44 protein-coding genes are annotated in these 45114 nt (G+C 70.2%); 32 read left to right on the top strand and 12 right to left on the bottom strand.

Annotated features, from left to right (window positions below):
- Positions 1–261: 261 nt before the first annotated feature.
- The 17 genes from IM725_RS09580 (at position 262) to IM725_RS09500 (ending at position 19326) form a co-directional block, all read left to right on the top strand.
- A complete protein-coding gene (locus IM725_RS09580) occupies positions 262–1890 on the top strand; it encodes a 3-(methylthio)propionyl-CoA ligase (RefSeq protein ID WP_193780354.1) in 1629 nt (542 codons plus the stop codon).
- A 141-nt stretch (positions 1891–2031) separates the two neighbouring features.
- Positions 2032–3291: a branched-chain amino acid ABC transporter substrate-binding protein gene (locus tag IM725_RS09575; protein ID WP_193780353.1), complete on the top strand. Its 1260-nt coding sequence runs from the start codon at positions 2032–2034 to the stop codon at positions 3289–3291.
- A 92-nt stretch (positions 3292–3383) separates the two neighbouring features.
- The gene (locus IM725_RS09570; RefSeq protein WP_193780352.1) at positions 3384–4331 is read left to right on the top strand and encodes a branched-chain amino acid ABC transporter permease; all 948 of its coding nucleotides are present in this window, start codon (positions 3384–3386) and stop codon (positions 4329–4331) included.
- A gap of 4 nt (positions 4332–4335) precedes the next feature.
- Positions 4336–5679: a branched-chain amino acid ABC transporter permease gene (locus tag IM725_RS09565; protein ID WP_193780351.1), complete on the top strand. Its 1344-nt coding sequence runs from the start codon at positions 4336–4338 to the stop codon at positions 5677–5679.
- Positions 5676–6449: an ABC transporter ATP-binding protein gene (locus tag IM725_RS09560; protein WP_193780350.1), complete on the top strand. Its 774-nt coding sequence runs from the start codon at positions 5676–5678 to the stop codon at positions 6447–6449. The genes IM725_RS09565 and IM725_RS09560 overlap by 4 nt, the downstream gene beginning before the upstream one ends.
- A gap of 7 nt (positions 6450–6456) precedes the next feature.
- Positions 6457–7152 (top strand): ABC transporter ATP-binding protein, encoded by a 696-nt coding sequence (locus IM725_RS09555; protein WP_193780361.1) that lies wholly within the window; start codon positions 6457–6459, stop codon positions 7150–7152.
- A 340-nt stretch (positions 7153–7492) separates the two neighbouring features.
- The gene (locus IM725_RS09550) at positions 7493–9589 is read left to right on the top strand and encodes a 3-hydroxyacyl-CoA dehydrogenase NAD-binding domain-containing protein (protein ID WP_193780349.1); all 2097 of its coding nucleotides are present in this window, start codon (positions 7493–7495) and stop codon (positions 9587–9589) included.
- A gap of 23 nt (positions 9590–9612) precedes the next feature.
- Complete coding sequence (locus IM725_RS09545; protein ID WP_193780348.1) at positions 9613–10788, top strand: acetyl-CoA C-acyltransferase; 1176 nt, start codon at positions 9613–9615, stop codon at positions 10786–10788.
- A complete protein-coding gene (locus IM725_RS09540; RefSeq protein ID WP_193780347.1) occupies positions 10785–12626 on the top strand; it encodes an acyl-CoA dehydrogenase in 1842 nt (613 codons plus the stop codon). Before IM725_RS09545 ends, IM725_RS09540 begins: the two co-directional genes overlap by 4 nt.
- Entirely contained in the window at positions 12626–12853 is a 228-nt protein-coding gene (locus tag IM725_RS09535; protein WP_193780346.1) for a hypothetical protein, read from the top strand. Before IM725_RS09540 ends, IM725_RS09535 begins: the two co-directional genes overlap by 1 nt.
- Entirely contained in the window at positions 12850–13641 is a 792-nt protein-coding gene (locus IM725_RS09530) for an SDR family oxidoreductase (protein ID WP_193780345.1), read from the top strand. The genes IM725_RS09535 and IM725_RS09530 overlap by 4 nt, the downstream gene beginning before the upstream one ends.
- 4 nt (positions 13642–13645) lie before the next feature.
- On the top strand, positions 13646–14077 hold the full coding sequence (locus IM725_RS09525; RefSeq protein ID WP_193780344.1) for a PaaI family thioesterase: 432 nt from the start codon (positions 13646–13648) through the stop codon (positions 14075–14077).
- 10 nt (positions 14078–14087) lie between these two features.
- Positions 14088–15098 (top strand): NADP-dependent oxidoreductase, encoded by a 1011-nt coding sequence (locus tag IM725_RS09520; RefSeq protein WP_193780343.1) that lies wholly within the window; start codon positions 14088–14090, stop codon positions 15096–15098.
- 2 nt (positions 15099–15100) lie between these two features.
- Positions 15101–16156 carry a fatty acid desaturase family protein gene (locus tag IM725_RS09515; protein WP_193780342.1) on the top strand — a complete coding sequence of 352 codons (1056 nt, stop codon included), beginning with the start codon at positions 15101–15103 and terminating at the stop codon, positions 16154–16156.
- A complete protein-coding gene (locus tag IM725_RS09510; RefSeq protein WP_193780341.1) occupies positions 16137–17780 on the top strand; it encodes an isovaleryl-CoA dehydrogenase in 1644 nt (547 codons plus the stop codon). The genes IM725_RS09515 and IM725_RS09510 overlap by 20 nt, the downstream gene beginning before the upstream one ends.
- A gap of 36 nt (positions 17781–17816) precedes the next feature.
- On the top strand, positions 17817–18770 hold the full coding sequence (locus IM725_RS09505; protein ID WP_193780340.1) for a glutathione S-transferase family protein: 954 nt from the start codon (positions 17817–17819) through the stop codon (positions 18768–18770).
- A gap of 1 nt (position 18771) precedes the next feature.
- A complete protein-coding gene (locus IM725_RS09500; RefSeq protein ID WP_193780339.1) occupies positions 18772–19326 on the top strand; it encodes a methylated-DNA--[protein]-cysteine S-methyltransferase in 555 nt (184 codons plus the stop codon).
- A gap of 67 nt (positions 19327–19393) precedes the next feature.
- On the opposite strand, the gene IM725_RS09495 is transcribed toward IM725_RS09500, so the two are convergent.
- Both IM725_RS09495 and IM725_RS09490 read right to left on the bottom strand, forming a co-directional pair.
- A complete protein-coding gene (locus tag IM725_RS09495; protein WP_193780338.1) occupies positions 19394–19906 on the bottom strand; it encodes a hypothetical protein in 513 nt (170 codons plus the stop codon).
- Between the two features lie 62 nt (positions 19907–19968).
- Complete coding sequence (locus IM725_RS09490; protein WP_193780337.1) at positions 19969–20550, bottom strand: DNA cytosine methyltransferase; 582 nt, start codon at positions 20548–20550, stop codon at positions 19969–19971.
- Positions 20551–20685: 135 nt separating this feature from the next.
- Between IM725_RS09490 and IM725_RS09485 the strand changes: the two genes are divergently transcribed.
- Genes IM725_RS09485 through IM725_RS09475 form a run of 3 tightly spaced genes read left to right on the top strand, consistent with a single transcriptional unit; the run spans position 20686 to position 25257 of the window.
- Complete coding sequence (locus tag IM725_RS09485) at positions 20686–23004, top strand: Tex family protein (protein ID WP_193780336.1); 2319 nt, start codon at positions 20686–20688, stop codon at positions 23002–23004.
- A gap of 4 nt (positions 23005–23008) precedes the next feature.
- Positions 23009–24091: a patatin-like phospholipase domain-containing protein gene (locus tag IM725_RS09480; RefSeq protein ID WP_193780335.1), complete on the top strand. Its 1083-nt coding sequence runs from the start codon at positions 23009–23011 to the stop codon at positions 24089–24091.
- The gene (locus IM725_RS09475; RefSeq protein ID WP_193780334.1) at positions 24088–25257 is read left to right on the top strand and encodes an acyltransferase family protein; all 1170 of its coding nucleotides are present in this window, start codon (positions 24088–24090) and stop codon (positions 25255–25257) included. The genes IM725_RS09480 and IM725_RS09475 overlap by 4 nt, the downstream gene beginning before the upstream one ends.
- Before the next feature lie 46 nt (positions 25258–25303).
- On the opposite strand, the gene IM725_RS09470 is transcribed toward IM725_RS09475, so the two are convergent.
- The gene (locus IM725_RS09470) at positions 25304–26440 is read right to left on the bottom strand and encodes an iron-containing alcohol dehydrogenase (protein ID WP_193780333.1); all 1137 of its coding nucleotides are present in this window, start codon (positions 26438–26440) and stop codon (positions 25304–25306) included.
- A gap of 82 nt (positions 26441–26522) precedes the next feature.
- Between IM725_RS09470 and IM725_RS09465 the strand changes: the two genes are divergently transcribed.
- From IM725_RS09465 to IM725_RS09455, 3 genes are read left to right on the top strand one after another with little or no spacing between them, the layout of a single operon-like run.
- Positions 26523–27437, top strand: coding sequence for an alpha/beta hydrolase (locus tag IM725_RS09465; protein ID WP_193780360.1), 915 nt, complete (start codon positions 26523–26525; stop codon positions 27435–27437).
- A 4-nt stretch (positions 27438–27441) separates the two neighbouring features.
- Entirely contained in the window at positions 27442–28323 is an 882-nt protein-coding gene (locus IM725_RS09460) for a YbgC/FadM family acyl-CoA thioesterase (protein WP_227753714.1), read from the top strand.
- A 2-nt stretch (positions 28324–28325) separates the two neighbouring features.
- The gene (locus IM725_RS09455) at positions 28326–30590 is read left to right on the top strand and encodes an O-antigen ligase family protein (protein WP_193780332.1); all 2265 of its coding nucleotides are present in this window, start codon (positions 28326–28328) and stop codon (positions 30588–30590) included.
- 18 nt (positions 30591–30608) lie between these two features.
- Here the strand turns inward: IM725_RS09455 and ygfZ are convergent, their stop codons facing one another.
- Positions 30609–31514, bottom strand: coding sequence for a CAF17-like 4Fe-4S cluster assembly/insertion protein YgfZ (ygfZ, locus tag IM725_RS09450; protein WP_193780331.1), 906 nt, complete (start codon positions 31512–31514; stop codon positions 30609–30611).
- 54 nt (positions 31515–31568) lie between these two features.
- On the opposite strand from ygfZ, the gene mltG reads away from it, so the two are divergent.
- The 6 genes from mltG (at position 31569) to IM725_RS09420 (ending at position 36089) form a co-directional block, all read left to right on the top strand.
- Positions 31569–32564, top strand: coding sequence for an endolytic transglycosylase MltG (gene mltG, locus IM725_RS09445; RefSeq protein ID WP_193780330.1), 996 nt, complete (start codon positions 31569–31571; stop codon positions 32562–32564).
- A 5-nt stretch (positions 32565–32569) separates the two neighbouring features.
- Positions 32570–33202, top strand: a complete 633-nt coding sequence (tmk, locus tag IM725_RS09440; protein WP_193780329.1) for a dTMP kinase — start codon at positions 32570–32572, stop codon at positions 33200–33202.
- Positions 33193–34212 carry a DNA polymerase III subunit delta' gene (locus tag IM725_RS09435; RefSeq protein WP_193780358.1) on the top strand — a complete coding sequence of 340 codons (1020 nt, stop codon included), beginning with the start codon at positions 33193–33195 and terminating at the stop codon, positions 34210–34212. Before tmk ends, IM725_RS09435 begins: the two co-directional genes overlap by 10 nt.
- Positions 34209–34568 carry a PilZ domain-containing protein gene (locus IM725_RS09430; RefSeq protein WP_193780328.1) on the top strand — a complete coding sequence of 120 codons (360 nt, stop codon included), beginning with the start codon at positions 34209–34211 and terminating at the stop codon, positions 34566–34568. Before IM725_RS09435 ends, IM725_RS09430 begins: the two co-directional genes overlap by 4 nt.
- A gap of 49 nt (positions 34569–34617) precedes the next feature.
- Positions 34618–35418: a TatD family hydrolase gene (locus IM725_RS09425; RefSeq protein ID WP_193780327.1), complete on the top strand. Its 801-nt coding sequence runs from the start codon at positions 34618–34620 to the stop codon at positions 35416–35418.
- A 95-nt stretch (positions 35419–35513) separates the two neighbouring features.
- Positions 35514–36089, top strand: a complete 576-nt coding sequence (locus tag IM725_RS09420) for an ankyrin repeat domain-containing protein (RefSeq protein ID WP_287065585.1) — start codon at positions 35514–35516, stop codon at positions 36087–36089.
- On the opposite strand, the gene IM725_RS09415 is transcribed toward IM725_RS09420, so the two are convergent.
- The 7 genes from IM725_RS09415 to IM725_RS09385 all read right to left on the bottom strand — a co-directional run bounded on the left by IM725_RS09415 (position 36028) and on the right by IM725_RS09385 (position 41659).
- Positions 36028–36717: an AAA family ATPase gene (locus tag IM725_RS09415; RefSeq protein WP_193780326.1), complete on the bottom strand. Its 690-nt coding sequence runs from the start codon at positions 36715–36717 to the stop codon at positions 36028–36030. The two genes, IM725_RS09420 and IM725_RS09415, sit on opposite strands and share 62 nt — an antisense overlap.
- Entirely contained in the window at positions 36718–37068 is a 351-nt protein-coding gene (locus IM725_RS09410) for a type II toxin-antitoxin system prevent-host-death family antitoxin (protein WP_193780325.1), read from the bottom strand.
- Positions 37069–37121: 53 nt separating this feature from the next.
- Entirely contained in the window at positions 37122–37835 is a 714-nt protein-coding gene (locus IM725_RS09405) for an ABC transporter ATP-binding protein (protein WP_193780324.1), read from the bottom strand.
- 82 nt (positions 37836–37917) lie between these two features.
- Positions 37918–38691 carry an ABC transporter ATP-binding protein gene (locus tag IM725_RS09400; RefSeq protein ID WP_193780323.1) on the bottom strand — a complete coding sequence of 258 codons (774 nt, stop codon included), beginning with the start codon at positions 38689–38691 and terminating at the stop codon, positions 37918–37920.
- A complete protein-coding gene (locus tag IM725_RS09395) occupies positions 38691–39548 on the bottom strand; it encodes a branched-chain amino acid ABC transporter permease (protein WP_193780322.1) in 858 nt (285 codons plus the stop codon). Before IM725_RS09395 ends, IM725_RS09400 begins: the two co-directional genes overlap by 1 nt.
- Before the next feature lie 6 nt (positions 39549–39554).
- Entirely contained in the window at positions 39555–40436 is an 882-nt protein-coding gene (locus IM725_RS09390) for a branched-chain amino acid ABC transporter permease (RefSeq protein WP_193780321.1), read from the bottom strand.
- A gap of 59 nt (positions 40437–40495) precedes the next feature.
- A complete protein-coding gene (locus IM725_RS09385; RefSeq protein WP_193780320.1) occupies positions 40496–41659 on the bottom strand; it encodes an ABC transporter substrate-binding protein in 1164 nt (387 codons plus the stop codon).
- A 259-nt stretch (positions 41660–41918) separates the two neighbouring features.
- On the opposite strand from IM725_RS09385, the gene IM725_RS09380 reads away from it, so the two are divergent.
- The 3 genes from IM725_RS09380 to IM725_RS09370 all read left to right on the top strand — a co-directional run bounded on the left by IM725_RS09380 (position 41919) and on the right by IM725_RS09370 (position 43902).
- On the top strand, positions 41919–42380 hold the full coding sequence (locus IM725_RS09380) for a DUF411 domain-containing protein (protein WP_193780319.1): 462 nt from the start codon (positions 41919–41921) through the stop codon (positions 42378–42380).
- 10 nt (positions 42381–42390) lie between these two features.
- Positions 42391–42795 carry a copper-binding protein gene (locus IM725_RS09375; protein WP_193780318.1) on the top strand — a complete coding sequence of 135 codons (405 nt, stop codon included), beginning with the start codon at positions 42391–42393 and terminating at the stop codon, positions 42793–42795.
- Positions 42796–43431: 636 nt separating this feature from the next.
- On the top strand, positions 43432–43902 hold the full coding sequence (locus IM725_RS09370; RefSeq protein ID WP_193780317.1) for a T6SS immunity protein Tdi1 domain-containing protein: 471 nt from the start codon (positions 43432–43434) through the stop codon (positions 43900–43902).
- A gap of 60 nt (positions 43903–43962) precedes the next feature.
- On the opposite strand, the gene IM725_RS09365 is transcribed toward IM725_RS09370, so the two are convergent.
- Positions 43963–45114 (bottom strand): HPP family protein (locus IM725_RS09365; RefSeq protein ID WP_321576199.1); only part of this gene is annotated, 1152 nt, incomplete at its 5' end.

Raw genomic sequence — 45114 nt, 5'->3', positions numbered from 1 at the left:
GGGCGAGGGCAGGGGGGTGGGCCGCAGTTCGGTGTGGAAAGCCGGGCCCAGCCCGGCGAAGCCGTGCCGCCAGCGCAGCCCCAGGTCGGGCGCGGTCCGCGCGGTGTCGTCTGCGGGGGCGATGGCGGCCTCGTTCATCCCGCCATTGTCCCCCCGGCATGGACACCCGGACGACATTGCGGGGAAAGCCCCCAACGCGATGCGGTCTGGCCGGGCTACGATACCGCCCTTTCCAGGACTGCCAGAGGAGCTAAGAAAACCATGTTGGGTCTCATGCAAAACCAGCCGCTGCTGATCTCGTCGCTGATCGACTTCGCGGCCCGCCACCACGGCGACGGCGAAATCGTCTCGCGACGCGTCGAGGGCGACCTGCACCGCTACACCTGGCGCGACGTCGCCAGGCGGGCCAAGCAGGTGGCGAACCGGCTCGACGCGATGGGCCTGCTGTTTTCCGACCGCGTCGCCACCCTGGCCTGGAACGGCTACCGCCACCTGGAGCTGTACTTCGGCGTCAGCGGCTCGGGTCGGGTGCTGCACACCATCAACCCGCGCCTGCACCCCGACCAGGTGGCCTGGATCGCCAACCATGCCGAAGACCAGGTGCTGTGCTTCGACATGAGCTTCCTGCCGCTGGTGCAGGCCATCCACGGCCGCGCCACCACCATCCGGCAGTACGTGGCGCTGTGCGACGCCGACAAGCTGCCCGCGGACACCGGCATCCCCAACCTGGTGAGCTACGAAACCTGGCTCGCCGGCCAGCCGACGAGCTACGAATGGCCCAGCTTCGACGAGAACTCGGCCTCGAGCATGTGCTACACCAGCGGCACGACCGGCAACCCCAAGGCCGCGCTCTACAGCCACCGCTCGACCATCCTGCATGCCTACGCGGCCGCGCTGCCGGACGTGATGGGCATCTCGGCGCGCGATGCCATCCTGCCCGTGGTGCCCATGTTCCACGTCAACGCCTGGGGCATCCCCTACTCGGCCGCGCTCACAGGCGCCAAGCTGGTCTTCCCCGGCCCCAGCCTGGACGGCAAGTCCGTCTATGAGCTGATCGAGTCGGAGAAGGTCACCTATGCCGCGGGCGTGCCCACGGTCTGGCAGATGCTGCTGTCCCACATGAAGCCGGGCGGCCTGCGCTTCTCCACGCTCACGCGCACGGTCATCGGTGGCGCGGCCTGCCCGCCGGCGATGATGCATGCCTTCCGCGACGAGTACGGCGTCGAGGTGCTGCATGCCTGGGGCATGACCGAGATGAGCCCGCTGGGCACCCTGTGCACGCTGAAGAACAAGCACCTGGAGATGTCCGAGGATGAGCAGATGAAGGTGCGGCTCAAGCAGGGCCGGGCCATCTACGCCATCGACATGAAGATCGTCGGCGACGACGGCCAGGAACTGCCCTGGGACGGCCAGGCCACCGGCGACCTGCTGGTCAAGGGCCCCTGGGTGATCCGCGAGTATTTCAAGGGCGAGGGCGGCAACCCGCTGGTGGACGGCTGGTTCCCCACCGGCGACGTGGCCAGCATCGACGCCGACGGCTACATGCAGATCACCGACCGCAGCAAGGACGTCATCAAGTCCGGCGGTGAATGGATCAGCTCGATCGACGTGGAGAACATCGCCATGGGGCATCCGGCGGTCGCCATGGCGGCCTGCGTGGGCATGCGCCACCCCAAGTGGGACGAGCGGCCCATCGTGGTGGTGGTGAAGAAGCCCGGCGCCGAAGTGACCCGCGAGGAGCTCCTCAAGTTCTATGAAGGCAAGACCGCCAAGTGGCAGATCCCGGACGACGTGGTCTTCGTCGAGGCGATTCCGCTGGGCGCCACCGGCAAGATGCTCAAGACGCGGCTGCGCGAGCAGTTGAAGGACTACAAGCTGCCGGGCGCATGACGCAGGCGCCGGCCGTGGGTCGCCTCGGCTACAGGCTGTCGCCTGGGCGATAAGCGGGCCGGCGCTTACGGGCATTCCCTGATCGCTGCGCCGCACAAAGACAGTACCCTGCCGCTGTTCGTTCCATAAGGAGACAAGGCAATGAAATTCGCCCTGAAGAGCGTGGCAGTCGTGGCAATCCTGGCCGTGGCCGGTCCCGTGTTCGCCCAGGCCAAGAGCCCCATGGCCGGCCAGACCGTGCGCATCGCGTTCATGGACCCGCTGTCGGGCCCGTTCGCCAACGTGGGCCAGAACCAGCTCAAGAGCTGGCAGTTCGCCGCGGAGCGCCTGTCCGGCGCCAACAACCCCGCCGGCGTCAAGTTCGAGGTGGTGGGCTTCGACAACAAGGGCTCGCCGCAGGAAAGCCTGAACACGCTGAAGGCCGCGATCGACCAGGGCTTCCGCTACGTCACCCAGGGCAACGGCTCCGGCGCCGGCCTCGCCATCGAGGACGCGGTCGAGAAGTTCAATGACCGCAACCCCGGCAAGGAACTGATCTACTTCAACTACGCCGCCGTCGACCCCTCGATGACGAACGAGAAGTGCAGCTACTGGCACTTCCGCCTGGACGCGGACACCTCCATGAAGATGGAGGCGCTGACCACCCTGATGAAGGACCAGCCGCAGCTCAAGAGCGTCTACATCATCGGCCAGAACTACTCGCACGGCCAGCAGGTCGCCAAGTACTTCAAGGAAGACCTGGCCCGCAAGCGTCCGGACATCAAGATCGCCGGCGAGGACCTGCACCCCATCGGCCAGGTCAAGGACTTCTCTCCCTACGTCGCCAAGATCAAGCAGTCGGGCGCCCAGGCCATCGTCACCGGCAACTGGGGCCAGGACCTGACCCTGCTGGTCAAGGCCATGAACGACGCCGGCCTGAAGATCCCGATGTACACCTACTACGCCGGTGTCACCGGCACGCCCACCGCGCTGGCCGCGGGCGGCGAGAGCGAGGTCTACATGGTGGCGTACAACCACTCGAACTTCTCGACCGGCGAGATCGGCGGCATCGTCAACGACTTCAAGAAGAAGTTCAACGACGACTACTACACCTTCGCCACCTACAACGGCCTGAAGCTGCTGGGTGCCGCCATCGCCAAGGCCGGTTCCGCCGAGCCGGCCAAGGTCGCCAAGGCCTTGGAAGGCCTGTCGGTCAAGAGCTTCGCCGGTGACGTGACCATGCGCGCGTCCGACCACCAGCTGCAGCAGACCATGTTCATCGACAAGTGGCAGAAGGTGGACAAGGCCCATCCGTACAGCGTGGAGAACACCGGCTACACCTTCGCGCCCATCAAGGAGTTCGCGCCCTACGTCTCCAGCACGCCCACCAGCTGCCAGATGAAGCGGCCGAGCGCGGGCTGACCGGCCACCCGGGCATCCGTTCGGGCTGAGCTCACAAGGCCCGTTCGCCCTTGCCGGGGTGAACGGGCTTTTTTGCGAACCACTTTCCCTCCATGGAATTCTTCACCATCTCGCTCCTGAACGGCATCAGCTACGGGCTGCTGCTGTTCATGCTGAGTTCAGGCCTCACGCTGATCTTCAGCATGATGGGCGTGCTCAACTTTGCGCACGCCAGCTTCTACATGCTGGGTGCGTACTTCGCGTTCGGCACCAGCCAGCTGGTCGGCTTCTGGCCGGCGCTGGTGATCTCGCCCTTGCTCGTGGGCGGGCTGGGTGCGCTGTTCGAGCGCTACTGCCTGCGCCGGGTGCACAAGTTCGGCCACGTGCCGGAACTGCTGATCACCTTCGGCCTGTCCTTCATCGTCCTGGAGGTGGTGCAGCTCATCTGGGGCACCAGCTCGGTGGACTACCGGGTGCCGGCGTTGCTGAGCGGCCCGCTGTTCACGCTGTACGGCACGCAGTTCCCCATCTACCGCGCGTTCATGATGTTCGTCGCGCTGCTGATGCTGCTGGCCATCTGGCTGCTGCTCACGCGCACCCGCATCGGCCTGGTGATCCAGGCCGCGTTGACCCACCCGGAAACGGTGGAGGCGCTGGGCCACAACGTGCCGCGCGTCTTCATGATGGTGTTCGGCGGCGGTGCGGCCCTGGCCGGCCTGGCCGGCGTCATCGGCGGCAACGCCTTCGTGACCGAGCCCGGCATGGCCGGTGCGGTGGGCCCGGTGATCTTCGTGGTGGTGGTCGTCGGCGGCATGGGCTCGCTCGCGGGCGCCTTCGTCGCCTCCCTGGCCATCGGCATCATCCAGACCTTCGCCGTGGGCATCGACAGCTCGCTCATGGGCGCGGCCTCCACCATCGGCCTGAACCTCACCCCCGACAGCTTCGGCTACACCCTGTGGAAGCTCAAGATCAGCCAGATCGCCCCCATCCTGCCGTTCATGTTCCTGGTGCTCATGCTCATCTTCCGGCCCAAGGGCCTGCTCGGAACGCGGGAGGGCTGACGCGATGAACACGACTTCCGCCGACGCCACCCGCCTCGCGGGCGCCAAGCCCGCGGCGCGGCGCTTCCACGAGTTCCGCCCGCTCAACATCGGCCGCTGGCTGGTCTGGTCCGCCTACGCGCTGGTGCTGCTGGTGGCGCCGCTGATCTTCAGCAGCAGCCTGTCGCAGACCATGCTCACCCAGATGGGCATCGCGATCATCGTCTGCCTCTCCTACAACATGCTGCTGGGGCAGGGCGGCATGCTCAGCTTCGGCCACGCGGTGTATTCCGGCATGGGCGCGTTCATCGCGATCCATGCGCTGAACTTCATCGGCAAGGGGGTGCTGCCGCTGCCGGTCAGCCTGCTGCCGCTGGTCGGCGGTGCGGCGGGCGCGCTCACCGCGGTGCTCTTCGGCTACGTCACCACGAAGAAGGCGGCCACGCCCTTCGCGATGATCACCCTGGGCATCGGCGAGCTGATCTTCGCGATGGCGCTCATGTTCCCCGACTTCTTCGGCGGCGAGGGCGGCATCTCCAGCAACCGCGTGGTCGGCAGCAAGCCCTTCGGCATCACCTTCGGGCCGCAGATCCAGCTGTATTACCTGATCGCCCTGTACACCTTCATCTGCACCGGGCTGATGTTCGCCTTCACCCGCACGCCCCTGGGCCGCATGCTCAACGCCGTGCGCGACAACCCCGAGCGCGTCGAGTTCGTGGGCTACGACACGCGCAAGGTGCGGTACATCGCCTTCATCATCGCGGGCTTCTTCGCCGGCATCTCCGGGGGCCTGGCGGCGCTGAACTTCGAGATCGTCACCTCCGAGGTGGTGAGCGGCGCCCGCTCCGGCGCCTACCTGCTGTTCACCTTCCTGGGCGGCGCGACCTTCTTCTTCGGTCCCATCATCGGCGCCATCCTGATGGTGATGGCCTTCGTGCTGCTGTCGGAGCTGACCAAGGCCTGGCTGCTGTACCTGGGCCTGGTGTTCCTGTTCATGGTGATGTATGCGCCCGGTGGCATCGCCAGCCTGATCATGATGAACCTGCGGGTCGCGTCCTTCGGCCGCCTGAAGGAGCTGTGGGTGAGCTACCTGGCGCTGGCCGGCACCGCGCTCATCACGCTGCTGGGCGCGGCCGGCATGATCGAGATGGTCTACCACCTGAAGCTGAATGCCGCCCTGGGCCCGGAACTCACCTTCCTGGGTGTGCCGCTGAACGCGCAGGGCGCCGACAGCTGGGTCGGTTGCGTGCTGGTGATGGCCACCGGCCTGGGCCTGTTCGAGGTCTGCCGCCGCACCTTCAAGGCGCAGTGGGGCCGCATCCAGGAAGACATCGAAAAAGAGATCAAGCGTCGGGAGGCGCTGGCATGAGCGTTCCTGCACTCGAACTGAAGGACCTGCGCAAGAGCTTCGGCAGGACCGAGATCATCCGTGGCGCCAACCTGTCCGTGCAGGCGGGCGAGCGCGTGGCGGTGATCGGGCCCAACGGCGCAGGCAAGTCCACGCTGTTCAACCTGATCAGCGGCCGCTTCCCGGCCACCAGCGGCGAGGTGCTGCTGCACGGCCAGCGCATCGATGGCAAGAAGCCCTTCGAGATCAACCGGCTGGGCCTCTCGCGCAGCTTCCAGATCACGAACATCTTCCCCAAGCTGAGCGTCTTCGAGAACCTGCGCTGCGGGGTGCTGTGGAGCCTGGGCTACCGCTACACCTTCCTCAAGTTCCTGGCCGACCTGGACGACGCCAACGAGCGCGCCGAACAGCTGCTGCACATGATCAAGCTGGAGCGCAAGCGCGACGTGCTGGCCATGAACCTCACCTACGCCGAGCAGCGCGCCCTGGAGATCGGCATCACGATCGCCGGGGGCGCCAGCGTGATCCTGCTGGACGAGCCCACCGCAGGCATGAGCAAGAGCGAAACCAAGCGCTTCATCGACCTCATCAAGGAGGTGACGGTGGGCAAGACCCTGCTCACCGTCGAGCACGACATGGGCGTGGTCTTCGGCCTGGCGGACAAGATCGCGGTGGTGGTGTACGGCGAGGTGATCGCCTTCGACACGCCCGACCGCGTGCGGGCCAACCAGCGCGTGCAGGAGGCCTACCTGGGCTCCTCGGTCGCGGACGCGCAGGCGGGAGGGCACTGACATGAGCATCCTGCACATCGACAACCTGCACGCCTTCTATGGCAAGAGCCACGTGCTGCACGGCGTGGAGTTCGAGGTCAACGAGGGCGAGATCGTGGCCCTGCTGGGGCGCAACGGCTCCGGCCGGTCCACCACCGCCAAGGCCATCATGGGCATGGTGGACTGCACCGGCACGGTCGACTGGAAGGGCAGCCACATCCGCGGCATGAAGCCCTACGAGATCGCCCACCTGGGCATCGGCTACGTGCCCGAGAACCGCGACATCTTCCCCAAGCTCACGGTGCACCAGAACCTGCTGCTGGGCCAGAAGGGCACGCGCCAGAAGGGCCGCTGGAGCTTCGACGACATGTACGGCATGTTCCCGCGGCTGAAGGAGCGGCAGCACACCGAGGCCGGCGTGCTCTCGGGCGGCGAGCAGCAGATGCTGACCCTGTGCCGCACCCTGATGGGCGACCCCGACCTCATCATCATTGACGAGCCCACGGAAGGCCTGGCGCCAAAGATCGTGGAGCTGGTGGGCGAATACCTGAAGAAGCTCAAGGACCGCGGCATCTCGGTACTGCTGATCGAGCAGAAGCTCACGATCGCGATGCAGATCTCGGACCGCGCGCTCGTCATGGGCCACGGCAGCATCGTGTTCCAGGGCACGCCGGAGACGCTGCGCCAGGATGCCTATATCCGCAAGGAGTGGCTGGAGGTGTGATTCACCTGCAAAACGCTGGAGCGTTTTGCAGGTGCGTTGATCAGTTTCATAGGCTTCGGCAAAGCCGCAGCCCATGAAAGAGGTGTCCGCGCTGCAATGCATTCCGCGCGGACGGGGCCCCTGCGGGGCGTGCTGACCCGGCCTGCGCCCGCGGCCCGGCGGTCGGGGTGGCGGCAAGCCTCTTTTTGTTTCTTGCGGGGGCTGGCTTGCTGCTTGCCGCGGGCCTATGCTTTCGGTTTGTCCCGGCAGTGACATCGGGGGTCGGCAGGATGCAGGGCTGGCCCTAGAATCGCAAAATCGAACGACCGTACTTTTTTATTTTTCGGCGAAGGAAATCCATATGACGGCTGAGTACAAGGTCCACGGCGACGTGGCAGTGATCACCCTGCAGAACCCGCCGGTGAACGGGCTGGGCCACGCGACCCGAATGGGCATCGCGCAGGGCCTGGAGCAGGCGAGCACCGATGCTGCCGTGAAGGCGGTGGTGATCACCGGGGCGGGCAAGGCCTTCTCCGGCGGCGCCGACATCACCGAGTTCGACACGCCCAAGGCGATCGCCGAGCCCAACCTGCTGTCCGTCATCCGCATGCTCGAAGCCATGGCCAAGCCGGTCGTGGCGGCCCTCCACTCCGTCGCCATGGGCGGCGGCCTGGAACTGGCCCTGGGCTGCCACTACCGCATCGCCGCGCCGGGCGCGAGCATCGCGCTGCCGGAAGTGAAGCTGGGCCTGATCCCCGGCGCGGGCGGCACGCAGCGCCTGCCGCGCGTGCTGGGCGTGGAGACCGCGCTGAACATGATCGTCAGCGGCGAGCCGGTCAAGAGCGAACTGCTCGCCCAGGTGCCCGGCCAGAAGCTGTTCGACAAGATGGCTGGCAGCGCCGAATCGCTGATGGAGGAGGCCCTGGCCCTCGCCCGTTCCGTGGCCGATGCGCGCCCGCTGCCGCTGGTGCGCAACCTCAAGTGCAGCCACCCCCAGGGTGACGCCTATTTCCAGTTCGCGCGCAACATGGTGCGCGGCATGGCCAAGAATTTCCCCGCGCCCGAGAAGTGCGTGGATGCGGTCGAGGCCGCGACCAAGAAGAAGTTCGACGACGGCATGGTCTACGAGCGCGAGGTCTTCATGGCCCTCATGCTCACGCCCGAATGCCGCGCCCTGCGCCACCTGTTCATGGCCGAGCGCGCCGCCACCAAGATCCCCGACGTGCCTTCGGACACGCCGCAGCGCGAGATCAAGTCCGTGGCCGTGATCGGCGCCGGCACCATGGGCGGTGGCATCTCCATGAACTTCCTGAACGCCGGCATCCCGGTGAAGATCCTGGAGATGAAGCAGGAAGCGCTGGACCGCGGCATCGCGACCATCCGCAAGAACTACGAAGCCCAGGTCAAGAAGGGCAAGCTCAAGCAGGAAGTGCTGGACAAGCGCATGGCGCTGCTCAGCACCACGCTGAACTACGCCGACCTGAAGGATGCCGACCTGGTGATCGAGGCGGTGTTCGAGGAAATGGGCGTCAAGCAGAAGGTGTTCGAGACCCTGGACGCCACCATGAAGCCGGGTGCGATCCTGGCCTCCAACACCTCCACCCTGGACGTGGACAAGATCGCCGCCTTCACCAAGCGCCCGCAGGACGTGGTCGGCATGCACTTCTTCAGCCCGGCCAACGTGATGAAGCTGCTGGAAGTGGTGCGCGGCGCCAAGACCGGCAAGGACGTGCTGGCCACCGTGATGACGCTGGCCAAGAAGATCAAGAAGACCGCCGTGGTCTCGGGCGTGTGCGACGGCTTCATCGGCAACCGCATGATCGAGCAGTACAGCCGCCAGGCCGGCTTCCTGCTGGACGAAGGCTGCACCCCGCAGCAGGTGGACAAGGCGATCGAGAAGTTCGGCTTTGCCATGGGCCCCTTCCGCATGGGCGACCTGGCGGGCAACGACATCGGCTGGGCGATCCGCAAGCGCCGCGCCGTCGAGCGTCCGAACATGCTCTACAGCCGCACTGCCGACAAGCTCTGCGAGATGGGCCGCTTCGGCCAGAAGACCGGCGCCGGCTGGTACGACTACAAGGAAGGCAAGCGTGACGCGATCCCGTCCGACGTGGTCGTGAAGATGATCGAGGAGCACCGCCAGTCGCTGGGCATCACCCCGCGCAAGATCTCCGACGAGGAGATCGTGCAGCGCCTGGTGTTCGCACTCGTGAACGAGGGCGCCCACATCGTCGAGGACGGCATCGCCGCCCGCGCCAGCGACATCGACATGGTCTACATCACCGGCTACGGCTTCCCGATCTACCGCGGCGGCCCCATGCAGTACGCCAGCCAGGTCGGCCTGTTCAACGTGGTCCAGGCCATGAAGCGCTTCCAGCGCAACCCGCGCGACGACGCGAAGTTCTGGGAGCCGGCGCCGCTGCTGGCCCGCCTCGCCGCCGAAGGCAAGTCGTTCTAAACCGAATTCGCAAAGGCTACGCCATGACCAATGCAGTGATCATTTCCACCGCCCGCACCCCGCTGACCAAGAGCTGGAAGGGTGCCTTCAACATGACGCACGGCGCCACCCTGGGTGGCCACGTGGTCCGCGAGGCGCTCAAGCGCGCCGGCGTGCCGGGTGACGCCGTCGAGGACGTCATCATGGGTTGCGCCAACCCCGAGGGCGCCACCGGCGCCAACATCGCGCGCCAGATCGCGCTCATGGCCGACCTGCCCATCACGGTGTCCGGCCTCACCGTCAACCGCTTCTGCTCCTCCGGCCTGCAGACCATCGCGCTCGCCTCGCAGCGCGTGATCGCCGGCGAGGGCGACGTGTACGTGGCCGGCGGCGTGGAGAGCATTTCCTGCGTGCAGCAGGAAATGAATCACCACATGCTGAGCGACCCCAACCTGGTCGCCAAGAAGCCCGAGATCTACTGGAGCATGCTGCAGACCGCCGAGCAGGTGGCCAAGCGCTACAACATCTCGCGCGACGCGATGGACGAGTACGGCGCGGCGAGCCAGCAGAAGGCCTGCGCCGCCCAGGCTGCCGGCAAGTTCAAGGACGAGATCGCGCCCATCACCGTCACCGCCGGCGTGGCCGACCCGGTGCTGGGCCTGCGCGCCAAGCAGGTCACCGCCGACAAGGACGAAGGCCTGCGCGAAGGCACCACCAAGGAAAGCATCAGCGGCATCCGCCCGGCCATGCCCGGTGGCGTGATCTCGGCCGGCAACGCCAGCCAGTTCTCCGACGGCGCCGGCGCCTGCGTGGTGGTCAGCGAGGACTACGCCACCCGCAACAACCTCAAGCCCATGGGCCGCTTCCTGGGCTTCGCGGTGGCGGGCTGCGAGCCGGACGAAATGGGCATCGGCCCCGTGTTCGCCGTGCCCAAGGTGCTGAAAAAGCTGGGCCTCACCGTGCAGGACATCGACCTGTGGGAACTGAACGAAGCCTTCGCGGTGCAGGTGCTCTACTGCCGCGACAAGCTGGGCATCCCGGCCGACCGCCTGAACGTGAACGGCGGCGCCATCGCCGTCGGCCACCCCTATGGCGTGTCGGGCCAGCGCCTGACCGGCCATGCCCTGATCGAGGGCAAGCGCCGCGGCGCCAAACGCGTGGTGGTCACCATGTGCATCGGCGGCGGCATGGGCGCGGCCGGCGTGTTCGAGGTCCTGTGAGCGCGCTGCGTCCCACCGTCGACTTCCTGCTGCACGAGTGGCTGCAGGCCGGCCGGCTGTGCGGGCGGCCGCGTTTCGCGGACCACTCGCGCGAGACCTTCGACGCGGTGCTGGACACCTGCGAGCGGATCGCGCGCGAGAAGTACGCCCCCTTCAACCGACTGGTGGACACCGAGGAGCCGCGCGCCGTCGATGATGGGCAGGGCGGCCTGAAGGTCGTGCTGCCGCAGGCCACCCACGAGGCTTCGCGCGCCTTCGCCGAATCCGGCATGCTCAGCGCCGCGCAGGACTACGAGATCGGCGGCATGCAGCTGCCCTACACCGTGGAGGCGGCCGCGGGCGCGTTCTTCGCCACCGCCTCGGTGAGCATCGGCGGCGGCCTGCTGACCATCGGCAACGCCAACCTGCTGCTGGCGCACGGCACCGAGCTGCAGAAGAAGGTCTTCGCGCTCAACGAATTCAACGGCCGCTTCTCGGGCACCATGTGCCTGTCGGAACCGCAGGCCGGCTCCTCGCTGTCCGACGTGGCCACCCGTGCCACGCCCGACGGCGAGGGCTTCGAAGCCGACCCGCTGGGCCCGCGGTTCCGGCTGCGCGGCAACAAGATGTGGATCTCGGCCGGCGAGCACGAGCTGTCCGAGAACATCGTGCACCTGGTGCTGGCCAAGATCCCCGGACCGGACGGCAAGCTGGTGCCGGGCGTGAAGGGCATCTCGCTCTTCATCGTGCCCAAGAAGCTGGTCGACACCGAGGGCCGGCTGACGGGCGAGCGCAACGACGTCGCGCTGGCCGGCCTGAACCACAAGCTGGGCTGGCGCGGCACCACCAACACGCTGCTGAACTTCGGCGAGGGCAAGTACCCGGTCCGCGGGGGCGCGGGCGCCATCGGCTACCTGGTGGGCAAGCCGGGCGAGGGCCTGCGCTGCATGTTCCACATGATGAACGAGGCCCGCATCGGCATCGGCATGGCGGCCACGGCCCTGGGCCTGGCCGGCTACTACGCCTCGCTGGACTACGCGAAGAACCGGCCGCAGGGCCGGCCCGTGGGCCCCGCCGGCAAGGACGCCGCCCAGCCGCAGGTGCGCATCATCGAGCACGCCGACATCCGCCGCATGCTGCTGGCGCAGAAATCGTATGGCGAGGGCGCGCTGGCGCTGATGCTGTACTGCGCCCGCCTGGTGGACGAACTGCGCACCGGCGAGGCGGCCGCGGCCGACGAGGCGCGCCTGCTGCTGGAGGTGCTCACGCCCATCGCCAAGAGCTGGCCCAGCGAGTTCTGCCTGGAGGCGAATTCGCTGGCGATCCAGATCCACGGCGGCTACGGCTACACGCGCGATTTCCCGGTGGAGCAGTACTGGCGCGACAACCGCCTGAACATGATCCACGAGGGCACGCACGGCATCCAGGCCGCCGACCTGCTGGGCCGCAAGGTCACCATGGAAGGCGGCAAGGGCCTCTCGCTGGTGGCCGGCCGCATCAACGCGACGATCGAGCGCGCGATCCACCGGCCCGACCTGGCCGGCCATGCCAATGCCCTGGGCAAGGCGCTGCAGGACGTGGGCGCCGCCACCAAGGCGGCCTGGGCCACGGGCAACCCGGCCGAGGCGCTGCGCAATGCGGTTCCCTACCTGCAGGCCTTCGGCCATGTGGTGATCGCCTGGATGTGGCTGGACGTGGCGCTCTCGGTGCCCGCGGACACGCAGGACCCCGCAGGGCAGGGCCGGCTGGCAGCGCTGCGCTACTTCTTCCATTACGAGCTGCCCAAGATCGGCGCCTGGCTGCAGGTGGTGGCCAGCCGCGACCCGACCTGCGTCGAGATTCCCGAAGAGGCCTTCTGATGGCGGCGGCCAGCCTGCTCACCTGGATCGAGCGCCTCGTGTGGGTCGCGATCTACGGGGGGCTGTTCGCCATCGTGCTGGGGCTGGCCGTGGCCGGGCGGCAGGGCGCCCTGGCCGCCGCCCTCTGGACGCTCGGCGGCTTCGGGGTGGCCGCCGGGGTGGTGCTCATCTGGGTGCGCTCCCGCCTCACCGCCGATCTCGACACCAAGAACGACACACGACCATGACACGTACCGTCCAACAGCTTTTCGACCTCCGCGGCAAGACCGCGCTCGTCACCGGGGGCTCGCGCGGCCTGGGCCTGCAGATCGCGCACGCGCTGGGCGAGGCCGGCGCCAAGGTCATGCTGACCTCGCGCAAGGCCGAGGACCTGGAGCAGGCCGCGGCCGAACTGCAGGCCGCCGGCATCGACGCGCGCTGGATCGCCGCCGACTGCGGCCGCGAGGAGGACATCCGGCGCCTGGCCGACGAGACCCTGCAGCGCATGGGCGACGTGCACATCCTGGTCAACAACGCCGGTGCCGCCTGGGGCTCCCCGGCCGAAGACCACCCGGTCGAGGCCTGGGACAAGCTGATGAACCTCAACGTGCGGGGCTACTTCATCCTCTCGCAGCACATCGCCAAGAAGAGCATGATCCCGGCCCGGTACGGCCGCATCATCAACATCGCCTCCATCGCCGGCCTGGGCGGCAACCCGCCCGAGATGCAGACCATCGCGTACAACACCTCCAAGGGCGCGGTGGTCAACTTCACCCGGGCGCTGGGCTGCGAATGGGGCCAGTACAACATCACCGTCAACGCGATCTGCCCGGGCTTCTTCCCGAGCAAGATGACGCGCGGCACGCTGGAGCGCCTGGGCGAGGACAAGCTGGCCGCGCATGCGCCGCTCAAGCGCCTGGGCGACGACGAGGACCTGAAGGGCACGGCCCTGCTGTTCGCCTCTGACGCCGGCAAGCACATCACCGGCCAGTGGCTGGCGGTGGACGGCGGCGTCAGTTCCGTCACCGGAGGTTGAGGCCTTGCTGAACTTCGGCGTCCGCGTCCCCTTCGTCGACCACCTGGGCTTCGAGCTGCACCGCTTCGAGGGCGGCGAGTCGGAGCTGCAGTACCTGCCTGCCGAGGACCACCTGAACTCCTTCGGCGTCACGCACGGCGGCGCCGTGATGACGCTCATGGACGTGACCATGGCCGTGGCCGCGCGCAGCGTGGCCCAGGAGATGGGCGTGGTCACCATCGAGATGAAGACCAGCTTCATGCAGCCGGCGCGGGGCCGCCTGACCGGCCGCGGCCGGCTGATGCACCGCACCGCGACCATGGCCTTCACCGAGGCCACGATCTACGATGCCGAGGGACGGGCCTGCGCCCACGCCACCGGCACCTTCAAGTACGTCAAGCGCCTGCCGACCGGGCCCAAGAGCAGCAACGCGCTGGACGTGATTTCCACCGACTAAGGAGCCGCACATGCAGAACCGACAGATCCACCTCGACAACCGTCCCAAGGGCGAGGCCAGCGCCTCCAACTTCAAGCTGGTCACCGCCGAGACCCCGGCCCTGGCCGACGGCCAGGTGCTGGTGCGCCATCATTTCCTCAGCCTGGATCCGTACATGCGCGGGCGCATGAACGAGAGCAAGAGCTACGCCCAGCCGCAGCCCCTGGGGCAGGTGATGCAGGGCGGCACCGTGGGTGAGGTGGTGGAAAGCCGCTCGCCCAAGTTCGCGGCCGGCGACAAGGTCGTGGGCATGGGCGGCTGGCAGGAGTACAGCGTGGTCGACGCCGACCAGGTCGGCATGCTGCGCAAGGTGGACACCACGCACGTGCCGCTTTCGCACTACCTGGGCGCGGTGGGCATGCCCGGCGTCACGGCCTGGTACGGCCTGGTCAAGATCATCGACCCCAAGCCCGGCCAGACCGTGATGGTGAGCGCCGCCTCGGGCGCCGTGGGCACGGCCTTCGGCGCGCTGGCCAAGGCGCGCGGCTGCCGCGTGGTCGGCATCGCCGGCGGCCCGGACAAGTGCAAGTATGTGGTGGAAGAGATCGGCTTCGACGCCTGCATCGACTACCGCGGCAAGGACGCCTACGCGCTCTCCAAGGAGATCGCGCAGGCGGCGCCTGACGGCGTCGATGGCCTGTTCGAGAACGTGGGCGGCGTCTGCCTGGACGCGGTGATGCTGCGCATGAACGCCTTCGCCCGCATCGCGCTGTGCGGGATGATCGCCGGCTACGACGGCCAGCCCGTGCCCATGACCTACCCGCAGCTGCTGCTGGTCAACCGCGTGCGGCTGGAGGGCTTCATCGTCAGCGAGCACATGGAAGTGTGGCCGCAGGCCCTGCAGGAGCTGGGCCAGCTGGTGGGCAGCGGCAAGTTCCGCCCGCGCGAATCCGTGGCCCAGGGCCTGGAAAGCGCCCCGGAGGCCTTCCTGGGCCTGCTCAAGGGCCGCAACTTCGGCAAGCAGCTGGTCAAGCTGGTCTGAGCATGCACGGGCCGGGCGCGGCAGGCGAGGAGTTCCGCGAGGACCTGCGGCGCCCCGGCTCGCGCAACGCCCAGGCCCGGCGCTGGCTCTCGGCCGAGGACCTCGCGCCGCTCACCCGCCTGTCGGTGCCCCGCACCCTGTGGGCCCTGGGCGGCAACCTGGCGGTGATCGCGCTGGCCATCGCTGCCGGCGTGTGGCTGTGGCCGGGCCCCGGGGTGCTGGCCTGCGTGCTCGTGATCGGCATCGCCCAGCACGGCCTCTTCATCCTCGCGCACGAAGCGGCGCATTACCGGCTCTTCGCCCACCGCGGCCTGAACGACGCGGTTGGCCGGCTGGTCGGCATGTCCGCCGGCATTTCCATGTGCACCTACCGCGTCACGCACCGGCTGCACCACAACAACCTGTACAGCGCGGAAGACCCGGACACCGCCATCCACGGCGGCTACCCGCGCGGGCGGGCCTACCTGCTGCGCAAGCTGGCGCTGGACATCACGGGCCTCAACGCCTGGAAGACCTTCGCCTACTTCTTCGGCGCGCCCGCCATCAACAGCGAGACCCGGCGCAGCATCCGCCCGCTGGACGACACCTCCGAGGCGCTGCGCGTGGCGGCCCGCGCCGACCGCTGGTGGGTGCTGGGCTTGCACCTCGCCGCGCCGCTGGCGGCTTTTGCGCTGGGCGGCACGCGGGGGCTCGCGATGTACGCCGTGTTCTGGATGCTGCCCCTGCTCACGGTCATCCAGCCCATCCTGCGCCTTCGCGCCATCCTGGAGCACGGCGGCGTGGCCGACCTGTCCTCCCCGCTCACGGCGGCGCGCTGCAACCGCAGCTGGGGCGGGCTGGCCAACCGTGTGGCGGGCTGGGTGCTGTTCCCCCACCACGTGAACTACCACCTGGAGCACCACCTGTACCCGGCGGTGCCCCATTACCGCCTGCCGGCGCTGCACCGGCTGCTGCGTGCGCGCGGCGCCCTGGACGGGGCCGAGGTGCGCGACGTCGCCGATGCCTGGCGCATCGTGTTCGCCGACCGGAGGCCGCGCCATGCCACAAGCCACCCATGACGTGTTCAACCAGCCCGAACCGCTGGCCGGCTACGACGCTTTCGCCGGCAACCGGGCCCTGCAGGACGCGCTGCGGCTGAACGCGCCGGCCCTGGACACCGCGCAGTTCCACGCGCTGGGCCGCGCGGTCGGCAGCCCGCGCATGCAGGAGGACGCCCGCCTGGCGAACGTGCACGCGCCGCAGCTGCGCAGCCACGACCGCTTCGGGCGACGCATCGACGAGGTGGAGTTCCATCCCAGCTACCACGCCCTCATGGGCGCCGCGGCCGAGGCCGGGCTGCACGGCACGCCCTGGGCCGGCGAGGGGCCTTCGCCGCACGTGCGGCGCGCGGCGGCCTTCATGCTCTTCACCGAGGCCGAGCCGTCCATCCTGTGCCCGATCTCCATGACCTATGCGGTCATGCCGGCCCTGCGCGCGAACCCGGCGATCCACCGCGACTGGGCGCCCGGCCTGGCCGCGCGCGCCTACGATCCGGCGCCGCTGCCTTTCGACCGCAAGGCCGGCCTCACCATGGGCATGGGCATGACCGAGAAGCAGGGCGGCTCGGACGTGCGCGCCAACACCACGGGGGCGGTGCCGGACGGCGAGGACGGCTGGGGCCGGCGCTTCCGCATCACCGGCCACAAGTGGTTCTTCTCGGCCCCCATGTGCGACGCCTTCCTCATCCTGGCCAACGCGCCGGGCGGCCTGTCGTGCTTCTTCCTGCCGCGCTGGCTGCCCGACGGCACCCGCAATGCGATCCGCATCCAGCGCCTGAAGGACAAGCTGGGCAACAAGGCGAATGCGAGTTCCGAAGTCGAGTTCGAGGATGCGGCTGCCTGGCTGGTGGGCGAGGAGGGCCGCGGCGTGCCCCAGATCCTCGAGATGGGCACCATGACCCGTCTGGATTGCGCCCTGGGCACCAGCGGCCTCATGCGCCAAGCGCTCTCGCTCGCGCTGGACCACACGGCCCAGCGCCAGGCCTTCGGCAAGCCGCTCATAGACCAGCCGCTGATGCGCAGCGTGCTGGCCGACCTGGCGCTCGAGTCCGAGGCCGCCACCGCGCTGGCGCTTCGCCTGGCGCGCAGCTTCGACCACCCGGGCGACGCCCACGAGCGCGCGATGGCGCGCCTGCTCACGCCGGTGGCCAAGTTCTGGATCTGCAAGCGCGGCGCGGCCTTCGCCCAGGAGGCCATGGAATGCCTGGGCGGCAACGGCTACGTGGAGGAGGGCGGCCAGGGGGTGATGGCGCGCATCTACCGCGAGATGCCGCTGAATTCCATCTGGGAGGGCGCCGGCAACATCATGGCGCTGGACCTGCTGCGCGCGCTGCGCAAGGCCGACGCCGGCGCGGCGCTCGCCGCCGAGCTGGCGCCCGCTCGCGGCCAGCACGCGGCCCTGGACCGGCTGGCCGATGCGCTGCCGGCCCGGGTCGAGGCCATGGCCACCGAAGTGGAAGCCCGGCTGCTGGCGCAGGACGTGGCCCTGGCGGTGCAGGCCGGGCTCCTGGCCCGCAGCGCCCCGGCCGCCGTCTTCGCAGCCTTCTGCGACTCCCGCCTTGCCGGCCGCTGGGGCCAGACCTTCGGCAGCTTGCCGGCCGGCACCGATTTCGACACCATCGTGCAACGCGCACGTCCCCGCTGACCGGCCTTTCCAGCCATGAACCCAACCCTTCGCCCCATGCCCGACCTCATCCTGCACCACTACGCCGCCTCGCCCTTCTCGGAAAAGGTACGCCTCATCCTTGGCTGGAAGCAGCACGCCTGGCGCTCGGTCGAGGTGCCGCGCATCCTGCCCAAGCCCGACGTGGTCGCGCTCACCGGCGGCTACCGCAAGACGCCGTTCCTGCAGATCGGCGCCGACATCTACTGCGACACCGCGCTCATCGGCGACGTGCTGGAGCACATCCAGCCCGAGCCCACCCTGTACCCGGCACACCTGCGCGGCGTCTCGCGCGTCTTCGCGCAGTGGGCCGACAGCACGCTGTTCTGGGCCGCCATGGGCTACAACCTGCAGCCCAAGGGCGCCGCCCACCTGTTCGCCGGCCAGCCGCCCGAGGCGGCCAAGGCCTTTGCGGCCGACCGCCAGGCCATGGGCAGCGGCGCGCTGCGCCTGCGTCCGGGCGACGCGGCCAGCGCCTACCGCTCGTACCTGCGGCGCATCGCCAGCATGGTCGAGGAGCACGACTTCCTCTTCGGCATGGAGCCCTGCGTGGCCGACTTCGCCACCTACCACCCGCTCTGGTACACCCGCGAGCAGGTGCCGCCGGTGGCCGACGTGCTCAACGCCACCCCCGCCGTGCTGGAGTGGATGGACCGCATGAAGGCCTTCGGCCATGGCGTGGCCGAGCCCTTCGACAGCGCGCACGCCATTGCGCTCGCGCGCGAGACCGAGCCGCTGCCGCCCGGCCAGAACTTCCTGGTCGATTCCGCCTTCCAGGACGACCACGGCATCCCGCTGGGCTCGCGCGTCACGATCTCCGGGGAGGCCTTCGGCCCCGAGCCGACGGAGGGCGAGCTGATCGCCGCCACCCGCACGCACTACAGCCTGCGCCGCGAGGACCCGCGTGCCGGCGTGGTGCACGTGCACTTCCCGCGCATCGGCTACGTGCTGCGCAAGGTCGAGGCGGCCTGAGATGGACGGGGCGGGCTGGTGCCTGTTCGAGACCGCGCTCGGCCCTTGCGGCATCGCGTGGCGGGCGGACGGCACCATCCTCGCGGCCCAGCTGCCCGAGGCGGACAGCGAACGCACCCGCGCCCGCATGGCGCAGCGCCTGCCCGGCGTGGATGAGCGAGAGCCGTCGCTGGCCGTGCAGGTCGTCATGGCCCGCATGCAGGCGGCCCTGGCGGGCCATCCCGACGGGCTGGAGGATGTGCGCCTGGCCTGGGACACCGTCACGCCGTTCCACCGCCGCGTGTACGAGATCACGCGGGCCATCCCGCCCGGCCGCACGCGCACCTACGGCGAGATCGCGCAGGCGCTGGGCGAGCCGGGGGCCTCGCGTGCCGTGGGCCAGGCACTGGGGCTGAATCCCTTCGCCCCCATCGTGCCCTGCCACCGCGTGCTCGCGGCCGGCAACGCCGGAGGCGGCTTTTCAGCCGATGGCGGCGTGGCCACCAAGCTGCGCATGCTGCAGGCCGAGCAGGCCCAGCCGGCCGGGGCGCCGGACCTGTTCGGCTTCAGCCTCTAGGCCCGTCGCGGGCGCTGCGGCGTGCGCCCCAGGCGATTGCGGCCCCTGGGCTGCGAGGCACCGCAGCCTAGGCGCTGCCGTCGCGTCCGCGCAGCCAGAGCCTCCATTGCCGCCGGACGTCCGCCACGAGGCGGCCTGTCGCCAGCCAGGCGGGGCTGGCGCGCACCTGCGCCAGGAGCTCGTCCTTCCAGGCCTTCCAGCGCGGGTAGAGCCGTGCGAACCACTCCAGCTTCATGAGCGCGGGCTGGGTCAGCGTGAAAAGCCGGGCCAGCACGGCGGTGCCCAGGGCCTTGGCCGCCAGCAGCGACCCCAGCCCCAGCAGGGCGTGCTGGTGGCCGATCAGCCAGAGCGCCAGCAGCTTGGCCGGGAGCAGGGCCAGCGCGGGCAGCACGTACAGGGCCAGCGCAGCCCAGGGCGGCTGGCTGCGGACCCAGCGCTCCAGGGTGGCGAAGATCGGCAGGCGTCCCAGGCGGGCGAGGGCGGCCTGCAGCGGCTCCCAGCCCCACTCCTCGAACAGCAGCACCAGGGCCAGCAGCCCCAGCAGCAGGCGGCGCAGCAGCGAAGGCCGGGGCTTGTCCATGGCGGCAGTCTAGCCGCCGCGCCACGCCCCGGATCAGCCCGGCAGCCGGGCCGACACAGGGCTCACAAGGGCACGCGGTCGCGCGTCAGGTCGGCACGGCCCAGGTCGCGGGCCGCGGCACGGGCCGTGCGCTCGGCGTCGGCGGCCGCCAGTTGCGCAGGCCCGGCCGCGAGCGGGCTGGCGGCCAGCCGCGCCTCCAGGTCACCCAGGCGCGAGGCCAGGACATGCAGCACCTGCTCCAGCTGGGTGCGCAGCTCGCGCTGGCCCTGCATCATGGCCCGCTCGAACTCGGAGGTGGCCAGCGTCCCCTGGGTGCGGACCTCGCCCAGGCGGCTGTCGATGTGCTGGCGCAGCTCGGTGTAGCGGGAGGCCTCGGCCTTTTCCGCCAGGTCGCGCTGGGCCTGCAAGGCGCGGCTCTGGCGGCGCTGGTCCAGCAGGTGGCGCGACTCCTGCACCGCGCTGCTGAACAGGAACACCGCCAGCACCACGGCCAGGGCGCCCAGCAGCACCAGGCCCAGGGGCAGGGTGGTCTGCACGATGCCGAAGGTGAGGGTCGAATCCCGGGTGATTTCAGGCCAGTTCTGCCAGGCGAAGCCGCCCACCAGCACCACAGCCAGGACGATGAAGACGAGTCGCGCGCGCATGCCGTTCTCCTTGCGGATGGAATGGCCCATGGTGCGGCCGGCGGGCGGCCCGTCGCTGTAGTCGGGGGCCGGATCCCGCTGTCCGTGCGTATGGCAAACTCCCGCGCTCGCTCCCTGTAGAGAACGTATTTCCAAATGCAAAAGATCCTGCGGCAGATCGCCGCCGAGCTGGCCGTGCGCGAAGACCAGGTGCGCGCGGCCGTGGAACTGCTGGATGGGGGCGCGACGGTGCCTTTCATCGCGCGCTACCGCAAGGAGGCGACCGGCGGGCTGGACGACATCCACCTGCGTGAACTCGAAGCCCGGCTCGCCTACCTGCGCGAGCTGGAGGACAGGCGCGAGGCCATCGTCAAGAGCATCCAGGAGCAGGGCAAGCTGACGCCCGAGCTGGCCGCCGCCCTTGGCGCCGCGCCGACCAAGCAGGAACTTGAGGACCTGTACCTGCCCTACAAGCCGCGCCGTCGCACCAAGGGCCAGATCGCGCGCGAAGCCGGGCTGGAACCCCTGGCCGACCGCCTGTTCGGCGACCCCACGCTGGACCCGGCCGCCGAGGCGCAGAGCTTCGTGAAGGCCGAGAAGGGCGAGGGCGGCGAGGACTTCACCACCGTGCCCGCCGTGCTCGACGGTGTGCGCGACATTCTTTCCGAGCGCTGGGCGGAAGACCCCGCCCTGGTGCAGTCGCTGCGCGAGTGGCTGTGGGCCGAGGGCGAGTTCCGCTCCAAGCTGGCGACGGGCAAGGACGAGAACCATCCCGACGTGTCGCGCTTCCGCGATTACTTCGACTATGCGGAGCCCATGGGCCGGGTGCCTTCGCACCGTGCGCTGGCGGTCTTCCGCGGCCGCCAGCTCGAGATCCTGGATGCGCGCCTGGCGCTGCCCGTGGAGCCCGAGCCCGGGCAGCCCTCGCTGGCCGAGGGCCGGATCGCGCTGCACCTGGGCTGGAGCCACCGCAAGCGGGCCGCCGACGACCTGCTGCGCAAATGCGTGGCCTGGACCTGGCGCGTGAAGCTCTCCCTGTCCACCGAGCGCGACCTGTTTGCCCGCCTGCGCGAGGAGGCCGAGAAGGTGGCGATCAAGGTCTTCGCCGACAACCTGCGCGACCTGCTGCTGGCCGCTCCTGCCGGCCCCCGGGTTGTCATGGGCCTGGACCCCGGCATACGCACCGGCGTGAAGGTGGCGGTGGTGGACGCCACCGGCAAGCTGGTGGACACGGCCACCGTGTTCCCGCACGAGCCGCGCCGCGATTGGGAGGGCGCGCTGCACACCCTGGGCCAGCTGTGCCGCAAGCACGGCGTGCAGCTCATCGCCATCGGCAACGGCACGGCCAGCCGGGAGACGGACAAGCTGGCCGCCGACCTGGGCAAGCGCATCGAGGGCCTGCAGCGCATCGTGGTCAGCGAAGCCGGGGCCTCGGTGTACTCGGCCAGCGAATTCGCCTCCCAGGAGATGCCCGACGTGGACGTGAGCCTGCGCGGCGCCGCCTCGATCGCACGCCGCCTGCAGGACCCGCTGGCCGAACTGGTCAAGATCGACCCCAAGTCCATCGGCGTGGGGCAGTACCAGCACGACGTGAGCCAGGGCGACCTGGCCCGGGCCCTGGAGGCGGTGGTGGAGGACTGCGTCAACGCTGTCGGCGTGGACCTGAACACCGCCAGCGTGCCCTTGCTATCGCGGGTGTCCGGCCTGTCGCCGGCCGTGGCGCGGGCCGTGGTGCGCTGGCGTGAATCGCATGGCGCCTTCCGCAACCGCCAGCAGCTGCTCGACGTGAGCGGCCTGGGGCCCAAGACCTTCGAGCAGGCGGCGGGCTTCCTGCGCATCCGCGACGGCGACAACCCGCTGGACATGACGGGCGTGCACCCCGAGACCTATCCGGTGGTGCAGAAGATGCTGGCGCAGGTCGGCAAGCCCGTGCAGGAGCTGATGGGCCGCGCGGACATGCTCAAGACCCTGCGGCCCGAGCTCTTCGCCAACGAGAAGTTCGGCGTGATCACGGTGAAGGACATCCTGGGCGAGCTGGAGAAGCCGGGCCGCGACCCGCGCCCGGACTTCAAGGTCGCGCGCTTCAATGAAGGCGTGGAGGACATCGCCGACCTGTCCGAAGGCATGGTGCTGGAGGGCACGGTGAGCAACGTGGCGGCCTTCGGCGCCTTCGTCGACCTGGGCGTGCACCAGGACGGCCTGGTCCATGTGAGCCAGCTCGCGAACAAGTTCGTCAACGACGCGCGCGAGGTCGTCAAGACCGGCGACATCGTCAAGGTCAAGGTGCTGGAAGTGGACCTGGCCCGCAAGCGGATTTCGCTGACCATGAAGCTGGGCGAGGCGACGGGCCGGCGCGACGCCGCTGGCGGCAACCGCTTCGAGCACGCCGGCCGCGGCCAGCGCGCGCCGCGCAGCGAGCCGGTCTCCACCGCCATGGCGGGTGCCTTCGCCAAGCTGCAGGGCCTGCGAAAATAAGCGCATGAGCGCGCTACGCATACACGCCGGCCCGCGGGCCCGGGCGCGCATCGCGCGCGAGGGCCTGCAGCCCGCCGACGTGGGCGTGGTGCCGGCCGCCGCCGGCGGGCCCAAGGGCCTGCTGCTCGGCCCGCTGGACCGCTTCCTCTTCGGCGACTGGCTCGCACGCAGCACCCAGCCCGTGCACCTGGTGGGCGCGTCCATCGGCGCCTGGCGCATGGCCACCGCCTGCCTGGACGACTGCGTCGCCGCCTTCTCGCGGCTGGAGCGCGACTACATCGCGCAGGACTACGAACTGGAGCCGGGCCGCAAGGCGCCCACCGCGGCGCACGTCAGCGAGCGCTTCGGGCAGGGCCTGGAAGCCTTCTATGGCGGGCGCGTGCAGGAGGTGCTGTCGCACCCGCGTTTCCGTCTCCACATCCTCACCTCGCGCGGGCGGCACCTGCTCGCGCGCGAGCACCGCGTGGGCACGCCGCTGGGCTACCTGGGCGCCTTCCTCACCAACGGCCTGCACCGCAAGGCCATGGGCGCCTGGCTGGAGCGCGTGGTGTTCTCGGCGGGCGGCGGCGCGACCCCGCTGCCCTTCGGCACCGGCGACTACCGCACCCGGCAGGTCGGCCTGACCGAGGCCAATTTCCGGCCTGCGCTGCAGGCCAGCTGCTCCATCCCTTTCGTGCTGCAGGCCGTGCACGACATCCCGGGCGCGCCCCGCGGCGCCTACTGGGACGGCGGCATCACCGACTACCACCTGCACCTGGACTGGAACCGCGGCGGCAGCGGCCCCCTCGTGCTGTACCCGCACTTCCAGAAGGCGGTGGTGCCCGGCTGGCTGGACAAGCCCTTCAAGTGGCGGCACGGGGCCACGCACTTCCTGGACAACACCGTGGTGCTGGCGCCGGACCCGGCCTGGGTGGCGACACTGCCCAACGCCAAGCTGCCCGACCGCACCGACTTCACGCGCTACGGCACCGACCTGGCCGCGCGCATGAAGGCCTGGACCACGGCGGTGCGCGAATCCGCGCGGCTCGCCGACGAATTCGCGGCCTGGCTGGACAAGCCGGACCCTGCGCGGGTCGAGCCCCTGTGAGCAGCGCCCAGCCCATGGCCCGGCGCCGCGTCGCCGCCGCGCCCCGGGCCCAGCGCGCGCGGCGCGGGCGAGGCGCCGCGCAGGTCTCGGGCGCAGGCCGCGTGCTGGGCTGGGACCTGCTGCGCGGCCTGTGCGCCCTCATGGTGGCCATCTACCACCTGCTGTACTGGCTGGGCCTGGCGGAACTGCAGGCGCTGGGCACCTACGGCGTGTACCTGTTCTTCGTGCTCTCGGGCGCCAGCCTGGCCTACAGCTACGGCGACCTGGGGCCGGCCCCCGGCGGCGTGCTGCGCTTCCTGGCCGTGCGCTGGATGCGCCTTGCGCCCCTGTTTCTGGCCGTCACCGCCGTGTTCCTGGCGATGCTCTACGCCCGCGATGGCCGCCTGGTCGACGGCATGCCACTGCGGCTGGCGCTCAATGCGAGCCTGCTCTTCGGCTTCCATGACCCGGTCGTCTGGTCGCTGCCGGTCGGCGGCTGGTCGCTGGGCATCGAGTTCGTGTTCTACCTGGCGTTTCCCCTGCTGATGCTGGCGGTGCGGCGGCCGGCCTGGGCCTCGGCGGCCTGCATCGCGCTGCTGGTCCTGCAGGCGGCCTGGCTGCAGGCGACGGTGGGCACCGACGGCTGGGAGGATTCGGCGGTCCGCTACCACCAGGTGCCGGCCTTCGCGGGTTACTTCTTCGTCGGTTGCCTGATCGGGCACGCCCGGCGCGCCCGGACACTGGCCTGGCCGTTCGCCGCGGGCCTGGTCGCCTGGGCCACGCTGGGCCTGCTGCTGGCCGGGGCGATGGGCGAGCCGGGCCAGGAGCTTCTGGGCACGCGCGGCCTGGTGCTGGTGCCGGCCTGCTTCGCGGTGGTCTGGGCGAGCGGGCAGGTGAGGGTGCCGGGCGGCCGCCTGTCGCGCGTCGCCGCCTGGCTGGGCGACGTCACCTACGGCACCTACCTGATCCACCCGCTGCTGGTCTTCAGCCTGATGTGGTTCGTGCTGCCGCGTTTCACGCCCCGGGCGGTGGAATCGCTGGCCACACCGCTGCGTGGGGCTCTGCTGCTGGTGCTGCTGGCCGCCACCTGCACGCTGGCCTGGGCCAGCGAGCGCTGGTTCGAGCGTCCCTTGCGGCAGACCGGGCGGCGCCTGCTGGGTGGCGGGCCCGCCTCCGCGCAGGCCTGACGCGCCTCGAGGCGCGCCGGGGCGGGTGACCGGCCCGGCGCGGGCCTCAGAGCGAGGCTTCCAGCATCGCCTCGTAGTCGTCCCGCGTGGCCAGGCGCGGGTTGGTCTTGTGGCAGTGGTCGGCCATGGCGCCGTCGATGATCCTGGCGAACATGCTGCGCTCCACGCCCATCTGCGCCAGGCCCGTGGGCAGGCCCAGGCGGGCGTTCATCTCGCGGACCGCGTCCGGCAGGGCCTCGGCCGAGGCCACGCCCATGGCGCGGGCCATGCGCTCCAGGCGGCGGTCCTTGCGAACCGATTCCGCGCCCGCGTTGAAGCGGATCACGGCGGGCAGGAACATGGCGTTGAGGGTGCCGTGGTGCAGGCGCGGGTCCACGCCGCCCAGGCTGTGGCTGAGGGAGTGCACGCAGCCCAGGCCCTTCTGGAAGGCCATGGCGCCCTGCATGGACGCGCTCATCAGGTTCAGCCGGGCCTCGCGGTCGCTGCCGTCGCGCGTGGCCTTCTCGATCCAGCCCCAGCCGCGCTCCAGGCCGTCCAGCGCGATGCCGTCGGCGGGCGGGTTGAAGGCGGCCGACATGAAGGTCTCCATGCAGTGGGCGATCGCGTCCATGCCGGTGGCGGCCGTCAGGCGCGGCGGCAGGCCCAAGGTCAGTTCGGGATCGCAGATTGCGGCCTTGGGCAGCAGGTGCCAGGAGTGGAAGCCCAGCTTGCGGTGGTCGTCCACGATGATGATCGCGCCCCGCGCCACTTCGCTGCCGGTGCCGCTGGTGGTGGGCACGGCGATCAGCGGTGCGGCCTTGTCCGTGATGAGGCCGGAGCCGCCCTCGATGGTGGCGTAGCGCGTGAGCGGGCCCTCGTGCGTGGCGGCGATGGCGACGCCCTTGGCGCAGTCGATGGCCGAGCCGCCGCCCACCGCGATCAGGCCGTCGCAGCGCTGGGCCTTGTAGATCTCCACCGCGGCGCGCACGGCGGCCTCGGTCGGGTTGGAGGGCGTCTGGTCGAACACCGCATGGGGCAGGTCGCCCAGGGCGGCGAGCGCCTGGTCGAGCACGCCGGCGGCGCGCACGCCGGCATCGGTGACCACGAGCGGGCGGGTGATGCCGGTGCGCTGGCATTCGGCGTGCAGCAGCTGGATGGCGCCGTTGTCGAACTGGATCTGGGTGAGGTAATAGATGAGTGCCATGGGACCGCCTGAAGTACGATGCCGCACTGTAAACGCCCGACCCGCCTTGTTCCTCCCGCAGTATCCCGAACTCACGCCGCAGATGCGTTCCGTGCTGGAGCGCATGGCCCGCGCCGGCTTCACCCCGCTGTACCGCCACACGCCGCGCGAGGCCCGTCTGGCCTACGAAGGCGCCGCCGATGTGCTGGAGGTGCCCAAGGCCGCGCTCGCGCGGGTGCAGGAGCTGCAGGTGCCCACCCGGGCCGGGCCGCGCGACGCCCGGCTCTATGCGCCCTCGAGCCAGCGCCTGCCGGTGCTGCTGTACCTGCACGGCGGCGGCTTCACGATAGGCAGCGTCGCCACGCACGACATCCTGTGCCGCGAGCTCAGCCGCCTGTCCGGGTGCGCGGTGCTGTCGCTGGACTACAGGCTGGCGCCGGAGTGGCGCTTTCCGGCCGCCTTCGACGACGCCTGGGACGCGCTGCAGTGGCTGGCCGCCGAGGGCGCCGCGCTGGGCCTGGACACCGCCCGACTGGCCGTGGGCGGCGACAGCGCGGGCGGCACGCTGGCCGCCACCAGCGCGATCCTCGCGCGCGACCACGGCATTCCCCTGGCGCTGCAACTGCTCATCTACCCGGGCGTGGCCGCCTGGCAGGAGGCACCCTCCCACACGCGCTACGCCACGGGGCTGGTGCTGGAGCAGCCGCACATCGACTGGTTCTTCGAGCAGTTCATCGACGCCCGCGACCGCGAGGACTGGCGCTTCGCGCCGCTCAATGCCGCCGACCTGGACGGCGTGGCGCCGGCCTGGGTCGGCCTGGCCGAGTGCGACCCCATGGTGGACGACGGCATCGCCTACGCGGATAAACTGCGGATGAGCGGCGTGCCGGTGGAGCTCGAGATCTACCGCGGCGTCACCCACGAATTCATCAAGATGGGCCGCGCCCTGCCCGAGGCGCGCCGGGCGCATGCCGATGCCGCCGCGGCGCTGTCGCGGGCGCTGCAGGTCCACCCCTGAGCCCATGTCCCAGAACCCCATGCACCGCAAGGACTACCGTTTCTTCCACCGCCTGCGCGTGCGCTGGGCCGAGGTCGATCTGCAGAAGATCGTCTTCAACGCCCACTACCTGATGTACTTCGACACGGCCGTGGCCGACTACTGGCGCGCCCTGGCGCTGCCGTACTACGACGCGATGCACGTGTTCGACGGCGACCTGTACGTGAAGAAGGCGACGGTGGAGTTCCACGCCTCGGCGCGGCTGGACGACCGGCTGGACATCGGCATGAAGTGCAGCCGCATCGGCACCTCGTCCATGGCCTTCCACGGCACCATCTTCCGCGGCGACCAGCGCCTGATCGACGGCGAGCTGCTGTACGTGTTTGCCAACCCCGAGACGCAGAAGTCCCGCCCCGTGCCGCCCGCGTTCCGCGCCATCCTCGAAGGCTTCGAGGCGGGCGAAGGCATGCTGGCGTTGCGCACCGGCCCCTGGGCTGAATTGCAGGAGCCCTGCAGCCGCCTGCGCACGCAGGTGTTCGTGCAAGAGCAGGGCATTCCGGCCGACGAGGAGTACGACGCCCAGGATGCCACGGCCCTGCACGCGCTCGCCCTGAACCGGCTGGGCCAGCCCGTCGCCACGGCCCGCCTGCTGCAGCAGGCGCCCGGCGTGGCCCTGATCGGCCGCGTCGCGGTGCACCCCGTGCTGCGCGGCAGCGGCGTGGGACGTGAACTGATGCAGGCGGTGATGCAGAAGGCGCGCGAGCGGGGCGACCGTGAAGTGGTGCTGAACGCGCAAACCAGCGCGGAGCGTTTCTACCTCGGCCTGGGCTTCCAGCGCAACGGGCCCGAGTTCGAGGAAGTGGGCATCCCGCACGTTCCGATGCGGCGCACGCTGGTGCCGGCCTGACCATGGGCCGCCGCCGCAACGCATCGCCCGTGCGCGCCGCCGCGGCTGCGGCCGCCATGCCCGTCCCCGGGCTGCAGGTGCCCCCTGCCGCCGTGGTGCCCACGACCGCCGCGGCCCTCCCTGCCGAGGCCGGCAGCACCGGGATCGCCCTGTTGCTGGGGCTCATGATCCTGCTCGCCCCCGCCCTGGGCGTCCCCAACGAGGAGATGCTGCAGGACACCTTGAAGTCCATCGTCGTGGCCTTCTTCTCGCTGGGCGCGGCCGTCGCCTTCTTCTGGGAACTGCGGCGCCAGGCCACGCCCCTGCGCTGGCACGCCGGCGTGTGGCTGCCACTGCTGCTGTGCGCCTACGCCCTGGGCAGCATGGCCTGGTCGCAGGTCTACCTCGCCGGGGTGGAGGCGATCCGGTGGTTCCTGTTCGCGCTGATCGCCTGGCTCACGCTGAACACCTTCAGCCGCGAGCGCATGGCCGGGCTGGCCCTGGCCGTGCATGCGGGTGCCGTGGTGGCGTCCACCTGGGCGGTGCTGCAGTTCCTGGTCGACTTCGGCTTCTTCCCCCAGGGTCCCAACCCGGCGTCGACCTTCATCAACCGCAACTTCTTCGCCGAGTTCGCGGTCTGCACCCTGCCTTTTTCCATGCTGCTGCTGGGCCGGGCGCGCCGCAGCGGCCCGGCGGCGCTGCTGGCCCTGAGCAACGGCTGGGTGATCACCGCCATCCTGATGACGGGCACCCGGGCCGCCCTGATCGCCCTGTGGCTGCAACTGCTGGTGCTGTGGCCGCTCGCCGCCTGGCTGTACCGCGACCGGCTGGGCTGGCGGGGCTGGGCCCGGCCTGCGCGCTGGGGCGTGCTCGGGCTGCTCTTGGCCACCGTGCTGGGCCTGGGCTCGCTGCCCACGGGCAACCCCAAGATCGTGGAGGAGGGCCGCGGCAACACGGCCCTGGCCCGTGCCTTCACCCGCACGGCCTCGATCCGCCCTGGGGACGAATCGCTGGGCGTGCGCATGGTGATGTGGCGTGCCACCGGCCGCATGATCGCCGCGCGGCCCCTCAGCGGCGTGGGCGCCGGCGCCTGGGAGAACGACGTACCGCTCTACCAGCCCGACGACGCCCAGCTGGAGACCGACTACTACGTGCACAACGAGTTCCTGCAACTCGTCGCTGAATACGGCCTCGTGGGCTGGCTGTTCCTGGCCGGCCTGGTGGCCTGGCTGCTGCGCGCGCTGCGCGACACCCTGCGAAATCAGGACGAGGTCGCGCGGGCCGAGGCGCCCTGGCGCGCGGTGCTGCTGTCCAGCCTGTTGGCGCTGTTCGTCGTCAGCAACGTGGGCTTCGCCTGGCGCATGGCCTCGACCGGGGCGCTGTTCGCGCTCTGCCTGGGCGCGTTGGCGGCGTCCGACGCGCGCATGGGGCTGGGCGGGCGCCTGGGTGCCCAGGCGCTGCCCTGGCGGCCGTCGCGCTCGCTGGCCTGCGCGGTCGCGGCCGCGCTGGCGCTGGCCCTGGCGGCCTGGATCAGCCAGCAGGCCGCCGAGTGCGAGCGCAAGCTGGTACGGGCCACGCGCATGGCGCTCACCATCACCGCCTCCGGCCGTCCGAACGACCCCCAGTGGGCGCCCATGAAGACCGAGATGCTGCGCCTGGTGCACGAGGGCGTGGACATCAACCGCCACTACCGCAAGATCACGCCCATCGTCGCCGACGAGCTGGCGCGCTGGGGCGACTGGAAGGACGCGATCCCGCTCTGGGAAAGCGTGATCTCGTCGCGGCCCTACATCGTGGCCATCATGACCAACATCGCCCGCGGCTACCTGAGCGAAGGGCAGGTGGACCGTGCGGCCGAGTTCCTGGCGCGGGCCAAGGCCATCCACCCGGAGGCGCCCTCGGTGCTCTCGCTGGAGGTGCTGGTGCTGAGCCGCCAGGGGCGCGACGCCGAGGCGCTGGCACGCGCCCGCGAGGTCATGGCCCAGGGCGTGGCCGACTTCGACCTGCTCAACGCGGTGTACCTGCTCTCGCGCAAGCAGGGCGACCTGGCCACCGCCGAGAAGGCGCTGCAGACCCGCCTGGCGCGCTGGCCCTACCAGGTGCTGCCGGGCCTGCTCGAGCTGGCCCAGCTGCAGGCCGGCCCCCTGGGCAAGCCTGACGCGGCCGTGGCCACCTGGCGCCAGGCCCTGGCACGCCTTCCTGCGCGGGAGCGCGATCGGGTCTTGTCGCAGGTGCCCGCGGCACTGCGCCCGCAGGTGGAATCGCAGGCCTCACTGCCCGACCGCTGAGCGGCCGGCGCCACGGGCTCAGAGGTCGGCCAGCAGGGGGTAGGGCGGCGGCGAGAGCTGGAGTGCCGGGCCCTGCGCGCTGCCCGCGTGCAGCGCGGCCCCTTGCACCGCCAGCTGCAGCGAGACGATGGCGTCCCAGCCACCACCCGGCGCCGCGGCTGCCTCGACCACCATGCCCGCGGGTTGCCCGGGTTCGGCCGCGTCGAAGACCTCCTGGCCGGCCTGCAGCGGTGCCTGGGCATGGGCCAGGAAGGCCCGGCGCTTGAGCGTGCCGCGGAACTGGCTGCGCGCGACCACTTCCTGGCCGGGGTAGCAGCCCTTCTTGAAATTGACGCCGCCCACGGACTCGTAGTTCAGCATCTGGGGCACGAACGCATCGACCACGGGCGCATGGACCGTGGCGATGCCGCTGCGCACCTCGCCCCAGGCCCACAGGGCGTCGTCCATCGCCGGGCCCGCGGGCGGCGGGCTGCCGGCGGCGAGCACGGCCAGGGCCCGCGGCACCCCGTCGGCCGGGTAGAGCGCGACCTGGGTGCCACCGGGCACCGCGGCCTTGGCCCAAGGCTGGGCCGGGGCGCCGGTGGCGGACTCGCCCGCCAGGCCGTAGAGATCGAACTCGGCACTCGCATCGCGCAGCTTGCACTTGGCGCGCAGCACGAACATGGACAGGCGCTTCAGCGTCGGGGCGAGCAGTTCGGCGGCGGTCACCAGCAGCACCTCGGTGGCCGACAGCCTGAACCCGATGAAGCTCGCCAGCATGCGCCCCTTGGGCGAGCACCAGGCCGCGAGCCGGGCCTCGTCCTCGCGCAGCAGCGCGAAATCCTGGGTCAGCTGGCCCTGGAGGAAGGAGACGGCGTCCTCGCCGGCGGCGGCGATCACGCCCAGGGTGCCCAGCCGGGCCACGCCATTCAGTGCAGGGGTCATCGCTGAATTATCATCGTCCGCTGATTCCACTCGAGGCAACAGGGGCGGCAGGCCGTGCGGCGTTTTCTTTGGACGGTGGTCGGGCTGGCCCTGCTGGTGCTGGCGGCCGTGGCGGGCTGGGGCTGGTGGTGGGTGCAGCAGCCGATGGCGCTGTCCTCGCCCTCGCTGGACCTGTCGATCGAGCCGGGCACGCTGCCGCGCGGCGTGGCGCAGGCCGTGCATGACGCCGGGGTCGCCGTGGATCCGCGCCTGCTCTATGCCTGGTTCCGCGTGTCGGGCCGGGGGCGTGCGATCAAGGCCGGCAGCTACGAGCTCGAGGCCGGCATCACGCCCCTGCAGCTGCTGGACAAGCTCGCCCGCGGCGAGGAGAGCCTGCGTGCGGTCACCCTGGTGGAAGGCTGGAACCTGCGCCAGGTGCGTGCAGCCCTGGCCCGCGAGGACGCGCTGCGCCACGACACCGAGGGCCTGGCCGACGACGCGCTGATGGCGCGGCTGGGCCGTCCGGGCGTGCCGGCCGAGGGGCACTTCTTCCCCGACACCTACACCTACGCCAAGGGCAGCAGCGAAATGGCCCTGCTGCAACGGGCGCTGCGGGCCATGGACCGGCAGCTGGCGGCGGCCTGGGCCCAGCGTGTCGACACCACGGCGGTGAAGACGCCGGAGCAGGCGCTGATCCTGGCCAGCATCGTCGAGAAGGAGACCGGGCTGCCGGCGGACCGGCCCATGGTGGCCGCGGTCTTCAACAACCGGCTGCGCCTGGGCATGCCGCTGCAGACCGATCCGACGGTGATCTACGGCCTGGGCAGTGCCTACGACGGCTCGCTGCACAAGCGCGACCTGCAGGCCGACACGCCCTTCAACACCTACACCCGGGCCGGCCTGCCGCCCACGCCGATCGCGATGCCGGGCAAGGCCTCGCTGCTGGCGGCGGTGCGGCCGGCGCAGAGCAAGGCGCTGTACTTCGTCTCGCGCGGCGATGGCAGCAGCCAGTTCAGCTCCAGCCTGGACGAGCACAATCGGGCCGTGAACAAGTACCAGCGGGGACGCTGAATCCGATGGCTCAGGGGATTTTCATCAGCTTCGAAGGCATCGACGGTGCGGGCAAGTCCAGCCACGTGGACGCCCTGGCCCAGGCCCTGCGCGGGCAGGGCCGTACGGTGACCGTGACGCGGGAGCCGGGCGGCACGCCGCTGGCCGAGAAGCTGCGGGCCCTGGCCCTGCACGAGCCCATGGACCCCCTGACCGAGGCGCTGCTCATGTTCGCCGCCCGGCGCGACCACCTGCAGCAGGTCATCGCGCCGGCGCTGGACCGCGGCGAGGTGGTGTTGTGCGACCGCTTCACCGACGCCACCTTCGCCTACCAGGGCGGCGGCCGGGGTTTTGACGAGGCCGTGCTGGCCCAGCTGGAACGCTGGGTGCAGCAGCGTCCGGACGGCACCTTGCGCCAGCCGGACCTGACCCTGCTGTTCGAGATCGCGCCCACGGTGGCCGCGCAGCGCCTGGCCTCGGCCCGCCTGCCGGACCGCTTCGAATCGCAGCCGGTCGCTTTCTTCGAGGCCGTGGCGCAGGGCTATGCGCGCCGCGTGCAGGGTGCGCCAGGGCGCTTCGCCTGCATCGCGGGCGACCAGCCGCGCGAAGCCGTGTGGGCCGCGGTGCAGGCCGCCGTGCGCGGCCGGGGCTGGCTGTGAGCGCGGCCGTGCCGCCCTGGCTGGCCCGGCAGCGGCGCGAGCTGCTGGCGCAGCGTGGCCACGCCTGGCTGCTGCTGGGCCCCTCGGGCCTGGGCCAGTACACCCTGGCGCTGGAGCTGGCCCGGGGCTGGCTCTGCGAGCATCCCACGGCGGACGGCGCCTGCGGCCAGTGCGGCAGTTGCCACGCGATCGAGGTCCGCACCCATGCCGACCTGGCCGTGCTGATGCCCGAGAACCTGATGGGAGTGCTGGGCTGGCCGCTGGACGAGAAAGCACAGAAGGACATCGACGAGAAGAAGCGCAAGCCCAGCCGCGAAATCCGCATCGACGCCATGCGCGATGCGATCGAGTTCTCGCAGCGCACCAGCGCCCGCGGCCGTGGCAAGGTGGTGCTGGTCTACCCGGCCGAGCGCATGAACGCCTTCACCGCCAACGCGCTGCTCAAGACCCTGGAAGAGCCGCCTGGCGACGTGCGTTTCGTCCTCGCGACCGAGGCCGCCCACCAGTTGCTGCCCACCATCCGCAGCCGCTGCATCGCGCACACCCTGGCCTGGCCCGCGCCGGGTGAATCGGAAACCTGGCTCGCCGCCCAGGGGCTGGATCCGGCCGAGGCCGGGGCGCTGCTGCGTGCCGCCGGTGGCCGTCCCGAGGACGCGCTGGCCTTCCACCAGGCCGGGATCGCGGCGCGGCAGTGGGCCGGCCTGCCGCGCGCCCTGGCCCGGGGCGACGTGGCCGCGCTGGGCGACTGGAGCCCGGCGGCCATGGTGGACGCGCTGCAGAAGCTCTGCCACGACATGATGGCCCTGGCCTGCGGCGCCCCGCCGCGGTTCTTCGCCGCCGCCGACCTGCCGGCCGCGCCGCCGCTGGCCACGCTCAACCGCTGGTCGCGCGAACTCGCCCGCACCCTGCGCACGGTGGAGCACCCCTTCAACGAGGGGCTGCTGCGCGAAGCGCTTGTGAGCCGCGCGCGCTCGGCCCTACACTCTCAGGCATCCGCAGCACGCCGATGAGCACTTCCCCCACCACGCCGCGCCCCAGCGTCATCCAGCTCGCCATCAAGGAAAAGGCGGCGCTGTACGCCGCCTACATCCCGCTGTTCGCCGAGGGGGGCATCTTCATTCCCACGGCGCGCGACTACAAGCTGGGCGACGACGTGTACGTGCTGCTCTCGCTGCCGGACGACCCGCAACGCTATCCCGTGGCCGGCAAGGTGGCCTGGGTGACGCCGCCGCGCGCCGCCGCCAACCGCACGCAGGGCGTGGGCGTGCGCTTCCCGGCCGACGAGAAGTCCAAGCTGCTCAAGCTCAAGATCGAGGAGATCCTGGGCGCGCACCTGGCTTCCGAGCGGCCCACCCAGACCCTCTGAACCCGCCCGCGCGGCGGAACCGCCGGCGCGCGGACGCCTCCGATTGCCGATGTACGTCGATTCACACTGCCACCTCAGCTTTCCCGAGCTTGCCGGCCGCCTGCCCGAGATCCGCGCCGCCATGGCCGCGGCCGGGGTCGATCGGGCGATGTGCATCTGCACCACCCTGGAAGAGTTCGACACCGTCCACGCGCTGGCGCTGGCGCACGACAACTTCTGGTGCAGCGTGGGGGTGCACCCCGACAACGAGGGCGTGCGCGAGCCCTCGGTGCAGGACCTGGTGGGCTTGTCCGCGCGGCCACGGGTCATCGCCATCGGCGAGACCGGGCTGGACTACTACGGCATGGAGGACCGCAAGGGCGGCCGCAGCATCGCCGACCTCGAATGGCAGCGCGAGCGCTTCCGCCACCACATCCGTGCCGCCCGGCAGGTGGGCAAGCCGCTGGTCATCCACACCCGCTCGGCCTCGGACGACACCCTCCGAATCCTGCGGGAGGAGGGCGAGGACGGCTCGGCGGGGTCGGCGGGCGGCGTCTTCCACTGCTTCACGGAAACCGCCGAGGTGGCCCGGGCCGCCCTGGACCTGGGCTTCTACATCTCGTTTTCCGGCATCCTGACCTTCAAGAGCGCGGCCGAGCTGCGCGAAGTGGCCGCCTTCGTGCCGCTGGACCGCATGCTGATCGAAACCGACAGCCCCTACCTGGCGCCCGTGCCCTACCGCGGCAAGACCAACACGCCGGCCTACGTCCCCTACGTGGCGCGGCAGATTGCCGAGCTGCGCGGGCTGGCCGCCGAGCAGGTCGGGGCGGCCACCAGCGCCAATTTCGAGCGTCTTTTCCGCCCGGCGTGATGCTCAGAACGTACTTGAGGTTTCTTGTTTTTGCCGTTGTCACGGCTTGGTTTTTTCCTGCGCACGCAGGGTCGTTCGCGGATTTCTTCCGGTCCGTGCGGCAGGACGACGTCCAGGCCGTGCAGGCCCTGCTGCAGCGGGGCTTCGACCCCAACACCATCGACGAGAAGGGGCTCACGGGCCTGTTCATCGCCTTGCGCGACGAGTACCCCAAGGTGGCCCGGTTGCTGGCGGGCTGGCCAGCCACGCAGCCCGAATTCCGCAGCCCGGATGGCGAAAGCACGCTGATGATGGCCTGCCTGCGCGGCAACGAGGACATCGCCCGCCTCCTGGTGGAGCGGGGCGCGGACGTGAACAAGCCCGGCTGGACCCCGCTGCACTACGCCGCCACCGGCGGGCACGCGGCCATCGCCGCCTTCCTGCTGGACCAGAACGCCTACATCGATGCCGACGCGCCCAACGGGAACACGCCGCTGATGATGGCAGCCCTGTACGGCAACGCCGAGACCGTGAAGCTGCTGCTGGACGCCGGGGCCGACGCCAGCCTGCGCAACCGCCTCGGCATGAGCGCCCTCGACCTGGCGCGCAAGGGCGAGCGGCCCGACGCGATCAGGCTGCTGGAGCAGGCGCAGGACCAGCGCCGCCGCGAGAAGCCGCCGGGGAAGTGGTGAGTCCCTGCAGGGCCGCCTCCAGCACAGGCTGGGCCCAGCGCGGAACGGCGGCCAGCGCCGCATGCGACTGCAGGTCGGGAAACAGCACCCGCCCGTGCGCCATCTCCAGCACCAGCGCCGGGTCCGGGATGTCCTCGCCCGGCGCCACCGTGTGGCTGTTGTCCAGCACCTGCAGCCGCGCGATCACGGGCAGCAGGCGGATGAGGTTGGCGCGCGAGGTGTTCCAGCGCTCGCGTATCGTGGCTTCCTCAATGGCGTGGCCCTGGTGCGCAACGCGCTGCGCCACGCGGGCGATATGCAGTTCCGGCGTCGCGAGGCCGCAGTAGAGCATCAGCAGGTCGTGCGTGGCGGCCGCCTGCGACAGCAGCCGCGTGATGGTGCGCCCGCCCAGGGTGGTCTCGAAGGCGTGGTTGCGGCCCTGGGCCATCGCGGCCTCCAGCAGGGTGCGGCCGTGGGTCCAGGCCCGGCCGTTGGCTTGCGCCGGGTCCAGCCCGAGCTCGCGCACCAGCGCAGCCGCGTAACCGTCAGGGTTGAACCAGTCCAGGCCCTGGCCCCGCAACAGGGCCGCCAGCGCGGAACTCTTGCCGGCGCCGTTCACACCGGCCAGCACGAGGATGAAAGGGCGCACCTAGAAGGCCGGGCCCGCCTTGGGCCGGGGCGCGGCGATGCGGCCCTGGCGTTCGAAGACGGCCGCCGCCTGGGCGGCTGCGCCCGGCGCCTGCAGGCTGGCGAGCCGCGCCTGGAACTGCTCCGAAAGCCGGTCCAGGGCCGAGGCCTCGCGCGCCTTCAGCTCGGCCGCGCTGGCCGCCAGTTCCCGGTAGGCCTCGGCGGTGACCAGCACCATCTCGACCGTGGAATGGTTGGTGATGGCCACGCTGCCGCTGGCGTGGACTTCCCGCACCAGGTCACGCCAACGGTTCTTGACGTCCGAGGCCTTCTGGCGCGGCAGCGCTTCGAGCTGGGGCAGGTCGGCGATCATGGGTGGGCTCCTGTTCGGCCTGATTATGGCCGAAATGCCAGATCATGGCATTTTCAGCCTCCCAGGTAGGCCGCCTGCACCTTGGGGTCGCCCATGAGCTGCGGGCCGCTGCCCTCCAGCACGATGCGCCCGCTCTCCAGCACGTAGCCGTGTCGCGCCACCTTCAGCGCCTGGCGCACGTTCTGCTCGACGAGGAAGATGGTCAGGCCCTCGGCGTTGATCTCGCGCAGCGTCTGGAAGATGCCCTGCACGATGATGGGCGCCAGGCCCATGGAGGGCTCGTCCAGCAGCAGCAGGCGAGGGCGGGCCAGCAGGGCGCGGCCTATGGCCAGCATCTGCTGCTCGCCCCCCGAGAGGTTGCCGGCCAGGCCGTCCAGCCGCTCGGCCAGGCGCGGGAACAGGTGCAGCACCCGGTCCAGGTCGCCCGCAATGGCGCCGCGGTCGCGACGGCGGTAGGCGCCCAGCTCCAGGTTCTCGCGCACGGTGAGCGTGGTGAGGATGGCGCGGCCTTCGGCCACCTGCACCAGCCCGCGCTCCACGATCTGGTGGGGCGAGAGCCGGGTCAGTTCCTCGCCGGCCAGGCGGATCGAGCCGGCGCGCGGCTTGACCAGCCCGGACAGGGCCAGGAGGGTGGTCGATTTGCCGGCGCCGTTGGCGCCGACCAGGGTGCGGATCTCGCCCTCGTGCACGTCGAAGCTGATGCCCTGCACCGCCTCGATATGCCCGTAGGCGACCTCCAGCCCCTGAACTTCCAGCAATGCGGTCATTCGCAGGCCCTCGCGCCTGTCACTTCGTGGTCCGCGCTGGCCCCGGAGGGCGAGCGCGAATCCTGGAGCGGTCCGATGGTGCTCATGCAGCCACCACCTCGTCGTCGTCGCGGCCCAGGTAGGCCTCGATCACCGCCGGATTGCTGCGGATCTCGTCGGGCCCGCCCTCGGCGATGATCTTGCCGAAGTTCAGCACCGCGATGCGTTCGCACAGGCCCATCACGAAGCGCATGTCGTGTTCGATCATGAAGACGGTGTAGCCGCGCCGCGCAATCTCGCGGACCACGCCCATCAGCGCGACCTTCTCGCCGCTGTTCATGCCCGCCACGGGTTCGTCCAGCAGCAGCAGCTTGGGATCGGTGGCCAGGGCGCGCGCGAGTTCCAGCTTGCGCTGGTCGCCATAGGAGAGGTTGTCGGCCAGGTCGCCGGCCTTGGCATCCAGGCCGACCCAGGCCAGCAGCTCGTGGGCCTTGTCGCGTGCCCGCTTTTCCTGCGCGCGGAAGCCGGACAGCGAGAACAGCCAGCCCGGCACGCCGTAGTCCAGGTGGGCATGCATGCCCACCACCACGTTCTCGACCAGGGTCATCTCCTTGAAGATGCGGATGTTCTGGAAGGTGCGGCCCAGCCCCAGGCGGGTGATGCGGTGCGGCGGCAGGCCCAGCAGGCTCTGGCCATTGAACTCGATGCGCCCGCCCGTGGGCGGCATCAGGCCGGTGACCAGGTTGATGACCGTGGTCTTGCCGGCGCCATTGGGGCCGATCAGGCCGAAGACCTGGCCCTGCGGCACCTCGAAGCTGACGTCGGTCAGCACCGTCAGGCCGCCGAAGCGCTTGGACACGTTGGAAAGCTTCAGCATCAGCCCGCCCTCCGGCGCAGCCACTGGCGCATGCGCTGCGGGTCCCAGAGGCCCTTGGGCAGGAAGATGACGATCGCCACCAGGATGGCGCCGTTCAGGAGCGTGCGGAAGTCCTTGAAGCTGCGCAGCAGCTCGGGCAGCAGCGTGATGATGAGGGCGCCCAGCACCGGGCCGGTCAGGCCGCCGGTGCCGCCCAGGATGGCCATGGCCAGGATGTCCACGCCGCGGTCGAAGTTGTATTCGCTGGGCCCGATGAAGAAGGTCAGGTGCGCATTGAGCGCGCCCGCCAGGCCGGCGATGCCGGCGCCCAGCGCGAAGGCCAGCATCTTGTGCGCGCCCACGGCGATGCCCATCAGCGAGGCCGCGACCTCGTCCTCTTTGATGGCCTCGAAGGCGCGGCCGATGCGGGAGCGGCGCAGGCGCCACAGCAGCAGCAGCACCAGCACGACGGCGCCCAGCACGTGCCACCACTGCGTCAGCTGCGGGATGCCGTTCAGGCCCAGCGCGCCGCCGGTGAGGGAATCGGCGTTGAGGATGAGCACGCGGATCACCTCGCCGAAGCCCAGCGTCGCCATGGCCAGGTAGACGCCCGATAGCCGCAGGGTGGGACCGCCGATCAGCAGTGCCACCAGGATGGGGGCGGCGATGCCGCCGGCCAGGGCGACAGGGAAGGGCGCACCCAGGTTCATGGTCAGCAGGGCCGAGGTGTAGGCGCCTATGCCCATGAAGGCCGCATTGGCCATGGCCAGCATGCCGCAGGACAGCGTGAGCCAGATCGACAGCGCCAGCAGGGCGTTGACCCCGACGGTCAGCACCAGGTTGCTGTAGACGGCCCAGAAAGCGTCGAAGGAATCCATCGTGGGTCAGGCCTTGCGTTCCAGCACGCGGCCGAACATGCCCTGCGGCCGCAGCAGCAGGACGACGAAGAGCAGGCCGAAGGCGACGGCGTCGCGCATGGTGGAGCCGATGTAGGCCACCGACATCACCTCGGCGAAGCCCAGGAACAGGCCGCCGATCAGCGCGCCGCGGATGTCGCCCATGCCGCCCAGGATGATCACCGCGATGCCCTTGTGCAACATGGGCTGGCCCATGAGCGGGAAGACCGCGTTGGAGTAGAGCGCGATCAGCACTCCGCTCACGCCGCCCAGCGCCGCGGCGGTGAAGGAGGTGAGGTAGAACAGGCCCTCGACGTTGATGCCCAGCAGCAGCGCCGCCTTGGGCGACTCGGCGATGGCGCGCAGGGCGCGGCCCATCTGGGTGCGGCGCATCAGCAGCAGCAGGGCGCCCATCAGCGTGAAGGACAGCAGGATGATCGCCATCTCGATCACCGACAGCTGCAGCCCGCCCAGCGTGAGCTGGGTGTCGGGCACCAGGTCGGCCGGGAAGCGCTGGTTCTCGGCGCCGAACAGGCCCTGGGCCGCGTTGTTCATGGCGATGGCCAGGCCGATGGTGGCGATCATGGGGATCAGGTGGGGCGCGTTGCGCCGGCGCAGGGGCCGCAGCACCAGGAAGTCGACGGCCAGGCCGAACAGGCCAGAGACGACCAGCGCCGCCACCAGCGAGGCCCACAGCGGAAGGCCGAGGCGGGTCACCACCTGCAGCGCGGTGTAGGCGCCGACCATGAAGATCGCGCCGTGGGACAGGTTGACGACGCCCAGCACGCCGAAGACCAGCGTGAAACCGAGCGCGAAGAGCGCATACACGCAGCCCAGGGAGAGCGCGTTGACGAGTTGCTGTTCGAGCAAGGTGGGGTCCTGGAATGGAAAAGGCCGCCGGTCGCCCGGCGGCCCGCATCAGGCGATGCTTACTTCTCGATCTGGTACTTGCCGCCCTTGGTGACGGACACGATGGCCGCCTGCTGGGCGTCGTAGCCGGCCGGCTTGCCGTCGCGGCCCGCCACCTGGCGGAACTTGAAGGCGCCGGTCGCGCCGGTGTAGGTCACGGCGGGCAGGGCGTCGCGCAGGGCCTTGCGGTCGGCTTCCAGGTTGCCGGAGAGCTTCACCTTGCCCAGGGCACTGGCCACGATGTACATGGCGTCGTAGGCCTGCGCGGCGAACTGGTCAGGCGCCGACTTGTACTTCTGGGTGAAGGCCACCACGAAGTGCTGGTTTTCCTTGGTCTGGTTGCCCAGGGCCCAGGGGCTTCCCACCCACAGGTTGTCCGACTTGTCCTTGGCCAGGTCGAAGACCTTGACCGAGTTCATGCCGTTGCCGCCGATGAAGGGCAGGTTGATGCCCAGCTGGCGGGCCTGCACCATGATGGGCGCGCCTTCGGCGATCAGCGCCGACAGCACGATCGCATCGGCGCCGCTGGCCTTGATCTTGGTGAGCTGGGCCTTGAAGTCCACGTCGCCCTTGGCGAAGGTCTCGGTCGTGGTGACCGGGATGTGCATGTTCTCCAGCGCCTTCTTGAAGGCGTCGTAGCCGCTCTTGGTGAAGACGTCGTCGTTGCCGTACAGCACGGCGACCTTCTTGATGCCGGCGTGCTTGATCGCCACGCGCAGGGTCTCGGGCAGCACGTCGGCCTCGGTCACCGAGTTGCGGAACACGAAGTCACCAATGGAGGTGATGCCGTCGGCGGTGTTGGAGGTGCCGAAGGCGACGGTCTTCGCGGCCTGGGCGATCGGGTCGGCGGCCTGGGCCGAGTTGGACAGGGTGGGGCCGAAGACCATCAGCACCTTGTCCTGGAAGATCAGCTTCTTGAAGACGTCGATGGCCTGTTCCTTCTTGCCGGCCTCGTCCTCGAACTGGATCGCGATCTTGTTGCCCTTGACGCCACCGGCGGCGTTGATCTCGTCGACGGCGAGCTCGAAGCCGCTCTTGATCGACTGGCCGTACTGGCCGGCCGGGCCGGACAGGGCCTCGGCGGCGCCGATCTTGATGTCGGCGGCGGCAGCCGAGGTGGCCATGGCGGCGGCGGCGATGGCGGCAAGCGCGTGCCGCGAAGTGAAACTGGCGAAACGGGACATGGCTGGATCTCCTTGTGGGCTTGCCTCTTGCGGGCGGCGGAATTGTAGGCGCCGAGGCTGGCACCCGCCTGAACGGTAGCCCGACATCATACTGAGCCGAGTGTCGGGACCGTCGCCGCCGCCGGCGAGGATCCCGTGGCACGGGCTGGTCTGGGGGCACTTGACCTTGCCATGGGGGAAGGGTCTACAGTGAATGGAGTGCGCCGTCGCTTCGCCTTGCCGCGGGGCCGGCCTGCCTGAAACAAATGGGGATCGTGAAATGATCAAGCGAAGGAATTTCCTGGCCCTGGCCGCCGTCCTGGGCCCGCTGGCGAGCGTATCGGCCCGGGCCGCTGTGGGCCTGCCGGCGGTGGAGGTGTTCAAGAACCCGTACTGCAGCTGCTGCGAGGCCTGGGTGTCGCACCTGAAGGCGGCAGGGTTCGCCGTGAAGGTGAACCTGGTGGAGGACACGGCCCCGGTGCGCCGGCGGGCCGGCATTCCGGAGCGTCTGGGCAGTTGCCACACGGCCCTGGTGGCGGGCTATGCGCTTGAAGGTCACGTGCCTGCCGCCGACGTCAAGCGGCTGCTGGCGGAACGTCCGGACGCTGCGGGCCTGGCCGTGCCGGGCATGCCCGTGGGTGCCCCGGGCATGGAAGCCGGCGCGCGCAAGGACCCGTTCGATGTGCTGCTGGTGGACAGGCGGGGGCAGGCCACCGTGTTCGCCAGCCACAACAAGGCCTGAGGAGGCCGGCGTGACCCACCGTCAGCCCCTGAGCCGCCCGGTCGGCCTCTGTGCCACGGCCCTGGCCCTCGCTGCCCTTTCCGCCGCCGCCTGGGGGGAGGGCGCACCTCGCGCACCGTCGTCTTCGGCCTCCGACTTCGCTTCGAGCGCGAAGGCCGGGTCGGCCTGGCCGCGCGCGCCCCGCCCGGGCTGGCCCCGGGTCCGGGGGGTGGTGGAAAGCGCGGACGCCGCCGCCGGCGAAGTCGAACTGAAGCACGAAGCGATTCCCAACCTGGGCATGGACGCGATGACCATGGTGTTCCAGCTCAGGAATCCGGCGCTGCTGCGCAGCCTGAAGCCCGGCGACCGGGTGGACTTCCAGGCCGACATGCACGGGGCCGATCCGGCCATCGTTTGGCTGCGCCGGCATCGTTGAGCCATAACGCATAGACGACCGGTCGTAGTAAATAAAGTCAATGGTGACAGAGGCTTGCGACAGTGTTTTGATGTGATTTGGAGGGCTACTGTCGAGCGCATCGAGCCGCCCTTCGTACGCCTGGACCCGTCGCCAAGAGGATTGCTCAACTCCAGCACACTGGCGCCGGACACTCCAGTCCTTCTTGCGGGACCCTGGGGCCCAGCATGGCGCGGCGGTCATCAGGAAAGTCATTGAGGCCGGTGGTGATGCGTGGCGTCGAGTTGCTGAGCTTGGGACACGCTGGCATGCAGCGCGAGGTCGGGGGCCAAGTGCAAGCCGGGCCGCCAGCCGCCAGCCGCCAGCCGCCAGGGCAGCGTTTCGCCAGACGGCTGGAACGTGCAAGGCTGAATTCACATCGTTGGTCTACTTTATACGATGTATATTATGTCAAATCATGCAGGGGTTGGGGTCAACTCAGCCGATGCGCGCGCCCCTGCAGTCTGACCAGACTCCGACCTGGCTGATGCCGACCCGGTGGGCGTTCTGGGTGCCGGCCTGCCTGACGGGCCAAGCCCTAAGATGGCACTCGGCGTGGTCCGGCATCCACCGCCCTCCGGGTCGGCCCTGTGGGTCGACGGTCACCACAGGCCGACGATGGCAACCTGGTCCCAACTTACCTTTGATCCCAGCCCCGAGACCCTCGCCGCCCTGCGCAAGCACTGGGCATGGAAGCTGGGTGAGGACTGGAGTCCCATCCTCTTCTCCGTGATCGGCGACGTCTTCATCGAGCTTCCCGCCGGGTCGGTCTGGTGGCTGAGCACGTCCACTGGAGCGCTCGAACAAGTCGCCAGCCAGCGCGACGAGTTCATCCGGATGCTGGAAACGGACAGGGCGGACGAGTGGTTCCTGCCGGGGCTGGTGGACGTCTTGCATGAACACGGCAAGGTGCCGGGACCCGACCAGTGCTACTCGTACGCCGTCTTTCCAGTGTTCGCGGAGGGCGGCTACGCTGCGGAGAACATGACGCCCGTGGCGGCCGTCGAGTATTTTGGCCTGAGTGGGGACGTTCACCGGCAGATCCAGGGGCTTCCCGATGGGTCTGAAGTGCAGATCCGATTCGCGTAGCCCGGCCGATCTGGTCGTTGGCAGGCCCGCCAGCGGCCGGCACCGAGCGCCCTTCCCGCCTCAGGCCGCCGGCGCGTGGTAGAGCGCGCGCACCACGTCGCTCTGGGTGATCATGCCGACCAGCCGCTGCTGCCCGTCGATCACCGGGATGTGGTGGTGCCCGTCGTGCGCGAAGACGGGGATCAGGTCCGCCAGCAGGCTGTCCCCGCTGGCCACCCGCACGCTGCGCGTCATGATCTGGCCCACCACCTCCGGCCGTTCGCTGTGCGTGCTGCCGCTGGGCTTGAGCGCGGCGCGCAGCCGGGCCTGCAGGTCCGTCACGCCGGAGCCGCTGTCCAGGCGCATGAAATCCGCCGTGGTCACGATGCCGCAGATGCGCTGCGCCCGGTCCAGCACCGGCAGCGCCTTGATGCGGCGCGCGTGCATCAGGTCCCAGGCTTCCTGCAGCGAGGCCCCGAAGGGCACGGACACCGGCGCACGGCTCATCACGTCCGCGCATCGCAGCGCGCCCAGCTTGCGCTGGTAGGCCGCCATCTCGGCCTCCTCCAGCAGCACCTGCAGGTCGGCGCGCCCGATGTCCAGAACCTGGTTGTAGCGGGCGAGTGCCGTGTCCAGGTCTTCGGCGCTGAAGCGCCGGGCGTCCACGGGCCGCAGCCCGGGGTCGGCCGGCAGCACCTGGGCGCGCGGATAAGGCCGGCCGGTGAGGTTGTTGTAGAGCAGCCCCATGCCGACCAGCGCCAGGGAGTTCATCAGCACCGGGAAGATGGCGAAGTCGTAATGGGTGACGTGGGCCACGGCCATCAGCACCGCCGCAGCGCCGCCGGGCGGGTGCAGGCAGCGCAGCGAGGCCATCAGCAGCACCGCCACGGCCATGGCGACCCCCGCCGCAAGGACCGGGTCCGGGAAGGCCTGCACGCAGGCGATACCGACCAGGGCCGACAGCGTGTTGCCGGCGATCACCGGCCAGGGCTGGGCCAGCGGGCTGGCCGGCACCACGAACACCAGCAAGGCCGAGGCGCCCAGCGGAGCGATCAGCCAGGCCGCGGCCGGCTGGCCCGGCGCCAGCATGCGGCACAGCGCAGCCGCGAAGGCCAGGCCGATCCCGGCGCCCAGGGCGGCGCGCCAGGCCTCGCCGGGACTGATGCCTACCGGGCCGGGAATGAACCGGCGCATCCACAGGCGCGAGCGCGGGACGGCGGCGGGGATCGCCAG

Origin of the sequence: Ramlibacter aquaticus, from assembly GCF_015159745.1 — a bacterium.
GTDB classification, from domain to species: Bacteria; Pseudomonadota; Gammaproteobacteria; order Burkholderiales; family Burkholderiaceae_C; genus Ramlibacter; species Ramlibacter aquaticus.
This window is presented reverse-complemented; position numbering and strand designations above follow the sequence as displayed.

Coding starts and splice junctions, on each gene's coding strand:
- IM725_RS09580 (WP_193780354.1), top strand. CDS start 262: ATGTTGGGTCTCATGCAAAACCAGCCGCTGCTGATCTCGTCGCTGATC.
- IM725_RS09575 (WP_193780353.1), top strand. CDS start 2,032: ATGAAATTCGCCCTGAAGAGCGTGGCAGTCGTGGCAATCCTGGCCGTG.
- IM725_RS09570 (WP_193780352.1), top strand. CDS start 3,384: ATGGAATTCTTCACCATCTCGCTCCTGAACGGCATCAGCTACGGGCTG.
- IM725_RS09565 (WP_193780351.1), top strand. CDS start 4,336: ATGAACACGACTTCCGCCGACGCCACCCGCCTCGCGGGCGCCAAGCCC.
- IM725_RS09560 (WP_193780350.1), top strand. CDS start 5,676: ATGAGCGTTCCTGCACTCGAACTGAAGGACCTGCGCAAGAGCTTCGGC.
- IM725_RS09550 (WP_193780349.1), top strand. CDS start 7,493: ATGACGGCTGAGTACAAGGTCCACGGCGACGTGGCAGTGATCACCCTG.
- IM725_RS09545 (WP_193780348.1), top strand. CDS start 9,613: ATGACCAATGCAGTGATCATTTCCACCGCCCGCACCCCGCTGACCAAG.
- IM725_RS09535 (WP_193780346.1), top strand. CDS start 12,626: ATGGCGGCGGCCAGCCTGCTCACCTGGATCGAGCGCCTCGTGTGGGTC.
- IM725_RS09530 (WP_193780345.1), top strand. CDS start 12,850: ATGACACGTACCGTCCAACAGCTTTTCGACCTCCGCGGCAAGACCGCG.
- IM725_RS09520 (WP_193780343.1), top strand. CDS start 14,088: ATGCAGAACCGACAGATCCACCTCGACAACCGTCCCAAGGGCGAGGCC.
- IM725_RS09515 (WP_193780342.1), top strand. CDS start 15,101: ATGCACGGGCCGGGCGCGGCAGGCGAGGAGTTCCGCGAGGACCTGCGG.
- IM725_RS09510 (WP_193780341.1), top strand. CDS start 16,137: ATGCCACAAGCCACCCATGACGTGTTCAACCAGCCCGAACCGCTGGCC.
- IM725_RS09505 (WP_193780340.1), top strand. CDS start 17,817: ATGCCCGACCTCATCCTGCACCACTACGCCGCCTCGCCCTTCTCGGAA.
- IM725_RS09500 (WP_193780339.1), top strand. CDS start 18,772: ATGGACGGGGCGGGCTGGTGCCTGTTCGAGACCGCGCTCGGCCCTTGC.
- IM725_RS09495 (WP_193780338.1), bottom strand. CDS start 19,906: ATGGACAAGCCCCGGCCTTCGCTGCTGCGCCGCCTGCTGCTGGGGCTG.
- IM725_RS09490 (WP_193780337.1), bottom strand. CDS start 20,550: ATGCGCGCGCGACTCGTCTTCATCGTCCTGGCTGTGGTGCTGGTGGGC.
- IM725_RS09485 (WP_193780336.1), top strand. CDS start 20,686: ATGCAAAAGATCCTGCGGCAGATCGCCGCCGAGCTGGCCGTGCGCGAA.
- IM725_RS09480 (WP_193780335.1), top strand. CDS start 23,009: ATGAGCGCGCTACGCATACACGCCGGCCCGCGGGCCCGGGCGCGCATC.
- IM725_RS09470 (WP_193780333.1), bottom strand. CDS start 26,440: ATGGCACTCATCTATTACCTCACCCAGATCCAGTTCGACAACGGCGCC.
- IM725_RS09465 (WP_193780360.1), top strand. CDS start 26,523: ATGCGTTCCGTGCTGGAGCGCATGGCCCGCGCCGGCTTCACCCCGCTG.
- IM725_RS09460 (WP_227753714.1), top strand. CDS start 27,442: ATGTCCCAGAACCCCATGCACCGCAAGGACTACCGTTTCTTCCACCGC.
- IM725_RS09455 (WP_193780332.1), top strand. CDS start 28,326: ATGGGCCGCCGCCGCAACGCATCGCCCGTGCGCGCCGCCGCGGCTGCG.
- ygfZ (WP_193780331.1), bottom strand. CDS start 31,514: ATGACCCCTGCACTGAATGGCGTGGCCCGGCTGGGCACCCTGGGCGTG.
- tmk (WP_193780329.1), top strand. CDS start 32,570: ATGGCTCAGGGGATTTTCATCAGCTTCGAAGGCATCGACGGTGCGGGC.
- IM725_RS09430 (WP_193780328.1), top strand. CDS start 34,209: ATGAGCACTTCCCCCACCACGCCGCGCCCCAGCGTCATCCAGCTCGCC.
- IM725_RS09425 (WP_193780327.1), top strand. CDS start 34,618: ATGTACGTCGATTCACACTGCCACCTCAGCTTTCCCGAGCTTGCCGGC.
- IM725_RS09410 (WP_193780325.1), bottom strand. CDS start 37,068: ATGATCGCCGACCTGCCCCAGCTCGAAGCGCTGCCGCGCCAGAAGGCC.
- IM725_RS09405 (WP_193780324.1), bottom strand. CDS start 37,835: ATGACCGCATTGCTGGAAGTTCAGGGGCTGGAGGTCGCCTACGGGCAT.
- IM725_RS09400 (WP_193780323.1), bottom strand. CDS start 38,691: ATGCTGAAGCTTTCCAACGTGTCCAAGCGCTTCGGCGGCCTGACGGTG.
- IM725_RS09395 (WP_193780322.1), bottom strand. CDS start 39,548: ATGGATTCCTTCGACGCTTTCTGGGCCGTCTACAGCAACCTGGTGCTG.
- IM725_RS09385 (WP_193780320.1), bottom strand. CDS start 41,659: ATGTCCCGTTTCGCCAGTTTCACTTCGCGGCACGCGCTTGCCGCCATC.
- IM725_RS09380 (WP_193780319.1), top strand. CDS start 41,919: ATGATCAAGCGAAGGAATTTCCTGGCCCTGGCCGCCGTCCTGGGCCCG.
- IM725_RS09370 (WP_193780317.1), top strand. CDS start 43,432: ATGGCAACCTGGTCCCAACTTACCTTTGATCCCAGCCCCGAGACCCTC.